We start from the raw sequence: 57,671 nt of genomic DNA, 5'->3' as shown, positions 1-57,671 counted from the left end.
GTCATGTGCATGGACACGGCGGAAACGCCAAAATCGCGGCTTATTGCAGGAAGCGCGGTTCCCAGAACGGTGGCGTCAATCATGTTGAGCATCAACGCGCAGGAGACAATAAGGGCGATAAGGCGTAATCGGGGTGTCACAGGCAGAACTCGTGGTTTGGCACTTGTGGGAGGTGCTTGACGAAGGGCAGAGCACAATAGGCGAGTCGGACAAAGGGGCAAAGGTTACGTGCGTACACAGATGAGTGAGCGCCGCGAAACGTAAACCGCACGCGCGACAGGCGCGCCTCTACGCAGTAGCGCGACACCAGCCTTTCGTCTCCTGAAATATTGCAGGGGTGTCTTTTCAAGGTCGCAATCCCGTGGTAATGACCCGCGTCAACTTCTCTAGGCAGAGCTGGTTTAGTCAGCAAACCGTTTCGTATCTGCGAGATGGTAAGTGTGCCGCATACGACTTGAAGGGAAATTGGCAATGCCGACATTTTACGAGCCCTCGTTCGGTCAACAAGCGTTGACCTTTGATGATGTGCTCCTGTTGCCCGGTCACTCGGAAGTGATGCCGGGTCAGGTCAACCTCACCTCGCAGATTACCCGCAACATCAGCCTGAGGCTGCCGATCCTGTCCGCAGCCATGGATACGGTGACGGAAGCTCGGTTGGCCATCGCCATGGCACAGGCTGGCGGGATCGGGATCATCCATAAAAACCTCACTAACGAGCGCCAGGCTGAAGAAGTCCGTCAGGTGAAGAAGTTTGAAAGCGGCATGGTGGTCAATCCTCTGGTGATTGGCCCGGATGCGAGCCTGAAAGACGCGCTCGATTTGATGGATCAGCACAAGATCTCGGGCATTCCCGTTGTCGAGAATGGCCAGAATGGCGGTTATTTTACGGGGCGTTTGGTCGGTATGCTGACAAACCGCGACGTACGGTTCGCCTCTGATCCGAAGCAGCGCGTTTCCGAGTTGATGACCAGCGAAAATCTCGTCACCGTTCGCGAAAACGTGAGCCAGGAAGAGGCCAAGCGTTTGCTGCACCAGCATCGCATTGAAAAGCTTCTGGTGGTCGACGCCAATGGCCACTGTATCGGCCTGGTGACTGTTAAGGACATTGAAAAGGCTACGTTGAACCCCAACGCGTCCAAGGACGATCAAGGGCGTTTGTTGGTAGGCGCTGCCACCAGCGTTGGCGATGAAGGGATGGCCCGTGCCGAAGGTCTGATTGATGCGGGCGTTGATCTTCTCGTGGTGGATACAGCACACGGTCACTCGCAGGCCGTCATCGACATGGTTGCGCGCGTCAAGAAGCATCACGGCAATGTGGAAGTTGTTGCTGGCAATGTTGCAACGCGTGAAGGCACGCGGGCCTTGATTGAGGCCGGTGCAGATGGCGTGAAGGTGGGGATCGGCCCTGGCTCCATTTGCACAACGCGGATTGTTGCCGGTGTGGGTGTTCCGCAGTTGACCGCCGTCATCGAATGCGCAGATGAGGCCGCAAAGCTGGGTACGCCGATCATCGCTGATGGCGGCATCAAGTTCTCCGGCGACATGGCAAAGGCCTTTGCAGCCGGTGCATCCGGCGCCATGGTTGGCTCCTTGCTGGCCGGAACCGAGGAAAGCCCGGGCGAGGTGTACTTGCACAAGGGCCGCTCTTACAAGGCCTATCGCGGCATGGGGTCTGTTGGGGCCATGGCCCGTGGGTCTGCCGACCGTTATTTCCAGGCGGAAGTCAGCGACAAGCTCAAGCTCGTTCCCGAAGGTATTGAAGGACAGGTGCCTTACAAGGGACCGCTGATGAGTGTTCTGCACCAGCTTTCTGGCGGCTTGCGTGCGTCCATGGGCTACGTTGGTGCCCCAACCGTGCCTGAGTTCCACAAGCGTGCCACCTTTGTCAGGATTTCTGGAGCATCATTGCGTGAAAGCCATGCTCATGATGTGACGATCACAAAGGAAAGCCCAAACTATCCGGGTGCTGTTTGACCCCGTAGACGGTTGCGTTTGAAACGAGATGAAAAAGGAAACGGCTGTGCGAGGGGATCTGGCACAGCCGTTTTCTGTTCCTGAACACAGGTCCGCTTTTATCGCCTTATTCCTGATGGGGATTCAAGAGATCCTTGCCCAGATAAGGGGCAATGAAGTTCCACCCCCGATCCAGAAAATAGGCCAGAACCAACGCTGGGACCATACCTGCTGATTGCCATGTCACGTATAGAAAAAACGTGATCATAAGCGCGGCCAGCGCCAGAACGAATGTCGCTTCAGGTGGATACTTGTTGTACATGGCCAATCCAATCCCCGTAGTCAGGCTGTTCTTGTGGAACCCCGAACTACGGTCATCGCGTGTGATGGGCTATGAAGACCGCGCTCGGCCTTCATACATTCCAACAGAAACACAATAACGCAAATCAGCGCACCATGCCCATGGTCAATTGGGCTTAAGAGCAAAGAAGAGGCAAGACAAAGACGAAGGAGAGATGCTCTCTCGCTAAGGATTCACTCTGCGATTGCGTACCGACAATGCCAGAAACCCCAAGAAAAGACGTGGATTTTCTCGCTGAGCCATCTTATTGCACAGGAGAGAATGCTAGACCTTCCTACACAGTGATTCGATCATGCGTGGAGGGGAGATGGGTTTCTTCCCGGAGAACGCATACAACCCTCTGAGGGACTTTTGGGCGAATGATGATGAAAAAACTGCTGCACGCATCCTTGGCGATGGCAATGGCACTCAGCGTTGCTGCGTGTACAACCACGGATCCATACACCGGTCAGTCCGGTATCTCTAACACTGCCGCCGGCGCCGGGATTGGTGCTCTTGGTGGCGCTGTTGTGGGCGCGATTGCCGGTGGTAGTGATCACCGTGCTGAAGGCGCGCTGATTGGTGCCGCTGCTGGCGGTCTCGTTGGCGGTGGTGTCGGCGCTTACATGGATCAACAGGAAGCACGGTTGCGCCAACATTTGCAGGCCAGCGGCGTTTCTGTAGCGCGTAATGGCAATGACATCATTTTGAACATGCCAAATGAAGTGACCTTCCGTACAGATGAAGCAGCCTTGAGCGGGCGCGCCATGCAGGTACTCTCCAGTGTTGCTCTTGTGGGCAAGGAGTTTAACCGCACGCGTCTGAATGTGTTGGGTCACACCGACAATACCGGTTCGGAACAGCACAACATCAAGCTGTCCCAGCGTCGTGCGGATAGCGTTGCCGCATACCTGATGAACCAGGGCATCGCGCCGTCGAGAATTTCCTCTTATGGCTATGGCTACTCTCGGCCGATTGCTTCCAACGCAACGGAAGCCGGGCGGGCACAGAACCGCCGGGTAGAGATCGTTCTCAGCCCGCTGCAATAAGTACAGCAGCATGTGATATTCAAAACCCCGTTGACGTGAATGCGTCAGCGGGGTTTTCTGCATGCGCTCCTCAGCCTGTGGAAGGGGCTCAAGACTTCTTCGGATTTTCTCTGGTAAAAAGGAGCTGTTAGTATAGACAGAAGGCTAACTGCTGCATTACAGGGCAGAGATATTTTGATGTTGGATGCCGCCAAACGAAAATCAAAATCGACGGCAGCAACGGGTACTGACGTGTTTCGGAAGAAGATTAGGATAGTTTATGCGTGATGGTGGGCGCCTTTCTGCGGCAATTGACGTCTTGTCGGAAATCGAGACGCGCAGACGGCCTGTTCAGGAAGCTTTGAAAGACTGGGGGAATGCGCATCGGTTCGCCGGCTCGGGGGATCGTGTCGCCATCGGTAACCTCGTGTTTGACGCATTACGTCACAAGCTGTCCTACGCCTACATCATGGGGGATGCTTCGCCGCGGGCGTTGGCATTGGCTACCTACGTGATCGGCTGGCAGAACCCGGTGGAACAACTGGTCACGGCCATCGAGGCTGATCCCCATGCACCTGCTCCGCTTTCCGATTTCGAGTTCAACAAGCTGGCAAGCCCTGATCTGACGAATGCGGAAGATCATGAAGTCTGCGACATTCCCAAATGGTTGTATTCTCGCTTTCAGGCAGCCTTTGGAGAGGAAACCGTTGCTGTTGGGCGGGCTCTTTCTGCACGCGCTCCCATCGACATGCGGGTCAATACCCTCAAGGCAGATCCGGAACGGGTTCTCAAACGCCTCGCGCATCTGCATGCCGTTCCCAGCGGTTTGTCGCCGGCCGGTATCCGCCTCGCGCCTGTAACAGGGCCGCGCAAGTCGCCCCATGTTCAGGCAGAAGAGGGGTTCCGAAAGGGCTGGTTCGAGCTGCAGGATGAAGCCTCCCAGATCGCCGCGTTGATGGTTGGAGCCAGACCGGGGGATCAGGTGCTGGATCTGTGTGCAGGTGGCGGCGGAAAAAGCCTGGCTTTGGCCGCAAACATGGACAACAAGGGCCAGATCTATGCCTTTGACGCCAGCAAGCTGCGTTTGGCTCCCTTGTATGAGCGGATGGCGCGCGCCGGCGTTCGCAACATTCAGGTCGTGGACCCGCAAACCGGCAAACTGGATGATTTGAAAGGGCGCATGGACAAGGTGCTCGTGGATGCGCCGTGTTCTGGCACCGGTGTGTGGCGCCGCCGCCCTGACACCAAATGGCGTGTTACCGAAAACGCGTTGGCCGGCCGGGTCGATGAACAGCGCAAGGTGCTGGCTCAAGCTGCCGAGTTTGTCAAACCCGGCGGGGTGCTGACATATGCGACCTGTTCGCTTTTGCCCGAAGAAAACCAGGATCAGGTGCGCTGGTTCTTGGAGCAACATCCAGATTTTGCGCCTATGGATCTGCGTTTAGAGTGGGCTCGTTTGTTTGGCAATACCTCCCGTCATCCGCTCTTTGCGCAGGATGGCAGTTACGCCACCTTGACGCCCGCACACACGGATACGGATGGGTTTTTCCTGTCGCTGCTGCAAAAGCAGGGCTGACGACAGGGAATACTGAACACGATAGGACAAAGGCGCGTTCGAGGGAAAATCGGCGCGCCTTTTTCGCCTCTGGATGGTCCTAGTCGCGTTCTTTGGCTGGGGGAGTGGGATCCTCAGCGTCATCAGTCGGAACGTCCTGAGAAGGCGCAGGTGACGTCTCTGGCGCTTCCGGGCTTATATTTTCCGGAAATTCAAACTCGTATTCGGTCTCTTCGCGGACTTCAGCGTCCTGCTCTTCCTCGGCTGATGAGCCTGCTTCGCCGTGGCTCAAGTTATCCTTGGGCCGGCCTGTAAAGCCTTGGGCCGCAAGATCTTCAATGGCGGCAATGGCGCGCTGCGTTTCTTCCGGTACTTCAGTGCCCTTGGTGGTAGACGTCAGAACAGCGCGCGCCGCGTCTTGCGCGTCCGCAGCGGCCAAGGCTGCCCCAAGGGTGTTGCAGGCTTCGCGACTGTCGGGGATTTGCCGCCACGCTGCAGCAGCATGTGCAACCGCGAGATTGACCTGCCCAGATCGCCGCTCGGCAACGGACAAATGCAGCAATACCTGGATGTTCTCGGGTTCAATCGCCTGTGCTATCTCAAAGGAGGAAATTGCGCGTTCATAGTTCCCCTCCAGAATGAAGGAGTGGCCCATGGTCAGCAGCACTTCGATATTGCTGGGCTGCAAGCCGTGCGCGTGTTCAAGATACGTGCGCGCTTCCTGCGGTTTTCCGCGCCGGATCAGAATCTTTGCAAGGCCGAGCAGGGCAGGGACGAAAGAGGAATCGATACGTAGCGCGCTGCGGTACTTGAGAACTGCCGTTTCCTGGTTGGCCTCAGTGCAGCAGGCATCTGCATAAAGCGTCAAGGCGGCTGCGCTTTTGGGGATGATCTTCAAAAGGGCTTCTGCAGGTGCCATCGCCTCCTTGTGGCGGCCCATCTGCACGAGAATGGTGCCCAGTCCGTAAAGCGCGTTGCGGTTTTCCGGATCCTGTTCCAGAACTTCCACGAAACTCTTTTGTGCCTGTTCCAGATAGCCCAGCAACAGCAGGCAGTTGCCCATGTTGCTGCGAGCCGCCAGATCATCCGGCCGGGTGAACAGGACTTTTCTGAAATGGGCAATGGCTTCGCGCAATTCACCGGCCCGCATCAATGCGGTGGCCATGCGATAAACAATGTCGATGTCATCGGGAAACCGGCTGATCAAGTCCCGGTAGATGGCCAGCGTGTCGTCGTAGCGCCCTTGCTGTTCCAGCCGAGCAATGTCGTCCAGAGCGTTTTGGATGTACGCGGAGCGTCCGTCACCGGTCGTGTTGGCCATCAAGTCTCGGTCCCTGTTGTCTGCACCTTGCGCAATTTCGAACTGGTTTCTCATCTACTTGTCAAGAAAACGGTAACCATGCTCGAATCATAAGTTTATCAGACCCGTAAAAGGGTAAGGCTTTGTAAATACTCCGTCAAAGAAAGTCCTCATTCACAACATCAGCCGACACGCGGGTCGTCAAGCGCCCGGCGGTTTCAAGGTGTGGATGTTTGCAAGTGAGCGAAAGCCGCGAATATCTATTGCTTCCCCATGAAGGGTACTGATATCACCCCTTCAAGCTCCGCAAAGGTGCAAAAGCACCTGCTTTGACGCGTATCCGGAAAAGTGCATGTCCGAAACAGATGATTTGTTTTCATTCACGCAAGGCTCGTTGTTCGAGGCTGATCGTGGGATTGATCTGGAGAATTTCCTGCCGGTCAAGTTGATCTGGGCCGGGCGCAAGATGGAGCGTTGGCTTCAGGAACGCCTGCAAAAAGGCTATGATCTGACAATACCTGACTGGCTGGTGCTCAACGCGCTGATGAAACAGGAGCGCGTTTCGGTAAAGCAACTGGGCCCCAATATCGGGTTGGATACGGTCGCCGTTTCCCGAGCCACGAAGCGATTGGCCGAAAAGGAACTGGTCATCAAGGACCCGGATCAGAAGGATCGCCGGTTGGTCGTCCTGATACCGACCGATGAGGGCAAGGCCCTGATCGGGCGATTGGATACGGACCTGAAGGCTTTTGAACAAGCAACAATGAAACAGCTCGCCAAGCCCGAACGAACCCGGCTTGGTCAGCATCTTGCCAACCTGAGCGAGCCACCGATCAAGCGGTAGCGGCAAAGTGGCATACGGTATCCTGCGAGGGGGTGTTGATTTATCGTGCATCACCACAACAAACGCCGTTTTTTGCAGGAAAAGAGGTTCAAAAACGAGCGGCAACAGAGTAAGAGCAGCCCATGACTGACCGCATTCTCATCATCGATTTCGGATCTCAGGTAACGCAGCTGATAGCGCGCCGTGTGCGCGAGTCTGGCGTGTACTCTGAGATCGTCCCGTTCCAGTCTGCTGAAGCCGCTTTCAAGGAAATGAATCCCAAGGCGGTCATTCTGTCAGGCGGTCCGGCATCCACCACTGAAATGGGGAGCCCGCGTGCACCCCAGGTCGTTTTCGAGTCCGGCATTCCCGTTCTCGGCATCTGCTATGGCCAACAGACCATGTGCGCCCAGATCGGCGGCGAAGTTGAAAGCTCCGATCATCGCGAGTTTGGTCGAGCTTTCATTACCGTCAAGAAGGACAGCCCGCTGTTCGAGGGCATCTGGCCGCAAGAGACAGACCATCAGGTCTGGATGAGCCATGGTGACCGCGTCAATCGCATCCCAGATGGTTTTGATGTCATTGCCGCCTCCGATGGCGCACCATTCGCCGCCATTGCCGATGAGCAACGCCGGTTCTATGGCGTCCAGTTCCATCCGGAAGTGGTACACACCCCTGACGGGGCCAAGCTCATCGAGAACTTCACTCACAAGATCGCAGGCTGTTCCGGTGACTGGACAATGGCCGAATATCGCCAGCAAGCCGTACAGGCGATCCGTGATCAGGTTGGCGATGGCAAAGTGATCTGCGGATTGTCCGGTGGTGTGGATAGCTCCGTAGCCGCTGTTCTGATCCATGAGGCCATCGGCGATCAGCTGACCTGCATCTACGTGGATCACGGCTTGATGCGTCTTGGCGAAAGCGAACAGGTCGTCTCTCTGTTCCGCGAGCACTACAACATCCCATTGGTACATGTGGATGCGTCCGACCTGTTCATCGGGCAGCTCGAAGGCGAAACTGATCCGGAAAAGAAGCGCAAAACCATCGGCAAGCTCTTCATTGACGTGTTCGAAGCAGAAGCCAAGAAACTTGGCGGAGCAGATTTCCTCGCGCAAGGAACGCTCTATCCGGACGTGATCGAAAGTGTGTCCTTTACCGGCGGTCCTTCGGTGACCATCAAGTCTCACCATAATGTGGGCGGCTTGCCGGAGCGCATGAACATGCAGCTCGTTGAGCCGCTGCGTGAATTGTTCAAGGACGAAGTGCGCGCACTTGGACGTGAGTTGGGGCTGCCTGAAAGTTTTATCGGCCGTCATCCGTTCCCGGGGCCGGGTCTTGCGATCCGTTGTCCGGGCGGCATTACCCGCGAAAAGCTGGATATCCTGCGCCAGGCTGATGCCATTTATCTGGACGAGATCCGCAAGGCCGGTCTTTATGATGCCATCTGGCAGGCGTTTGCCGTGCTGTTGCCGGTCCAGACTGTAGGCGTCATGGGCGATGGTCGAACCTACGAATACGTTTGTGCTCTGCGTGCTGTGACGTCTGTCGACGGCATGACCGCAGACTTTTACCACTTCGACATGAACTTCCTTGGCCGTGCGGCAACCCGCATCATCAACGAAGTTCGAGGCATCAACCGGTGTGTCTACGACATCACCTCCAAGCCTCCTGGAACCATCGAGTGGGAATAAGCCGGAATTAGTGAGGGCCGCCTAATCGGGCGGCCCTTTTTCATGTGCGTGCGTTGTTCAAGAGGGGATCATTAGGGGAACGCGATTGTCGCAATAAGGTCCCGTCCGCTGTCGTGGCCGGAGGCTACTGCGATCTCTCGAAGGCTCTGATGGGTCGATGTCACTTCAAACCCCTTTCGCTCAAGGCGCTCGCGAAGTTCAGTTGGGGTGGCCCCATAGATGGGCGCAATTTGTTCCAATGTGCTGCTCGCGATCCCGTTCAATGTCGCTATGACAGGGTTGCCGGAGGCGGAAGTGCCAAGAAGGGCCGGCGCCGCGAAAACCACTCCCAAAGCTAGGCAGATAGCCAAGGGGAGCAATATGGTTTTGCGCCGAAAATACATCTTGAGCGGTAACCAGTTCTTCCAGATGTGAAAACCAACGGGCACGAGAAGCAGGAGTGAAAGCCACTCATGCATGCCGTGAAAGATGGCAGATCCAACATGAAAAAAAAGCAATAGTCCGGAGGCGGCGGAAATCATGAAGAGGCCAACCGTAAAGGTTGTGCCATGCGTTTTGAAGAAGGTGGTCATGAGAAACCCTGGCGGTGGCAATTGAATGTCCGCGCATAATGTATTGCCAGGATGTCGCTGAATTATGCCAGTTCGCGGCTAAGATGTAACAGTTTGTGTCATCCTTGGAGCCGAGCGCAGGAAACACAATAGAGCGCCGCCGGATCAATGCGCAGGCGCTCTTCGGGAATGTCGTCGCCGCATTCAAGGCAATAACCGTACTCGTCTTCCTTGATGCGTTGCAGTGCACTCTCGATGCGCTGCAGATCCAGAGCGCGTTGCCGCTCATTGGCCTGCGCCATCGCCTGTTGCTGCATGGCGTCCATGCGGGAAAGCCGCCCTACGGATTGCTGGTCGAGTTGAACAGGCGAACGTGCATCCCGAGACATTTCATCCAACTGCTCTAACTCTGCTTTTCTGGTTTCCAGCAGAGTTTTGGCTTCGGCAGTGGTGAGTGTCATAACCGGAATCCTTGAAAATAGTGGCCGCTAGAACTTGAGCAAGCCGGGGAATTCCTCCAACGCGCTCATGAATTCAACACCCAGAGTGTCGCCTGTCCGCCAACGAACTTCAACCTTGGCGCGCCGCCGCAGGTGAACAATGTAAAGATAGAACTCATCCGGTATTTCCTGGGTGGTTTCCAGTTTTAACCGGGCGCCGCCCTCTGACATGTCGCGTATGAGACAATCAAAGACCGTTGAATGATCGTTCGAGACCACGCGACCCTCTTTGAGGGTGCGCCGCCGATAACTGCGGCGACGGTCGGTTTCGACAGCGCTATTGGTTTGGGTCATGCCGAACTCTTGGTTTCTGTCTGTGCGTGGGCCGATTGGTGACCGTATGTTTGCTACACAAGTGAGTTTTCTTTGATGAATAGTGCATACGCTGGTTTGGCTTCAATACTATTACAGCATGCGTGCCAGTCAAAGACCTCGAGTACAACCCGTTTAAGGCTTGCATCTATTTGATTTCTCAGGCACTCCTGCTCATATGAGTCAAAACACGTGGTTTAACTCTAGCTGGGCATAAAGTGCAGGGTGCCCACTGCCACCCTCGGGGGAGAAGATGATACTACTGATTTTGGGTCTGATTGTTTTTTTGGGCATTCATTCTCTGCCGGCATTTGCCGGCCCACACGATTCGATGAAAGCTAAACTGGGTGAGAACGGCTTCAAGATGCTGTTCTCGGTGATATCCGCCGTTGGAATTGTCTTGATTGTTTACGGGTATGGGCAGGCCCGGTTTGCTGGCTATATGCCGATTTATACGCCGCCGATCTGGATGAGCCATCTGGTTTTGCTGTTGATGGTGCCGGTGTTTGTGCTGCTTGCTGCAGCTTACTTGCCCGGTCACATCAAGAAGCGCACCAAGCACCCCATGATCCTGTCCGTCAAGATTTGGGCGTTTGCGCATCTGCTTGCCAATGGCGAACCGCAGTCCTTGCTTTTGTTTCTTGGATTCTTGGCATGGGGTGTTTTCGATCGCATTTCCCTGAAACGGCGTGATGTCGCCGCTGGCGGTCCTGTAGCTGTTGACATGAGCCACGCAGTGCGCAATGACGCCATCGCATTGATTATTGGCCTTGGCATTTATGTACTGTTCGTGTGGAAACTTCACGAAATCATCATTGGTGTCCCGGTCATCAGTTGACCTTTTGTGAAAACCTGCTGTTTTCACGGGGTCTCACCTTTGCCGCTGCTTGATTAAGCTGGGGTGCGAAGGCTAAATGTTGCTCTGCCCTAATTGTGCCACCTTGCATGAGGAAGAGAGCGCACAGGGCGAAACGAAAATTAACGGGCGCGCGTGGCCTGTCTCGATTGGGACAGACGCGGCCCGCCTAGTTGCTGCGGGAATTGAGAAAGCCATGTCCGACATCTTTCGCGAAGTCGATGAAGACGTCAGAAAAGAAAAATACTCACGCCTTTGGAAACGCTTCGCGCCATTCGTATATGGCACTGCCGCGCTGATCGTGCTCGGGACAGGCGGCTACCGCGGCTATGAATACTACGTTGATACACAGTCCAAGCAGGCAGGGCAGATCTTTCTTGAAGGATTGCAACTGTCTGACGACGGCAAGCACGATGAAGCCATTGCTGCCTTCGGTCAGTTGAAAGGCGAAATCGGCGGCTACCCGATGTTGGCAGACCTTCGCATTGCTTCTGAACTTGCCGAAAGCGGCAAGAAGGCAGAAGCGGTAGAGCTTTTTGACGCTGTCGCGATCCGCAGTGGCGTTTCCGAACTTTATCGCGGTCTTGCATCTGTGCGCGCAGCCTACATTCTGCTGGACACCGGCTCCCTTGAAGATGTGAAGCAGCGTGTCGAGGGGCTGACTGCTGCGGGCAATGCGTGGCGCTTGCCGGCGCTGGAGATCATTGGCGCTGCCGAATACAAGGCCGGAAATCTCGATGCGGCCAAGGCACGCTTCGAGGAAATTGTGAATGATGCCTCTGCATCAGGCGATTATGCCGGTCGGGCGACTGTTTATCTTGATTTGATCAAAGCTGTGAACGGCTAAGGGGATTTAAAAAGTGATTGGAAACAACCGAAAGTCCTGGCGGGCGGTCTGTGGCACTCTGGTTCTGGCAACAGCGTTGTCGGGATGCTCGGCGTTGTCCGGTCTAAATCCTTTTGGCGGTGATGATGATTTCCTGCCGGGCGAACGCAAGGCACTCTACAGCTCGCAGACGCTTTCGGCAGAAAACGCGACTGCCAGTCTGGGCCCTGCCACCGGTGGAACGGCATGGCCCCAGCCAGCCGGGCCGGTGGATAACGACCCCGGTAATATCGCGGTTGACGTGAACGGGTCCGTGGCGTGGTCCAAATCCATTGGCAAAGCCCGCAGTGGCGGCTTCCTGAGCTTTGGCTCTACCCCGCCACGAAATGCGGCACGTCCGGTTTCTGATGGTAGCCGCATCTACGTCTACAAGCAGGACGGCGATCTGTTGGCGCTCTCCATGAACGGCGGGCGTGCCTTTACCCGGTCATTGCGGCCAGAAGGCGAGTCTGAAGTTGGCATTGGCGGCGGTGTCGCGCTGGACAACGGCAAGATTTTTGTCGCAACCGCTTACCGTCAGGTCCATGCGTTGGACGGTGCAGGCCAGGTACTTTGGACACGGGATCTGGATGTACCGGTCCGCGGGGCACCTGTTGCGGCCAATGGAAAGGTCATCATCGTTACGCAGGAAAACGAAGTCATCGGCATCGATCAGGCTGACGGCTCTGAAAGCTGGTCGTTTGTTGGTATTGCCGAAAACGCGGGCCTCCTGGCCTCGGCGAGCCCTGCAGTGTCTGGTGGAACAGTTGTCGTTCCGTTCTCCTCTGGGGAAGTAATGGGTCTGGATGTCAAGTCCGGTGAGCCGAAGTGGATTGATGCGGTTGCCCGCTCATTCCGGACGCGTGCGCTCTCGGGCCTTTCAGACGTTTCGGCAAGCCCGGTCATTCATGATGGGCGGGTCTATGCGACCTCGATTTCCGGACGTACCATTGCTGTCTCCTTGCGGAACGGCGAGCGCTTTTGGGAAGCTGATGTGGGCAGTGTGCACACGCCCGTGGCTTCCGGGAATGCGTTGTTCATGATTGGTCTTGACGACAACATGTATGCTCTGGATAACAAGAGCGGTCGTGTATTGTGGGCTGCAGACCTGTCTGCAAATGCCGAAGATGCTGGCAACTGGGCGGGTCCAATTCTTGCAAACGGCAAGTTGGTCGCCATGTCCAGCGAAGGCTACTTCGTACAGGTTGATGCCAAAACCGGTGCGGTACTCGCATCCAGAAAAACCTCCGAGGAAGTCTACGTGACCCCGATCGTGGCCGGTGGCCGAATGATCGTGCTCAGCGGAGATGGCTCGGTTGCCGCGCTGAACTGAGGTCAGCGCCAACTCATTTAGGAGAACTCGCGTGACTGCGACAGTCGCCATTATTGGCAGACCCAATGTCGGCAAGTCGACGCTCTTCAATCGACTGGTAGGCAAGCGCCTGGCGCTTGTCGATGATCAGCCCGGCGTGACCCGTGACCGACGGTCAGGGGATGCACGCCTGGGCGATTTGCGATTCAGGATCGTTGATACCGCCGGCCTCGAGGAGGCTTCCGCCTCCAGTCTTGAAGGACGGATGCGTGCGCAGACCGAAGAAGCCATTCGGGAAGCCGACGTGGTCCTGTTTCTGGTGGATGCGCGGGCCGGTTTGATGCCGCTCGACGAGCATTTTGCCAACCTTTTGCGTCGAAATTCCACACCGGTCATTCTGGCGGCCAACAAGGCTGAAGGGAAAGCCGGTGAAGGTGGCTTCTATGAAGCGTTTACACTCGGCCTTGGGGAACCCATCCCCATGTCTGCTGAACATGGCGAGGGGCTGGCGGATCTTTATGATGCTCTGCGTCCGCATGTTGAAGCGGCAGAAGAAGAGGCCGCTACGGCGTCCGCTGAAGGGGAAGCACGCACGGATATTGACGTGGAGGAGGCCGAGGAAGACGAAGAGGTCGGTACAAGGGAGCGTCCCTTGCGCGTGGCTATCGTCGGCCGTCCCAATGCCGGCAAGTCCACCATGATCAACTACATGCTGGGCGAAGACCGGTTGCTGACGGGCCCGGAGGCCGGCATCACCCGTGATTCCATCAGTGTTGATTGGGAATGGAACGACCATCACCTCAAGGTGTTTGATACGGCGGGGATTCGCCGCAAGGCGCGCGTTCAGGAAAAGCTGGAAAAGCTTTCCGTTGCCGATGCACTGCGGGCCATCAAGTTCGCCGAAGTTGTCGTTGTAACGCTTGATGCAACCATTTCCTTCGAAAAACAGGATCTGCAGATCATTGAGCTTTGCGCTCGCGAGGGCCGGGCGATTGTGATCGCGGTGAACAAGTGGGACCTGATCGAAGACCGTGAAGAGGCGTGGCAACATCTGAAAGATGCGCAGGCCCGCTATCTGAACCAACTGCGTGGCGTCGAAATCGTTACCATGTCCGGACAGACGGGCGCCGGTATCGATCGTTTGATGAAGGCTGTCTTCCGCGCCTATGACATGTGGAACCGGCGCATCAGTACGTCGGCCTTGAACCGTTGGTTGGACGGGGTGCTGGTGCACCATCCGCCGCCGGCAGTGGCCGGGCGCCGTGTTCGATTGCGTTACATGACACAGCCCAAGACCCGTCCGCCACATTTTGTGGTGTTCTGTTCCCGCCCGGAACAGTTGCCGGAAAGCTATACACGCTACCTGATCAACGGCATCCGCGAACGGTTTGACGTGATGGGTACGCCGATCCGGCTATCCTACCGCAAGGGCGACAATCCTTACGCCAGCAAAAAGAAACGGTAGTCACAAATACGTTTTGAATTGCGGGTAAACCACGGTCTACAATAAGCAAATGCCTCTCATGCCTCAGTTGGGCTGAGGGGCATTTTTCTGACTGCCACCCATCCTGGACGTATAAATCGATGACAACCGAAAGATTTGAATTCGCAACGGCGCTCGCCAAGCGTGCCGGGGCCTTCGCCCGCGACTATTTTCAGCGCATAGACACCCTGACGATTGAGAGCAAGGGGCACCAGGACATGGTGTCGGAAGCAGATCGCGACACGGAAACGCTGGTTCGCGACGCCCTCAAGGAAGCGTACCCGCATGATGGTATTCTGGGGGAGGAACACGGGCGAATTGAGGGGTCTAGTGACTACCTTTGGATCATCGATCCTATTGATGGCACAGCCAACTTCGTAACCGGCATTCCGCAATGGTGTGTGATCATCGCCTGTCTGAAAAACCATGAGACCTGTTTTGGCGTGATTTACGATCCGATCTCCGGTGAGCTGTTTACCGCACAGCGGGGGCAGGGTGCCTTCGTGAATGGCAAGAAGATTGCCATTTCCCAAAGCCCCGGACTGGACGTCGGATCTGTGGGGCTGGGCCACAGTGCCAAATCCACGACCGCCAAAACCTTGGCAGTGGCTGAGCGTCTTCTTTCCGCTGGTGGCATGTTTTTCCGCAACGCGTCAGGTGGCCTCATGCTGGCCTATACCGCATCTGGACGTTTGATTGGATATATCGAAGAGGAAATGAACGTTTGGGACTGTGTTGCTGGCTTGCTGATGATTGAGGAGGCCGGTGGCACCGTGGCTCCTTTCGACATGAAGCAGGCAATAGAGCACAAGTGCCGGGTCGTTGCTGGCGGACCGACAATCTACTCAGAACTCATGCAGATTGCGGATGAGGTTTACGGCCAAGTCTGACAGCTGTTTCTAATCCTATGGAATGGCCCGGTCTCACCGGGCGGCATTGTTCGCATGATGGGACTATGCTACCGGCTAGGGCATGACCAAGGATCAGGTTGCCACTTTGGCGACGACAATTGTTTTTGTCACGGGCGCGTTCTGGGGGCTGTACTGGCTTCCGGTTCGCGCATTGGATCAGATGGGGCTGACAGGGGCATGGGGCACAGTTGCCATCACCGGCGCTGCTGTCCTGCTCTGGGGACCATTGGCAGGGCGAAGGTGGCGAGCGGTACTGAAAACTGATCGTGTGGCGCTTGTGTCGATTGCTCTTGGCGGCGCTGCATTTGCTCTCTATTCTATCGCGTTTGTCTACGGCCGCGTGGCAATCATTATCTTGTTGTACTTCCTGACACCGGTGTGGAGCACACTCATCGCGCGCTATGTGATGGGCTGGCACACGCCTCGGCTGCGGGTGGTGGCGATTGCGTTGGGTTTGGCAGGACTGGCCGTCATGCTGAGTGCAGATGGCACGGCGCCTCTGCCACGCAGCGCTGGAGAATGGATGGGGTTGGTCTCGGGGCTTTTGTGGTCGGTTGCCACCACGGGGATTCGGTCCAGATCAGATCTTGGCCCTGTACCTGCGGCCTTCGTATTTGCTCTGGGCGCTGCAGCGGCTGCAGCGGTTATGGCGCCATTCCTTGAGCCGTTCCCGCCGCTGATCGCAAATGTCGGATTGGGATCGGTTCTTGGCCTTTCACTATTTGCTGGCGCGGTGTGGTGGGGTCTGTCTGTTGTCGGGCTGATGTGGGCAACCATCAGGCTGGAGCCGGCCCGTGTGGGTATATTGCTCATGGCTGAGGTCGTGGTTGGCGCTATCTCTGCCGCCCTCATTGCTGGTGAGATTCTTAACATTACAGAACTGATTGGCGGCGCTCTTGTGATTGCGGCAGGTATCTTGGAGGTTTGGCCGGTCAGACGCCCATCCTCGTCGGCCTCCGCCTGACGTCACCGGTTCCGGCTAAGGCAAACAAAAAAGCCATGTCTTCAAACCGTGTTGGCAAACAAAAAGGTATAGGGAACCGGTTGGGCAGGCGATCAGAGTTCCAAGTATTTGGCGGGAATGTTGCGATCAGAATGCCAACCCGTGGCGACCAGGATGCTGGACGGCGACTACAGCGGGTCGGGCAGCCTGATTTCTGGGGCTTCTCCAGCGGAAATGAACTCGACACGCGCACGATCGTCCAAGGTTTCAGCGAAGCGGCCCAAATAGCGCATTCCAGGATAGACATAAGATCTTGTGTTGTCGTCTCTGCCAGAGATTTCTTCATTGGCCAGCAATTGGCGTCTTTTGTGGCATCTGGCAGCCTTGTCGTCGAACCGCACGGGATCCAATCGAAACGCAATGCACCCATCTTGTCCTTCATCCAGGACAAAGAGGCCTGCTTCTGCGAGATACAAGTTGGATCCTCTTCACCAGCCTGTGTCTTCGAAAAGTTCGCGTGATATTATCTCACCACGATGCTCGACAATCAGTGTTCGACGCCAATCACTCTGGAGGCTGAACATTCCGTTGACCGTCAGAGACACCCGCACGCCGCCTTCCAGAGTAACAGAAGCTTGATGCGCACTATTGCAGCCAGCCAAAAGGGCCACCGTTGAGAAAAAAGCAAAGACAATGCGCATGGGATACCTAAATCTGAAACTCGACTAAAATTGGTTCGAGCGAGGCCTGCGGTCAATGGCCTATAAAATCCCTTCAAGCACTTTTCTGAAGGCTTCCTCTGAGCTTAGCCTTGAGCGCAACAGGAACCAGCGAAGATACAATTTCAGGTATTTCGACGCAGGACCTTTGAACGGGCGCATGAATTCATCGTAGCGAGAATGAAGTGAGTTCACATTCTGAATGTGGAAGGCCTTTTCAACGACCCTCTGGCCAGGCTTGTTGTTCAGGACATGATGCACCAATCCGTTCTTTGTTGAGAAGCGTGCGTATGCCGCTGCACCGTCAGTGCAAAGAACTGCATCCGTTGCAACGACCGGACTGAGGGCGGCGTCAATGACAGGTATGCTCCTGTTCTTGATCCGCTCGAGAAACCGATGTCCAGAACGGTCTGTGATTGTGAGAAGCGGCAGCTGCCAACGAGACAGTCCTCGTTTCATCTTCACGCGTCCGCTTTTGTAGACATACCATTGATGACGTGGCGGGCGTGGGTAGAGAGATGGATTTTGGCGATGCAAAACCCACTCCCGTGATCCCTTGCGGCTTTCACGTTGGTGGGTTTCATCGACTTCAACGATGCCGCCGAACTTGGTGTCAGAACCATGGCCAATAGCTTCCAGAATCAACACTCTCCATCGCCAGATAGTGTCCTTGGCTTTGCCGAGCGAGAATGCCAGCTTCCGGCAGGATCGTGGCCTATCGGAAAACATATCTCGGACGACTTCGAGAAACAGATCGTGGCGGTGGATGCCGCAAATCGGAGTTCCAGTGAGACCAGTATAGGTTTTCAGACATCCGCTGCATCGGAAGCGCTGCACTCCGGTTCGGGTTTGCCCCCATTATTGTCGTCGGCAGCCACCGCAGTGCGGACACGCGTCGTCTCTCTCGGCTCGCCTTTCTATTTCGGACAAAGATGCTCTTGCCCGACGGATATCCATGGTGCTCGAAAGCAAATCTTCGATCTGGTTCGCATTCAGCTGCGGCAGTTGATCGAGCAGAGATCGAAACAGGTGCTGATTTATCGGTGCAGGGTTCGCTTTGGCCATTTGTCCTCCGAGGGTTGCTCGAAAGGCCATATTGGCCGACTTTTCTCAGCGGGAAGGGCCCCAACACGATTTAACGACATGGCTAACAAAAAACGGGCCAAAGCGGCCCGTTTCGTCTTATGAAGCAATCTGCTGAAATTCTCGAAGCTTACCGGACGGGTGATCATAGTAAAGACCGTTGGCCTCGCTGTCCGGCAGACAGAACCGCAAAATGGCGGGCGACAACTCGCCGGGGTGAGGCAACGTTTCCGGATCTTCGCCGGGCATGGCGCGCGCCCGCATGGCCGTGCGCATCGGGCCGGGATTGACCAGAATCGTGCGGATCGGCGTCTTTTGAGTTTCGTTGACATATGTCCGGGCCATTGCCTCCAATGCCGACTTCGACATGGAGTAGGGGCCCCAATAGGCCTTGCACTTGTGCGGAGCACTAGATGTTAGGAATACCGCACGTCCGGCATCAGACTGGCGAAGCAACGGATCAAGCGAGCGCAGTAACCGCCAGTTGGCTGTCACGTTGATCGCCATGACCTGATCAAACTTCTTCGGGTCAATATGGCCCAGCGGCGATGTCTGGCCCAGAATGCCTGCGTTGGCAACGAGAATGTCCAGCTTTTGCCAACGCTCGTAAATGGCCGCCCCCAGCCGATCAAGACCGTCATAGTCGGTCATGTCCAGCGGAACCAGTGTGGCAGAGCCACCCGCCGCCTTGATCTCGTCATCCAGTTCTTCAAGACCGCCTACAGTTCTGGCAACAGCGATCACATGAGCGCCATTGGCGGCCAGTTCCTTGGCAGCGTAGTACCCAATTCCCCGAGACGCGCCGGTGACTACCGCAACACGCCCCTTCAAAGCCTCTGTCATTTCTTTCAACCAACTTCCACCAGACGCGGTGTGGTCCGGTTATCGTCGTCATTAATCAGGTCGGTCAACGGCGTCGGATAGTCGCCGGTAAAGCAGTGATCGGTGAACTGAGGCGCTTCGTTGTTACGCCCTTCTTCATAGCCCATGGCTTTGTAAATGCCGTCTACAGACAAGAACGACAAGGTATCCGCACCAATATAGTTGCGCATCCCGGCAAGGTCGTACTTGGCGGCCAGCAGCTTTTCCCGCACCGGGGTGTCGATGCCGTAGTAGTCGGAATACTTGATCGGAGGAGAAGCGAGGCAGAAATGCACTTCGCTGGCACCGGCCTCGCGGATCATCTGAACGATTTTCAACGAGGTAGTGCCTCGTACAAGGCTGTCATCGACCAGCACAACGCGCTTGCCCTTGATTTGTGATTGATTGGCTGAATGCTTCAGCTTCACACCAAGGGTGCGGATCTGTTGTGTGGGCTCGATGAACGTTCGCCCAACATAGTGGTTGCGGATGATGCCGAGCTCAAAGGGAATGCCGGACTCCTGAGAATATCCCAGCGCGGCCGGCACACCGGAATCAGGCACGGGAACAATGACGTCCGCTTCAATCGGGTTCTCCTTCGCCAACTGGCGGCCAAAGGCTTTGCGCACATCGTAAACGCTGCGACCGCTGACAATCGAGTCCGGACGGGAGAAGTAGATGTACTCAAAGATGCAGGGCCGGGCAGGGCGCTGGCCAAAGGGGAAATAGCTTTCCATGCCACCCGGTGTACAGACAACGACCTCGCCGTTTTCGACTTCACGAATGAACTTGGCGCCAATGATATCGAGTGCGCAGGTTTCAGAGGCAAAGATCGGAGCACCGTTCAAGTCACCGAGTACCAACGGGCGAATGCCATAGGGATCGCGTGCGCCAATCAGTTTCTTGCGCGTCAACGCCACCAGTGAAAACGCACCTTCCATCTGGGTGATCGCCTCGATGAAACGGTCCACGATCTTGGTTTTGCGGCTGCGTGCGACCAACTGCAGGACCACTTCGGAATCCGAGGTCGACTGGCAGATGGCGCCATCCTTGATCAGTTGGCGGCGCAGTTTCATGGCATTGGTGAAGTTGCCATTGTGACAAACGGCGATTCCGCCTCCGTCAAGCTCCGCAAACAGCGGCTGAACATTGCGGATGACAGGTGCGCCGGTCGTGGAATAGCGCACGTGTCCCACGGCATAGGAGCCGCTGAGCTGTTCCATGATTTCCGGCTTGGAGAAGGAATCTCCCACAAGGCCGAGATGACGCTCAGAGCGGAACTGATCGCCATCATAGGTGACGATACCCGCTGCTTCCTGACCCCGGTGCTGGAGGGCATGCAGGCCCAGGGCTGTCAGGGCCGCCGCATCCTCATGGCCGAGAATGCCGAACACGCCGCATTCCTCATGCAGCGTGTCTCCATCCAGATCTTCCTGGCTCAATACAACAGATGTGTCGGCGCCGTTCATGGCGTTGGCTCCTTGGTTATAGTTATGACCAGTCCCAGCGTATGTCTGAATGCACTCGTCAGTTTCGTGCGGTGCCCGTTTCACTGAGTTGATCCAGGCTGCGCCGCTCTGAGGACGAGTAGGTCGGCGCTTCAGCATCGCCCGCAGCATTGCTCTGGCCTTCTGCGGCCGGCCTGCGGATCTGGTCCATAATGGCCTCTTCCGGGTCCTCAGGTAAAGCCGCTACCAGACTTGCGCCGGTCGTGACCAGCAGATGTCTGGATTTGGCGTTCATGATCCATTGCGGCTGCTGCTGTTCGGGTACGAACCAGTTGAAGAACAACATGGCGACCACAACGATCAAAAACCCGCGTGCCGCGCCGAATACAAACCCCAACGTGCGGTCCAGTGCACCAACCCGGCTATCCAGAACAAAGTCCGAGATGCGCATGGTTATATAGCTAACAATGAACAGCGTCAGCAGAAAAACGACAGCAACGGCCGCAACGGTAGCCACGGTATCGTTGGAGATGTAATCTGCCAGAAACGGTTTAACCGGCTTATAAAAGAAATAGGCCGAAGCGGCGGCAGCAATCCAGGACGCGATCGACAAGACTTCGCGCACAAATCCGCGGATCATTGCCAGAATAGCTGACAGGAACATGATGACGAGCAAAATGCCATCGAGTAGTGTGATCGGCATGGATCGACACGGCCCCTTTTTTGTAGAGAGAGTGGGCATTAGCCTCAGGTATCTCTCGAAAATCCAATCATAAAACGCCAGTCAGGATCGGTTATGCATCTGCGCCCGCAGGGGCCTTTGATGCAACCGTGGCCACTAACTCCCCGAGTTCCTCTAGGCCGCGGACCTGTTCCAGACCTTGTGCGCCGTCTTTCATGTTGGCATGGGGAACCACTGCTTGACCAAAACCCAGTTTCTGGGCCTCTTTCATGCGGGCTCCTGCCTGCGCTACGGGCCGAATGGCACCGGACAAACTCACTTCGCCGAAATAGACGCATTCGAGCGGAAGGGCAACCCCACTCAAGGAAGAGATGAGGGCTGCAGCCACAGCCAAATCTGCGCCCGGCTCATTGATACGCAAGCCTCCCGCAACATTCAGGTAAACGTCATGTTGCGAAAAGCGTACACCACACCGCGCCTCCAGAACCGCAAGGATCATGGAAAGGCGCGCTGAATCCCAACCGATGACCGCTCTGCGCGGCGTGCCAAGCGGTGAGGGGGCCACAAGGGCCTGAATCTCGACAAGAAGCGGACGTGTGCCTTCCAGGCCGGCAAAGACCGCAGCTCCCGGACTGCTGCCACTCCGCTCGCCAAGAAACAAGGCGGACGGGTTGGCCACTTCGCGCAAACCGGAATGCATCATTTCGAACACGCCGATTTCGTCGGTAGCGCCAAAACGGTTCTTTACGGCGCGCAAGATGCGGTATTGATGGGCGCCATCTCCTTCGAAATATAAAACCGCATCCACCATGTGCTCCACGACCCTGGGGCCGGCTATCTGGCCATCTTTGGTGACGTGCCCCACGATCACAACGCAGGCGCCTGTCTTTTTGGCGTAGCGCACCAGCGCCTGCGCGCACGCACGCACTTGCGTCACCGTACCCGGAGGCGAGTCCACCCGGTCCGTCCAAAGGGTTTGAATACTGTCGATGATGATAACAGCGGGTCGGTCGTTGGCTTTCAAGGTGGCCAGAATGTCTTCCACGCTTGTTTCAGCGGCCAGCTTGACGGGCGCGCGCGACAGTCCCAGACGTTCCGAGCGCAACCGCACCTGATCCACGGCCTCTTCACCGGATATGTAAACGATGTTGTGCCCTTGATTGGCCAGTACGGCGCTGGCCTGTATCAGCAAGGTCGACTTGCCGATTCCCGGATCACCGCCCACCAGCAAGGCCGAGCCCTTGACGAAGCCACCGCCGGTCACCCGATCCAGCTCCGCGACCCCGGTCTCGATGCGCGGGGCTTCCTTGATCTCGCCGGACAGGCCCACCAGCTCCACGACACGGCCTGAGCTGCGTGTGGCTTGGCCGGGACCTCCGCCAATACCGGAATCGGCGCGCTCTTCCTGGATGGAGTTCCATTCGCCGCAGGATTCGCAGCGCCCCATCCACTTGGATGTAACGGCTCCGCACGACTGGCAGACAAAAGAGGTCGACCGTTTAGCCATGAGTCAGGGCATCTTCTCCGTTTTGCGTATAGCCAATATAGCTGCGCTTATATCGTGCCCCGAGCGCCGTTAACAGTTCATAGGGAATGGTCAAAGCCGCTTCGGCCAGCTCATCAACGGAAATCGTCGGGCCCATGACTTCAACGCGGCTACCGCGGACAACCGTGCCTTCGGGAACATCCGTCACATCTATGGCGAGCATGTCCATTGATACCCGGCCGAATAGGGGGCAGCGAATCCCGCCAACACTCGCAAATGCTCCGTCTCGTTCATCGGTGGACCCCACCAACCTGTGCATGCCATCTGCATAGCCAACGTTCACTGTTGCGATTCGTGTGGGCCGTTCGGCCGTGCGTGTGGCACCGTATCCAACCGCTTCACCGGGGGACACATCCCGCAAGTGAATCACTTCGGCTTCGATGGTCGCGACGCACCGCATGGGGGTTGCCGCCTTTGGAGTCGGATTGCCGCCGTACAAGGCGATTCCCGGTCGAACCAGCTCAAAGTGATAATCTGCACCGAGGAAGACCCCTGACGAGTTGGCCAACGAGCGCGGTACACCGGGAAACAACGCCGATCCGCGCTCGAACGCGGCCAACTGTTGTCTGTTGAGCGGGCTGTCTCGGTCATCGGCACACGCCAAATGGCTCATCACGAGTGTCAGGTCAAAGGCGCGTAGAAGCTGTGAGTCGTTTGCGAGCGCCTCAGCTTGAGCGTGGGTCAGCCCCAACCGATTCATGCCGGTGTCGATATGCAGACCTGCCGGCAGGGTTTCGCCTTTGGCCTCACAGAAACGGGCCCATTCGCTGATCTCATCCGGGTGTCCCAGGATAGGTCGCAAAGCCGCGTCGTCATAAAGAGCTAGCCGGCCGGTAAACACCCCACTAAGCACATAAATGGGTGCGTCAGGAACCAGGGCGCGCACCTCCTGACCTTCTTCGGGTGTTGCAACAAAGAAAGTGCCTGCGCCAGCCGCGCTCAGTGCAGGAACCACGTGATCCACACCGAGCCCATAAGCATTGGCCTTGACCACCGCCGCACAATCACACGCCTCGCCAACGCGGGCTTTCAACGCGCGCCAGTTATTTTGCAATGCGCCAAGATCAATAGTCAGATGTCCGGCGCAAGACATCCGGGTAGGGTCTGGTTGGTAGGACACGGCCACCTCGATTTGTCAGGAACTGAATGCACTTTACGCACCAAATGCGCAAACAAAAAGCCCGTGCGCGATAAACGGGCACGGGCTGTGCATGGTAAAGCCGGGTAAGCTTACTCCATTGTACGTTCGGGCAGATGATCGTCCGCGGCCAGATCGGAGAATCGGGTGAACTCTCCCTGGAACTGAAGGTCAACAATCCCTGTGGGACCGTGACGCTGCTTAGCGATAATCACCTCCGCTTTGCCGCGTACGCGTTCCATGTCCGTATTCCACTGCTCGTATTCCGGCGTTCCTTCGGGCGGTTCCTTTTTGCCCATGTAGTATTCTTCTCGGTACACGAAGAGAATCACGTCGGCGTCCTGCTCGATGGACCCGGATTCGCGCAGATCCGACATTTGCGGCCGTTTGTCGTCGCGTGATTCCACCTGACGGGAAAGCTGCGACAGCGCAATGATCGGTACTTGCAGTTCCTTGGCGAGCGCCTTCAGCCCCGTGGTGATCTCCGTGATTTCCTGAACACGATTCCCCTGATTCTTTGAGGAGCCGGTCAGCAGCTGAATATAGTCGACCACGATCAGATCGAGACCTTTTTGTCGCTTCAGGCGCCGGGCTTTTGACACCAGAGAAGCAATGGAAATACCACCGGTCTGGTCAACATGCAGCGGTACATGCTGCATGTGCTGAGTCGCTGCCACAAGCTTTTCAAAGTCCGCCTCGTTGATTTCGCCGCGGCGAATCTTTGAGGAGGAAATCTCCGTCTGCTCGGAAATGATACGAGTCGCCAGCTGTTCGGCACTCATTTCCAGCGAGAAGAAGCCAACGACACCGCCATTTACAGTCTTCATGGACCCGTCCGGCTGTTCTTCTGCAGCGTAGGACTGGGCGATGTTATAGGCAATATTGGTTGCCAGCGAGGTCTTGCCCATTGCCGGACGCCCCGCCAATACGATCAAGTCTGACTGCTGCAACCCGCCCATGAGTCGGTCCAGATCACGCAGGCCCGTTGAGATACCGGAAAGGGCGCCTTCGCGGTTGAACGCTGCCGCAGCCATTTCGATGGTCTCGGTCAACGCCGTGCCGAAATCCTGAAAACCGCCATCAGAACGGCCGTTTTCCGCCAGTTCGAACAGTCGGCGTTCCGCGTCATCAATCTGTGCGTTCGGCGACTTGTCGATCGGCGCATCATAAGCAACGTTGACCATGTCCTCGCCGATGCGGATCAGGTTCCGCCGGATCGCGAGTTCATAAATCGTATTGCCGTAGTCTTCCGCGCTGATGACGGATGCCGCATCCGCAGCGAGTCGCAACAGATACTGCGCTGCAGGCATCTCCGCGATCTTTTCATCCGCGGGGAAGAATGTTTTCAATGTAATCGGAGAGGCAATCTTGCCTGCCCGGATCAGCACACCGCACTTCTCGTAGATATCCCGGTGGGGAGCTAGGAAAAAGTGTTGTGCTTCCAAAAACTCGGAGACTCGATAATAAGTCTCGTTATTGACGAGGATTGCCCCCAGAAGCTGACGCTCAGCCTCCGAGTTATGCGGTACTACACGCACTGACTCACTCGCCGTTTCCAACTTTTGAACTTTTCCGTTCATTACGCCCCTCGTGCCACTTGGCACTCTGACTACCCTTTTGGCGGGTGTTGGGAAAGGGTGCACGATCGATATAAAAACAGTTCTTTCTCCCCTCTAGATCAACGGGGAAAATTCATGGTTGCCAATTGACAGTGAAGGCAATTTTACGCTGCGTAAATCCACCAAAAAAGAAGTAAGTATTTTGAGATATTTACTATGAACCCATTGAAAAACAGTGAGATTTCAGACTTCAGGTGCTTCAGTTTCGTGTCAACTTAAAAATTTAGGCAAAACGCAAGAAAAAAGGGCGCATTTCGTCTTGAAATGCGCCCTGCATAAAAGAAAATGGCCGGAAACGGCTTATTTTTCTTCGTCTGTTGCTTCTGTCTCTGCTTCGGCTTCTTCGCCTTCTGCTTCCTCAGAATCGCCTTCTTCGCCTTCAAGTTCTTCTTCTTCGAACTCGAAAGTGTCCTCTTCGCGAGCCGTCAAATCTTCGCCGGCTTCCTGACGAGCGGCTTCATCTTCAGAGCGCGCTACATTCATTGTAATCGTGACTTCTACCTCTGGGTGAAGAACGATTACAACGTCATGAAGGCCGATGGACTTGATCGGACCCTTGAGGTCAACCTGCGAACGGCCAATGGAAAAACCGTTTTCAGCAACAATCGTAGCAATGTCGCGTGCTGCAACAGAGCCGTACAACTGACCGGTTTCACCGGCAGAACGAATGGCGATGAAGCTCTTGCCAGCCAGCTTTTCGCCAACGGCTTCTGCTTCTTTCTTGCGCTCGAGGTTACGAGCTTCAAGCTGAGCGCGTTCGCGTTCGAAACGCTCCAGATTCGCCTTGTTGGCGCGAAGTGCCTTGCCCTGTGGCAGCAGGAAGTTCCGAGCATAACCGTCACGTACGCGAACGGTGTCGCCCATCTGGCCCAGTTTGGCCACGCGCTCAAGAAGGATAACGTCCATTTCAGATACTCCAGATCCGTCTGTCCTGCATGTATCATGCAGTTAGAGAATGGTCTTGGTGGTCCCGCCAATCTCAATCGGGTTTCGGTGCTGGGTGCACCGGAGAATCGGGCAGGGTGCCTCTGGCACCCCATCCAATGCTTACTTGATCACGAACGGCAGAAGGCCGAGGAAGCGGGCACGCTTGATGGCCTTGGCCAGTTCACGCTGCTTCTTGGCGCACACTGCGGTGATGCGGGAAGGTACGATCTTGCCGCGCTCGGAAATGTAGCGCTGCAGAAGACGGGTGTCCTTGTAGTCGATCTTCGGCGCGTTGGCACCGGAGAACGGGCAGGATTTGCGACGACGGAAAAACGGACGACGTGCAGGAGATGGTGCTGACATGATAGATTACTCCGCTGCTGCTTCGTTGCGACGTGGGCCGCGATCACGGTTACCAGGTGCACCGCGATCACCGCGATCACCGCGACGACGGTCGTCACGATCACGCTTCTGCATCATTGCGGACGGATCTTCGTCCAGCTCTTCCACCTTCACGGTCATGAAGCGGATGATGTCTTCATGCAGGCCCATCTGACGTTCCATTTCGGCAACTGCCTTGTGTGGAGCGTCCAGGTTCATAAGAACGTAATGAGCCTTGCGGTTTTTCTTGATGCGGTAGGTCAGGGTACGCAGACCCCAATTTTCGATCTTGCCTACCTTGCCTTCGTTTTCTTCGATAACAGTTTTGAACTGCTCGACGAGGGCTTCAACCTGTTGGGTAGAAATGTCCTGGCGAGCCAGGAACACGTGCTCATAGAGCGCCATGCGTTTAGCCTTTCTGGTTTAGTTTCATCCGGACGCGGCGCAAAGCCTCTTCGAGGGCCTTTACGAAAGGCATGGCGAAGAATTCTTCAAGAGCGGGAACACGGGGAAGACGGAAATCTCTCGATTCCTACAGAGCCAGTCAGCCCTGCCTTCCTTTCAGCCCCCGGCCTGCTTCCGGAAACGCAGATGTCTCTACTGTGTTTGGTTCTTGAATACAAGCGGATCTGTTCAAAAAAGCCTTTTTTCTCCACCAAGGCTTGACAGAGAAAGCTGTTCGCGGCTCATGTCTGCCGAAATGAACGGCATTTTGCTGTGAATGGCATCATAAGCCCGCCGCAATTGGCGGTTTAGGTCCTGCCCGATAACAAGCAATATTGCCGAACGCTTATTATAAAGAGTCAAATGGAGCATAGTCCAATGAGCATTGCATTTACGTTTCCCGGACAGGGCAGCCAGGCTGTAGGCATGGGCCAGGAACTCGCCCAGACGTTCCCGGAAGCGAAAGCTGTGTTCGATGAGCTGGACGCGGCACTCGGCCAGAAACTCTCCACGATCATGTGGGACGGACCGGCAGATGATCTGACCCTTACCGCCAATGCCCAGCCGGCGCTCATGGCCGTGAGCCTTGCAACCCTGCGGGTTCTGGAAGCCAAGGGCGTGGATCTCGCCCAGGCCGCAAAGTATGTCGCGGGTCACTCACTTGGAGAATACTCCGCACTGGCCGCAGCAGGCAGCCTGTCAGTAGCCGACGCCGCACGCCTGTTGCGCATTCGTGGTGATGCCATGCAAAAGGCCGTTCCTGTTGGCGAAGGGGCCATGGCCGCGTTGCTGGGGCTGGATTTTGAGCAGGCGCAGGAAATTGCAGCCGCCGCAGCTCAGGACGGGCAGGTCTGTCAGGCCGCCAATGACAATGCGCCGGGTCAGGTCGTTGTTTCCGGACACAAGGCCGCCGTTGAACGCGCCATTGAACTGGCAAAGGAAAAGGGCGCGCGCCGCGCCGTGCTGCTGCCTGTATCCGCACCGTTCCATTGTGCCTTGATGCAGCCGGCTGCCGATGCCATGGCAGAAGCTTTGGCCGCTGTTGAAATCAACGCACCAAAAGTGCCCCTGGTTGCCAATGTTCTGGCGCAGCCGATTACGGATCCTTCCGAGATCCGCACACGTCTGGTCGAGCAGGTAACAGGAACCGTGCGTTGGCGCGAGTCGGTGACCTTTATGGCGCAGGATGGCATTACCACATTCGTTGAAATTGGAACTGGCAAGGTGTTGACCGGCATGGTCAAGCGTATTGCCAAGTCCGCAGAGGGCGTCGCCGTCAATACGGCAGCCGATATCGAGGCTCTGGTCGAACGTTTGAACGCCGACTAAGCTGCGACGCCAACCGACAAGATAAAGCCGAGGAGAAAACGGCAATGTTTGATTTGACTGGAAAGTCGGCCCTTGTAACGGGCGCCACCGGCGGCATCGGGGCCGAGATTGCCCGTTCGCTGCACAAGCAGGGCGCAACAGTCACGCTGTCCGGCACTCGTGTGGAGCGTCTGGAAGCGCTGGCCGAAGAGCTTGGGGATCGCGTTCATATGCAGGCGGCTAATTTGTCCGACCGCGATAGCGTGGCACAGCTGGTTCCGGCTGCGGAAGAAAAGATGGGCGGATTGGATATTCTGGTAAACAACGCCGGTATCACCCGCGACAATATCTTCATGCGCATGAAGGATGATGAGTGGGATCAGGTGCTCGAAGTCAACCTGACCTCCACGTTCCACATCTGCCGGGCTGCCATCAAGGGCATGATGAAGCGCCGCGCAGGCCGCATCATTGGCATTACCTCGGTTGTGGGCGTCACCGGTAACCCGGGGCAGGTCAACTATTCCGCGGCAAAGGCTGGCATGATCGGTATGTCCAAGTCGCTGGCTCGCGAAGTGGCAAGTCGCGGCATTACGGTCAACACCATCGCACCGGGCTTCATTCGCTCTGCAATGACTGATGAGTTGAACGACAAGCAGCGCGATTCGATCCTTTCTTCCGTTCCGGCAGGTCGTTTGGGCAATGGGGATGAAATTGCCGCAGCCGCAGTTTATCTTGCCAGCGATGAAGCGGCATACGTAACTGGACAGACGCTCCATGTGAACGGTGGCATGGCGATGATTTGATCGCCTGAACAGGTGCGTGGAACCTCGGTAAAAACGGGGAAATGGAAGGGATTGGCGACTGGTAAACGCTCCTAAAGTATGCTAGGACGCCGCCGATCAGATTCAACCTCTGAAGAGTGAGGCGGAGTGACAACTGCGGTTTCCTTGGAAATGGCCTCGCGTGGGCGCGTATAGTCTTTTCAAAGAACCAAGAGTGTGCCACACGGTCGCTACAACAAAAAACGAGATTAGTCCGTTGTCGGGCTGTCAAGCATCACCTTGAAAACGAATTGAGGACTTAAAATGAGCAATGTTGCTGAACAGGTAAAGAAGATCGTTGTTGAGCATCTTGGCGTTGAAGCAGAAAAGGTTACTGAAACTGCAAGCTTCATCGACGATCTGGGCGCAGACAGCCTGGACACTGTTGAGCTGGTCATGGCTTTCGAAGAAGCATTCGGCGTGGAAATTCCGGACGATGCTGCTGAAACCATCCAGACCGTTGGCGATGCAGTCAAGTTCATCGAATCCAAAGCTAGCTAATAGCTTTAAAGTGACGGAACTGCGGTAGGTTATCCAACCTGCCGCGTCCTTCTTTTGTTCAGGCCCACAGCCTGAAAAGCCTTCCAACAAAGTGCAGGATTATGCGTCGAGTCGTAATTACAGGTATTGGTATGGTCAGCCCGCTTGGATGCGGTGCTGAGATCTCTTGGCAGAGAATTCTTGAGGGCCAGAGTGGTTCTCGTCGCGTGGAGAACTTCGAAACCGACGACTTGCAGACCAAGATTGCCTGTCAGATCCCTCGGGGTGATGGCACGGACGGCACGTATAATCCGAATGACTGGATGGAGCCGAAAGAGCAGCGCAAGGTCGACGAGTTTATCGTGTATGCCATTGCGGCGGCTGATCAGGCTCTTGAAGATGCTAATTGGAAGCCGGAATCTGATGAAGACAAGAACCGTAGTGGTGTGCTCATCGGCTCCGGTATCGGCGGCTTTCAGGGCATCGCCGACACGGCCATCCTGCTGAAGGAAAAGGGCCCCCGTCGGGTCAGCCCGTTCTTTATTCCCGGTCGCCTCATCAATCTGGCCAGCGGGTATGTATCCATCCGCCATCAGCTGAAAGGCCCGAACCACTCGGTCGTCACCGCCTGTTCCACGGGTGCGCACGCCATTGGTGATGCAGCCCGTCTGGTGGCTTTGGGCGATGCGGACGTCATGGTTGCAGGCGGCACGGAATCGCCGATCTGCCGTCTTGGCATCTCCGGTTTCAATGCATGCCGTGCTCTGTCCACCGGCTTTAACGACGAGCCGGAAAAGGCATCGCGCCCCTATGACAAGGACCGCGACGGCTTTGTAATGGGCGAGGGTGCCGGTATCGTGGTCGTGGAAGATTACGAACACGCCAAGGCGCGCGGCGCAAAGATCTATGCCGAAATCGTTGGCTACGGCTTGTCCGGTGATGCCTATCACATCACGGCGCCAGCTTCCGATGGTGACGGTGGGTATCGGTGCATGGAGGCCGCTCTCAAGCGTGCGGGCATGACACTGGGCGATGTGGACTACATCAATGCGCATGGCACTTCCACACCGCTGGGAGACGAAATCGAACTGGGCGCGGTCACCCGCCTGGCTGGTGAACATGCCAAGGGTCTGACCATGTCCTCCACCAAGTCCAGCGTTGGCCACCTGTTGGGTGCAGCTGGTGCAGTGGAAACCATTTTCTCGGTTCTGGCGATCCGTGATGGAATCGCACCGCCAACGATTAACTTGGACAATCCGTCCGTTGAGACGGAAATCGATTTGGTGCCGAACAAGCCCAAGAAGATGGAAATCAACGTTGCGCTTTCCAACTCTTTCGGGTTCGGTGGTACAAACGCGTCGCTGATTTTCAAGAAGGTTGATGCTTAAACCAAGAATTCTGGGTTGATTATTTGAGGCCAGAGGCCGCATGCTGCGGTTTCTGGCTTCCTTGTTTTGAGGAACAATATGGCAGACAAGCCCGGATCATCCGAAAACACCGAGACTGAAGACGCAAAGACCGGTACGCAGCGCGTTAATCCGCGCAGCCCACGGCAGGCAATCCAGCCCGATCAGGCTCCGCCGCCGCCCTCCCGGTCGCGCCATGCCCGCAATCCGCTGGTCATGGTGATCAATTTTCTTTTGACATTGGCCGTTCTCACCATCATCGGCGTGGGGGCGCTGTTGTATTGGGGCAAGGGGCAGTTCGAAGGCCCGGGTCCCTTGAAACAGGAGGCATCGGTCATCATCCCCAAAGGGTCCAGTCTGGGCACCATCGCTGATCGCCTCGAGGAAAATGGGGTCATCAGCGATACCCTTGTGTTTGAGGCTGGTATCCGCTTTTACAAGAATCAGAACCGGATGAAAGCTGGTGAGTACGCCTTTGCGCCGGGCGCCAGCATGAAGTCCGTCATGGAAGATCTGGTGGAAGGCAATGCCGTGTTCCATTCCGTGACCTTCCCTGAAGGTTGGACCAGCTGGCAGATTGTTCAGCGGTTGAATGCCGATCCGATTCTTGTGGGCGATATTGAGGAAATCCCGGCGGAAGGCAGCCTGTTGCCGGAAACCTATTCCTTCACCCGCGGAACGACACGGCAAAAAATCATCAATGAGATGCAGCAGGGTATGAGCGCTGCACTTGCTGATGTTTGGGAAGGTCGTGCTCAGGACTTGCCGGTTGAAAGCCCGGAAGAGCTGGTCACCTTGGCGTCCATCGTGGAGAAGGAAACCAGCAAGGCGGATGAACGCTCCCGCGTGGCCGGGGTGTTCGTGAATCGACTGAAAAAGGGTATGCCATTGCAGTCCGATCCCACCATCCTCTACGGCCTGTTTGGCGGTGAGGCGTGGACACGGGACCGTTCGGCGATTACGCGCTCTCAGTTGAACGCACAAAATCCCTACAACACCTACCAGATCCAGGCGCTGCCGCCGGGTCCGATCGGAAATCCCGGCAAGGCTTCACTGGAGGCCACGGCCAATCCGTCACGCACGAACGATCTGTACTTCGTGGCAGACGGAACGGGCGGGCATGCCTTTGCCGAGACCTACAAGCAGCACCAGCGAAACGTTGCCGAATGGCGCCGCTTGGAGCGTGAACTGCGCGCCAAGGAGGCAGAGGAAGCAAGCCAGCAGGAAGCAGCTGGTGAGTAAACTCGGCTCATTCAGGCTCGGTCGGTAGGGCCGGAACCAAAACAGGCCGCGTATCGGGTGTTTCTGATGCGCGGCCTTTCTTGTATTAAAAAGGGCCCGGTGGAGTCGGCCATCGGCGCGAAATGAGGACTATTCGCCATGGCATTGGCAAGCATGACAGGTTTTTCTCGCGAAGAAGGAGCACTGGAGAATGTGCGCTGGACGTGGGAGTTGAGATCGGTCAACGGCAAGGGGCTGGATTTACGTTTGCGGATCCCACAGGGCTACGACGCGCTGGAAGCAACGGTACGCACGCTCGCTGGAAAGCATCTGAAACGTGGCAATGTCTCCATTAACCTTCAGGTACAGCGGGAGCAAAACGACACCACGCTGGCTGTCAACGAGCAAGCGCTGGAACAGGTGTTGGACGCCATCGCCGTATTGCAAAAGCGCTTGCCCGATGCGGCTCCGCCGAATCTGGACGGCATTCTGGCCCATCGCGGCGTGTTGGAACTGAAGGAAGCGGAGGATGACGAGCAACACCGCGATGCCTTGTTTGCCGCCTTGTCCGACAGTTTCGGCCGTGCACTGGAGGCGCTGGTGGAAATGCGCCGCCGTGAAGGCGAGAGCCTTTTTGAGCTCCTGCGCAAGCAAGCCGATGCCATTCAAGTCCTGACCGAACGCGCCGAGAATTTGCCTACCCGTCAGCCGGATGCCATTCGCGAGCGTTTGGCCGCACAGGTTCAGCAACTGATGGAAACCAATGGGTCCTTTGACCCGCAACGCCTGCATCAGGAAGCCGTTCTGATCGCAACCAAGGCTGACATCCGCGAGGAACTGGACCGGCTGTATGCCCATGTGAACGCCCTTCGGGACTTGATTGAGGCAGGGGGCGCAGTAGGTCGGCGGATGGACTTTCTTGCGCAAGAGTTCAATCGTGAGGCCAACACCTTGTGCTCCAAGTCCAACAGTGTGGAACTGACCGCTATCGGTCTGGAGTTGAAAACGGTCATCGACCAGATGCGCGAACAGATTCAAAACGTGGAGTAGTCGGCGAATTCCCCACCGCCATGAAGTGACAATAAAAAGAAGCCCTCTACTGGCGTAGAGGGCTTTAGTCTACGTGGGTTCTGTATTGGACTACGGGATCAGGTCGCCAAGAGGTTGGACATTTCCTCGCGCACTTGCGGCACGGTAAGGCCAACAATTACCTGGAGGCTTTCCTTGTTCCGCACCACATTGATGGCACCATGCTGCTGGAAAAAGGGCGTGTCGGCCACCTGTTCAGGGTCTTTGACCTTTACCCGCAGCCGCGTTGCACAGTTTGTCAGAAGTTCGATGTTGTCCCGGCCGCCGAGGCCGCGAATGAAGGCGGATGCTTGAGTGTCATCAGCATCGTCCTTTGCAAACTCCAATGCGGGGGCGGTTGCCATGGCCCCCGCCGGGGCAGCCGTGTCCTGATCTTTCTTTGCCTTGTAGTCCGCTTTGGTGAACAGTTTGGCTTCCGTTGCACCACGGCCTGGTGTTGGAATATCGAACTTCAGGATCAGGGCACGGAACACGAAGAAGTAGATCAACGTGAAGGCCAGTCCAATGATCACTTGAATGACATAGGTGCCGCCGTGGTTGCCTGCGAGCGGCAGCCAGTTCTGGAACACGAAGTCAATAAGGCCGGTTTGGAAGTTCCCTGAAACGCCCATCAAGTAGGCCGTGGTGGCCATTGTTGCTGACAACACAGCATGCAGGGCGAACAGGGCAGGAGCGATGAACAGGAACGTGAATTCGATCGGTTCGGTAATACCGGTCAAAATGGCGGTGAGCGCTGCGCCAATCACCAGACCAGCGACCATCTTCTTGTTTTCAGGCTTGGCGGTGGAGTAGAGCGCCAAGGCAATACCGGTGCAGCCAAAAACCTTGCCCATGCCGGTCAGCATCAAGCCACCTTGCGGGAACTGTTCGGTCAGTGGTGCCGGATTGGCTGCAAACTCGCCGATATGCTGAATCCAGTAGGCGATGGTGCCTCCATCCACGGCAACCGGACCATAAAACACCGGACCATAGATGAAGTGATGCAGGCCGGTTGGGATCATGATGCGCTCCAGCGCCGTGAAGAACCAAACGCCAAAGGCGCCAGAACCGACCAGAAACACTTGCAGGTCATTGATGGCCTGTTGAATGGTTGGCCAGACAAAGCAGGTCACCACGGCCAGAAACACCATGATCGGGAAGCTGACAATCACGACGAGCGGTGTGCCGCAGAAGACCGAGGCCCAGTTCGGCAACTTCGCCTCAAAGAAACGGTTGTGCACCCAAACGCTGATCCCGGCCACGACAATGGCGCCAAGCAAGTTGGTGTCCAATGTCAGAATGCCGGCAATGTCCGTCAACCCGCGCGTGCCTTCTGCATAATCAACGCCCAGAGCCGGACCGTAGATCTGCAAAATGCCGCCAATCACGTAGTTGAATGTGATGTAGGAGACCAGTGTCGCCAGCACGGCACGGCCCGAGGCCGTATTGGCCAGCGCAACCGGAATACCCACTGCAAACACCAGTGACATGTTCTTGAACAAGGCCAAGGCAGCCTGCAGCAGGATTGTGGACATGTTGAACCACAATGACCCTTCAACCGCCCAAGGAAACAAATCCTGGTTCAAGAGCACAACCGACAGGCCGAGCAGCATACCTGCAAAAGGGAACAGCAGCACGGGCACGAACATGGCCGCCCCGAACCGTTGAATCACGTCTTTCATCTTTACCTCCCCAGGGTAAATGGAAGAGCCCGCCCAGCCGGGCTCTTTGGAGTTATGAGTTAGTTGGAAAATTGCGGCAGATACTCCCGGTTCTCTGCCAGAATGTCGTCGACAATCGCCTGTGCCGTGGGAACGTTGACCACGGTGCGGTTCAGCGTCAGCGCGTTCACCAGTTTCTGGCGGCTGCCTTCATACCAGGCGTCCACCACCAGTTTTTCATAGGCCAGTTGGCCTTCAATCATGCCTTTCTGGAAGGTTGGAATGTGACCCACGGCAAATGGTTTGGGCCCGTCACTGCCAAGAGCTGCAGGCACTTCCACCATTGCGTCGTCCTGCAGGTTGGAGATCGCACCGTTATTGGGCACAATCACCAAATACGTTTCGCGCAGATTGTAGGCGAGGGAGGCGGCGACCCGAACCATGTAACGCCCGTGGATGTCCGCATGCAGCGTCTCACCCTTTGTCGTGCCCGCATCGATAATGCGTTGATTGAGTTCAAAGACGCGCTTTTCGCGGCCATCAATCACCTGCTGAGCGCGGGTGTTGTTGATGTCTTCCTTGGCCACCATCTTCTCTGGATACAGATAGTATTGAAGGTAGGTGTTCGGCAGGAACTCCGGATTGTCCGCAAGCATGGTCTGCATGTTCTTGAACGTTGCCTGCCACGAGGGATCATCGGCAATCTCCGCATCAACGGCAGAGATACCGTCTTCCAGGATGATCTTCTTGATCTTGTCGGTGAGATCCTCACCCGCCTTATTGCGGATTTTCGTGAACCAGCCAAAGTGATTTAGACCGAAGTACTCCGGCACAAAATCCCATATTTCGCAGCCTAGCAACTGAGCATAGCTCACCATGATCGCTGCTGGCATATCGCAAATATTGAGGATCCGCCGATCTTCCGGGAACTCCCTGTTCAATGCCTCCGCAACAATCGCCGCCGGATTGGTGTAGTTCAGGATCCACGCGGCGGGATTGACTGCGCGAATTTCCCGAACCAAATCAAACATGTCCCCAATGGAGCGCAGGCCATAGGCCATACCGCCGGCCCCGCAGGTTTCTTGTCCCACGCAGCCGTGGGACAGGGGGATCTGCTCATCGCGCTTGCGCATGGCCAGTCCGCCAGTCCGGATCTGAATAAAAAAGAAATCCGCATCCTTGAAGGCCTCGGCTCTGTCCGTGGTGTACACAAACTCTTCCACCTCGGGGTATTGCTCGCGGAGCAGGATTTCCGTCGCCTGCGCATTGGAGGCTTGGCGCGGGCCATCAATGTCGTAAAAGACAACCTTTTTAAGCGGAAAACTGTCCTTCTCCGCAATCAAGCTGTTCATCATGCCCAGCGTGTAGGTACTGCCACCGCCAACGATAGTGAGGTTTTGTCTCTTCATGACCCGCTCCAGTAACATTTGTATGACATTATAGCCATGATTCTGATCTAAATGTATTTTAAAAGTATCATATATATCGCATCATAAAATACGAATAAGTGATTACATCGCAAAAAGTATCTGCAAGGATGGAGGCACGCTCGAACACGGTGTAATATGTATCTTTGCATTCCGTTGAAATCACCGTTGCCCCAATCAATCGGGACCTGACATGAACAAGCCGCTTTATCTTGATATTTCCGACCAACTCATTGAAAAAATTAAGAATGGTGACTGGCCAACAGGGGCAATCGTGCCAACGGAAGCGGAGTTGCAGGAGGAGTTCGGGGTCAGCCGCGTGACGATCCGCAAAGCCATGAAAGTGCTCGTCGAAGCCGACCTTTTGTATCGTGTGCGCGGCAGTGGCACTTATGTGAAAGCGCCCAAGGTCCAGCACAACGCCTTTCAGCTTACGGGGTTCATCGAGGAGATATCGGCTCAGGGCAAAACGCCTAGCTCGCGCATACTGACGTTCGAACTCATTGAGAGCGACGCGCTCATAGCGCAGAAACTGCAGCTAGAGGTGGGAGAGCAGGTGTATTCCATCCGCCGCCTGCGGCTTATCGAAGATACGCCGGAAATCCTCGAACACACCTATATGCCCCTATCGTTTTTCCCCGATCTCAGCATTCAGGCCATGCAGCATTCGAAGTACGAGTACATTGAAAAGGAGAAGGGCCTGACCATTCGTCTGTCTCGTCAGGAGGTGCATCCCGTACTGCTGGATGCAGAAATAGCGCAGAAACTCGAGGCGCAAGTGGGGGATCCGGTGATCCGTGTGGATTCGGTCGGCGAGCTTGATGATGGCAGGCCGTTCGAGTTCACGATCCACTATTTCAGGGTCAAGCAGTACAGCTTCAATTTCGTGTCCTATCGGCATGCACAGGCACCGGCCGCACTGTGAAAAGCCATGAAACCATTTCCAGGCATTTTCCCGTCAATCGCGTAGGTGGCCCTTAAACACCGGCGGAATTCAGGGTATAGACTGCACTCAAGATCCTGGTCACCTGACAAAAGGTAGCCTTGCAATTTGGCAAACTGCATCGCGTGTAGCGATCTGCCCCACGACACATAACGGAGACAACGAATGTCCGAGCGCGCGACTGGCACAACGGTGAGTTCACAACAGGCGGAAGAAACCCGTCGAGGCCTGATGTTGGTGCTGTCTTCACCATCCGGCGCCGGCAAGTCCACGATTGCGCGCATGTTGCTGGAGCAGGAAAAGGACCTCACCCTGTCTGTCTCCGTCACAACACGCCCGCAAAGGTCCACCGAAGTGGATGGCGTTCATTACCATTTCGTGACGCAGGAAACCTTCAAGGACATGATTGCGCGGGATGATTTGCTGGAATGGGCTGAAGTGCATGGCAACTATTATGGCACCCCACGCGGCTTGGTCGAAAAGTGCCTGCAGGACGGACAGGACGTCCTGTTCGACATTGACGTGAAAGGCACCTTTCAGCTCTATGACAAGATGCGTTCGGATGTGATCTCGATCTTCATTTTGCCCCCCTCCATCGCGGAAATGGAAGCCCGATTGTCCAAGCGAGGTGAGGACAGCGAGGACGTCATCCTCAAGCGAATGAAAACCGCCGTCGGCGAGATGAGCGAATGGTCGAAGTATGACTACATCATCATCAATGATGATCTGGACAAGGCCTATGAGAGTGTACGGGCGATTTTGAGAGCCGAGCGCCTGCGCCGTGAGCGCGCTCCGGCAATTGCGCCGCACATTGATGGAATGGTTGAAGATCTGCGCAAGCGCATTGAACCAACCTCTTGAGATGACTCTGTAACCATCTGATATCAAATGATAAAGCCGCCTTTGAAGGGCGGCTTTTCTTTTGTGAGAACAGCTTGTTTGATGTGGGAAATCTGGCGCTTCCTAGGAAAAGGCGTGCGCCAACGCGACAAAGCCGGCAACGTCTATTTCCTCGGCCCGTGCTGTTGGTTTCAGCCCTGCTGCTTCAATGCGCGCTCCCGCATCCGGTTGAAGCGCTTTCAAGCTGGCTCGCAGCATCTTTCGCCGTTGGCCAAAAGCTGCGGCGGTCACCGTTTCCAATGCCTTCAGAGGGCACGGTAATGGCGCCTCTCGCGGGTAGAGCTGCACAACCGCGGAAGTCACCTTGGGCGGTGGTGTGAAGGCCTTGGGACTAAGGTCAAAAAGAATATCGGTGTAACAGCGCCAATTGGCCAACACACCCAGACGGCCATAGGCTTTGGACTTGGGATCGGCCACGATCCGTTGGCCCACTTCCTTTTGGAACATGAGCGTGAGCGACTCCCAATAGGGCGGCCAGTCTTCCACTGTCAGCCAGTTCAACAACAGCTGCGTTCCCACATTGTAGGGCAGGTTCGCAACAATCTTGATGGGCCCCTCGGTTATCTCGCGTGGGTCAATGGTCAGCGCATCGGCCTCGATTACGTCCAGACGCCCTGCGTAGTAGCTGCTGATTTCTTCCAGGGCCGGCAAGCACCGCTGGTCTTTTTCAATGGCAACGACTTTGCGGGCGCCAGCGGCGAGCAGCGCGCGCGTCAAACCTCCGGGCCCCGGGCCGACTTCCAAAACCGTGACATTGCTCAAATCACCCGCACTGCGTGCAATGCGAGAGGTCAGATTCAGATCCAGAAGAAAGTTCTGACCCAGTGCCTTGCGCGCATCCAGATTATGCGCGCGAATAACCTCACGCAGAGGCGGCAGATCATCAATTTGTGCCATTATACCAGTTCCGGCTCGCTCAGTGCCACGGCCAATCGCATTGCTGCAGACAAGCTGTCCGGGCTGGCCGTTCCTTTGCCGGCAAGTGAGAATGCTGTTCCATGATCCGGCGACGTGCGAACAAACGGCAAACCGAGTGTCACGTTCACGGTGTCATCAAAGGCCAGTGTCTTGACTGGAATCAACGCCTGATCGTGATACATGGCCAACACGACATCATAGGTTTCCCGAGCTGCCTCGTGGAACAATGTATCGCCGGGCAGTGGGCCGCGCACATCAAGCCCTTCAGCCCGTAATCGATCAAGGGTGGGGCCGATCATCTCAACCTCTTCACGGCCCATGGTGCCATTTTCTCCCGCATGGGGATTGAGCCCGGCAACCGCGATGCGCGGCCGCTCCACACGAAACCGCTTTTTCAGATCCGCATCCACAATCCGCGCCGTGCTCATCAGAAGCTCAGGGGTCAGCTCCTCCCAGATCTTGTGAAGCGGGATGTGAAGCGTAACCGGCACTGTCATCAGGTCCGGTCCGGCCAAGAGCATGACGGGTTGTGCGGGTTCCTCGCCAAACAATCCGGAGAGTTCCCCCAGATATTCGGTGTGGCCTGCGTGTTTGAAACCTGCCTGATACAGGGTTTCCTTGGCGATCGGGTTTGTCGCGACCGCACAGGCCAACCCGTCTCGTACATGCTCGACGGCAGTCCGAATGGACGCCAAAACCATTTCGGCGGTGTCCGGGGTCGGGGCGCCCGCCTGGGCGTTGACGGCTTGCGGCAGCGGAACCACGGGCAGGGCGTCATCAAAGATGCCCCGCGCCTCGGAAGGGTCGCAAACCTGCAAGTTCACTTTCAACCCGATCTGCTGGGCACGTGCTTCAAGAAGGTCCGGGTCAGCGATCACATAAAACGGCGGAAGCGCCCGTTTGAAACGTTCGGCCCAAGCCATGAGCGTGATCTCCGGTCCGATACCGGATGGTTCTCCCATGGTCACCGCCAGGGCGCGGGCAGCCTCCAACATTTGTGTGATCCTCGTTTGTCTTATCGTTCTTCAATAACAGCGGTGGTGCGCAGCTCGTGCAGGTAGCGACGGGCCAGGCGTTGGCCTTGCTCGTTACGCAGTTCACCTTCCACTTCGCTGCGGGCCGCCGCATCGCTTTCAATTGTACGCTTGTCGCACAACGCAATCATTTCATAGCCCTGTGGCATCTCCTGAGGACGGGTCAAACGTCCAACGGAAATGTCGTCCAGTTGTTCTTTCAGCCCCGGCGACAAGTCGTTCTCCAACCGCTTACCGATCGGACGCACAACAACTTCCCGCAGGCCGCCGGCGATGCGCAGTCCTTCCCGGCACGAGGTGAACCGACTGCGCAGTTTGCGCATTTCGTTCTGCCGCTGGCGCTTCTTGCTGGCACTGGCATTTTCCGGCACCACAAAGATCACACGCTGCAAATCATATTCAACGGTGGTGGAGCTCATATCATCTGAACGGTCGCGCAGGGCGGCCACAATATCAGACTGGTTGATGCGTACCGTGGCACGGAAGCGGCGCATCACCACGTCGCGCCAGGCAATTTCCGCCCGAAGCCGGTCCTTCAGTGTTTTGGAGTTGATCCCGTTCTGGCCAAGAGCCTGGGTGAACTGGCTCGGTGACAACTTCACCCGTTGGGCAATGTCCGCAAAGGCGCTGTTCACATCGGAATCGGAAACCGAAACGCCAACGCGTTCTGCTTCCTGAAGCTTGAGTGTTTCTTCGATCAACTCGTTTTTGGCGCGCCGTTTCGCAGCACCTTGAGAAGAACGGGTTGTCAGCACAATCAAGCGGGTGCGCTGTGTCAGGTCATAGCTGGTGATCGGCTTGTCATTGACCACCAGTTCAATACGTGTTGCCGCCTGAGCCGGAAGTGCAAGGGCACCAGCCAGAGCCACAAAGAAAGTTGCTAATACAATAGCGGAGAATCGCGAAGTTTTCATTTCTCTCAGATACCCGGATCGCCCCGGCCCCTGTATCCTAATCGTGCCAGACAAGCCCTGAGACAGATCTGTCAATCAGCCCCGGACCAGCCTCGGAATTGCCAAGCAGTAAAAAGAAAGCGCGGCATTTAAAAGGCCACGCTCAAACTCACTCGACTTTATAGCATTACTCTGCGGTCGTAGATAGGCTTGTATCGCCAATCGTTCGCAAACCGACGCGGAAGAAGAAGGTTTTTTCAACGGGTTCACCGTTGTTTCGACTTCTGTCCTCGCCGTAAGAGAAGGATACCGACAGACCTTCGTCGTCATAACCAATGCCGATGCTGTCCTGAACAACCTGGCTGTTGACGAGATCGTAGCGGACAGAACCGAACAGGCGCCAGTTTTCTTGAAGAGTCAGGTTGGTTGAGCCAACCAGTTCCTCGCGATCCTGATCGATGCCTGCGTCCGAACGTTCGCCAAGGAAGGCGTAGGACAGGCCCGCGGAGAGGGGACCATAGCGGCCTGCAGCCGTAACTTCTGCACGTTCCACTTCAAAGTTGCTTTCGTTGAAGCGTGCATTGCTGCCAATACGGAACCCGGTGTTTGTGTCGAAGTACACCGAGGCGACATAATCGGAGTCGGTTGTCTCCAGACCGGAATCACCCGTGGCGTCCAGAATTCCCGGAATTTCATAGGAGTTGTCACCGGCAAGCTGAATCGACTGACCGAAGGTCGCACTCAGGAACGATCCCTGATCAAACTGAAGTTTGTATTGCAGACCAAGGTTGGCGCGTGTTCCACCCTCATCGCGGTCAAAGCCGGAAAACTTGTCCCACTCGAACAGGGTCGAGGCGTCGAATACGATCGACTGCGCGTCTTCGTTCGGCAATTCGCCAATCTTTTGTTCGTTGGGACGCACGATGACTTGGGCGATGGGCGAAATAATCTGATTGCCACCCTCAAAGGTGGCGACAAACGGATACTTGTATTCCAAGCCCACGGCGGGCATGCCCCGGAATGCAAATCTGTCGTCGGTCAATGCTGTGACGTTTTTGTCCGCAGACTCCAACAGATAGAAGTTCGTCTTCACATAGGCGAACGGCGTGAAAACCTGCCCGATCGGGTCAATCAGGGTCCGGCGCCATGTCAGGTTGGCGCTGGCGCGGGTAAACGTGCCTTCAACACCGCGGAAGCGGTTGATGCCATTTACGGAAAACGCATCGGTCGTGTTGCGGGTCAGGCTGGTGAAGTTGCCCACATACGATAGCTGGCCGCCAAAGATCGGATCCGAAAACATCACGGAATGGTCGATAACCGGATGAACAACCGGCTGTTTTTCCTGCAAGTCGTCATCGACCGGTGTGAATTGGCCGACTGGATTCACCGGGTCAAACGGATCGGGATCGTCTTCCTGGCTGATCTGGAACGCATAGGCATTGGCTTCAAATCGGTTGGTCGTTGTCGACCCCTCCAGATAGATCTTGGAGAGTTCCGAAGCCGATCCGAACTTGGCAAACGAATAGTCCTCGCGGAATGCGCGGTCGGTGGCATAGGTCAGGTCCCAACCGGCTTTCCAGCGATCCGTCAGGTCATAGGCACCTTCCGTGTTCACAATGAAACGGAAGTCCTCGTCACCGCTGGATCCTGCAAACTCTTCCGGATCGGCCTGATACATGGTGCCGGTGGAAATCGAGTAATCCCCGTTCAAGGTTTCCTGACGCCAGTCGAACTGTAGCAGAGCCCCTTGTTTGGAAAGCGGGGTCAGTGTGGTGGTCAGATCATAGTGCGGATCCAGCGCCCAGTAATAGGGGATCGACGCGCCATAGCCGACGCGGCTCTTGTACACCACTTCGGGAATGAGAAAGCCAGAGCGCCGCTTGACTGAAGGGTCGGCGATTTCGAAGAACGGAACAGTTGCGATTGAGCTGCCCAAAAACTCGAAGGAGGCGTCCTCAAAATAGATCGTCCGCTCTTCGCGGTTATGGATGATCTTGGCTGATTTGATGCGCCAAAGGGAAGGCTTGGCCGGACTGGTGTAGACCGTGTAGACGCCGTTGTTCAGGGTGATCTCGTTGCCATCCGTACGTTCGGCACTCTCGGCAATCAGACGGGTAAATTGGGGCGTGTCGATGCGCAGGGACTTGATGAAGCCGTCCCGGAAATCGTCGCTCAGTTCCAGTTCATCCGTAAGGATCAGATTGCCGTCCGGCTCTGTCATGCGCACGTTGCCAAGCGCAGAGAAGCGACCGGTCTTTCGATTGTAGACGACGCGATCCGCTTCCAGCGTGTACTCGTCGAAATAGATATCAACGCTGCCGGCGGCCGTGATCACGTCATTGTCGAAGTCATATCGCAGCGTGCGCGCTTCCAGCAGCATCGGCTGGCTCGTATCGATGCTGTTGGTAACGGCACCCTCGAAATCAACCTGAGCGCTGGCGGGTGAGATGGTCAACGCAGTGGGCGCAGCACAGATCAAGGCAAGGGCAGACACCCCAGCCAGATAGCGCGCCAGACACCGGCCAACACTGTTTCCATAACGTCGCTGTTCCTGGAGGAAAGGCAAAGCAGACACTAGCCATCCTCCTGATTCAACAGGATCGTGAATCCCATAAGTACCCCAAATACGCCCGGCGCCCACGCAGCCACCACTGTGGGCACAATACCTGCGCCCCCTAAATCACTAGAGAGTTCAGATACAACGTAAAGCACGAAGCCCGCAATAATGCCACCCACAATCAGGCGGCCAATTCCACCAAAACGCGAAACTCTTAACGATACAGCCGCAGCGATCAAAATCATCGCAACGAGCAGCACGGGCTTGGCGAGCAGTGTTTGATACTGAAGACTGTAGCGATACGCGGGAAGACCGGCTCTCTGCGACAATTCGATAAACCGTGGCAGGTTCCAGAAGCTGATCGATTCCGGTGATGCGATGCTTTCACGCACTTCAGTTGGCGTAAGGTAAGTGCTTAACGTGTAGCTGCCATAATTTTGTGGATCACTATCAACACGATAGACGGTGACATCGCTCAGTCGCCACATTCCCTCACGCAGAATCGCTGTACGGGCCTCGATTCGCTCCGCGAACTCGCCTTCGGTATCGAAGGCAAAGATGGTCACGCCGTTCAGACGGCCACCGCGATTCATCACATGGCGGGCATGAACAACGGACTCGCCATCGGCACCGTCCTGGCGCAGCCAGACTTCCCCTGTGCTTTGGATCAGATAGGTCTGCTCCACGCCAAACAGCCCGGCTGCCAGATCATCCGACATGTGCTGCAACTTCACGGCCAACGGGTTGTAAACGCCGATCGCAAACACGCCCAAAAATACCCCGGTCAACAACGCCGGCATGGTGAATTGCCACACGGAAATGCCAGCGGCTCGGGCTACGACCAGCTCCAGGCTGCGCGATAAGCTCAGAAAGGCCCAGATAGAGCCGAACAGAACGGCAAACGGCAGGACCTGCTCCAGAATCAAGGGAACGCGCAGGGCGGAAATGGCGGCTACACGCAAAACGCTGAAGCCTTCCTCATCACCGCCGCGCCGCACCAGTTCCAGAACGTCGAACAACAGCACGAGAACCGCAGCAAACAGGAACAGCCCGACGATTGACTTCAAAAAACGCATGGAGATGTAAACGGAAAGAGTGCGTCCGGCCATCATGTCAGGCAGTCTCCCCCGACTTGGACGGGGAGCGGCCCACTCGTTTGGCCTTAACACGCTCCATCAGCATCTCCAGTTTGTAAGCAAGCTCGTTCATCCAGCGCGGTGTGCGTCCATACCGAATGGACCAGATGGCCAGAACGGCGGCAACCAGCGGGATTGCATAGAGCAGAGGAAACAAGGGTGGCTGCGAGGTCACGGCCATGGCGGCGGCAAAGCCGGCGGTGCGCACCAGAAAGCAACTGGCAATGGCGCCGAGAATGGACAGACCCTGATTTTGACGGGTGGTCTTGGCCGAACCGAGAAACGCGTAGATGATAAGCCCGAAGGCGAGGGGATAAAGGGGCTGGCTCAGTCGGTCGTGGAACTCCGCGACCAGTCGGTTCCAGTTGCGCTGCGCATAGGAATCGTCGGGCGCGGCGTTCAACAGCTCCAGCGTTGGCCGATCACTCGCCTTGTAGGTGGGGGCCACCGCCTCTGGAATCATGCTGGACAGATCAAAGCCGTAGGATTCGAAGCTGACGATGGATATGTCCTTGGTGCCCTTTGGGCGGCGTTGAATGGTGCCGTCCAGCATCACCAGAATTGTCTTGTCCGCGGCTTCAATAATGCGGCCGCGCTCTGCGGTATAGGTGAAGGCGGTTTGCTGCTCCCGCTCGTCGTTCAGCAAAAGGCCTTCCAGAATGCCGTCCCCGGATCGATTGCGGATGTGGAAGGTCAACCCGTCTTCAATTTCAATGAACCGTCCGGGCTTGATGATGTTGGCCACCAGATCCACGCGCACCTTGGTGATTTCGTCGCGCATCAACGCGCGGCCCTTGGGCGCCAGATAGGTGGACAGTGCGCCAATGACCAATGCAATCACCAGCGAAAATATCATGATTGGCCGCAGCACGAGCGCGCGTGAAGCCCCGGATGCATTGATGACAATCAGCTCACTGTCCCGCGCCATGCTGTTCAGGATCAGGATCATGGCAATCACCATGGCGAAAGGCGCCACGATCACTGCCAGATATGGCACGCCCAGAAGGGTGATATAGAAAAACTGCAAAAGGGTCTGGCCCTTGGAGGTCACCAGGTCCAGCTGCCTTAGCGCTTGCGTGGACCAGACAACGCCCGTCATGGCGATCATCGTGACGAGAAACGACGCAAGGGTTCGTTTCAGGATGTAGCGTTCAATCGTCTTCATTGCACCGAGCGTAACTGGCGTTTTTCGTCATTCTTGCTTTGCGGTCCATTCCTTAACACGGATTGCGCCACATGATAGCTCTCTACCATCATTTGATGCATAAACACTCAGATTTATTGGAGTGACCTTGCAAGCATCCTCAGAACCGGCCATTGTCTGACCATAATTCACAGCGCTGCTCCACTTTATGTGGGCGCTTCCCCAAGACAATCCACCAAACACCTAAGAAAGAAGGATCTTATGGCACAGCTACCGTCCATTAGAATCAGTGGTTTGGGCAAACCCTCTGAAACCGTCGCTGTCATTTTTGCCGAAAAGGATGTCAAGCTGTCCGATCAGGCCGTTGACCTGATTGGCGGCGATGCCGGTTTCATCCAACGGGCGGCTAAACTCTCTGAATTCGAGGGCAAAAAGTCGACGTTCCTCGATGTTGTCATGCCTGAAGGCACTGCGGTTGACCGTGTCATCGTCGCAGGTCTTGGCGAGGCTGAAGAGCTGGAAGACAAGGATTGGCTCAATCTTGGCGGTGAACTTGTTGGCAAGCTCAAGGCTCTGAAGATCGAAAAGGCCGAGCTGCGCTTTGATGCCCCCAAGGCGGGCGCTGCGCAACTGGCGGCCTTCGCGCAGGGTGGCTTCCTGCGGGGCTATGTCTTCGACGCTTACAAGACCACGAAGAAGGACGAGGATGAGGCCGCTCAGGATTGGGCGTTGAATCTGACCATCCAGTGCGGTTTTGAAAAGGAAGCCGCCGAAGCATGGAAGGAAGCAGAAGCCGTGGCCGGCGGTGTTGTGCTGGCGCGCGAACTCGTCGATACCCCGCCGAACGTTCTGGGACCGGTTGAATTCGCCCAAAAGGCTGCCGATCTGGGGGCTCTGGGTGTGGAGACCGAGATTCTGGATGAAGAGCAGATGGAAAAGCTCGGCATGCGCGCGCTGCTCGGTGTCGGGCAGGGGTCACGCCGTCCGTCACGCCTTGCCATCATGAAATGGAATGGCGGCAAGGAAGGCGACACACCGCTGTCCTTCGTCGGCAAGGGCGTCGTGTTCGATTCCGGCGGCATCTCCCTGAAGCCTGGACCGGGTATGGATGAAATGAAAGGCGATATGGGTGGTGCAGCCGCCGTTATTGGCCTCATGCATGCGCTGGCTGCCCGGAAGGCACCGGTCAACGCCATCGGTGTTCTGGGTCTGGTTGAAAACATGCCGGACGGCAATGCCCAGCGTCCTGGCGATATCGTCACGTCCATGTCGGGTCAGACCATCGAGATCCTGAACACGGACGCCGAGGGCCGTCTCGTTCTGGCGGACGCCATCTGGTACACGCAGGATCGCTTCAAGCCACGCTTCATCATTGATCTGGCAACATTGACCGGTGCATGTCTGGTCGCTCTTGGCAACCACCGCGCAGGTTTGTTCTCCAACGATGATGAACTGGCCGAGCGTTTGTTCAAGGCTGGCGAGGAAACCGAAGAGAAAGTATGGCGCATGCCGTTGGGCAAGGAGTACGACAAGATGATCGATACTCCGAACGCCGATATGCGCAACACCGGCGGCAGCCGCTTTGCCGGGGCCACCACAGCTGCACAGTTCCTGAAGCGGTTTACCAATGATACTCCTTGGGTGCATCTGGATGTGGCCGGTACAGCCATGAGCTCTACCAAGAATGCCATCAGTCAGGGCTGGGCTTCCGGCTTTGGTGTGCGTTTGCTGGACAAGCTGGTCAAGGATCACTACGAAACCCGCTGATCGGGAAACGTAGTTGACCTGAGTTTCGAAACAAAATGGGCTGGCCGGATTACCGACCAGCCCATTTTGGCTTTCCGCTGCCGCGCAGTCAGACGGGCCTGACGAAAACCATCACGCGCCCGAAGGCGTCGGTCTGCTTGCCCCGTGCTGCGGTAACACGATTAGGTGCCTGTCTGCGGTCTTACGCGATTTCTTCAAAAAACGATTTGAGGTGGTGAGTTCCGGTTTGGGTTCCCACCATGTCTACGCCCATTGCAGTGAGGAAGAACGTGGCAGGTCCGTGAATGGTTGCGGGTGTGACCCACGGCAAGACCTTGATCGCCGCGCGCCGCAAGATATCTGGCAGATGCGTTATTTTTTCCGGCTTTCCAAGAACCGAAAAGGCCAGTTCGGCAAGTTCTTCATGGGTGAAGGTGTCCGGTCCGCCCACTTCAATGAGCGGACGTTTGTACTCGACTGCAGTATGGACCGCTTCAGCCAGATCTTCGCCATGAATGGGGTTCAACTTCAATGAGCCATCGCCAAAAAGCCAGACACGACCGCCGCGGGCCATTTCCAGGAAATCCCGCATATCTGAGAAAAAGCCGCAAGGCGCGATGATGGTAGACTGAATGGGCGCCGCCTGAAGACGGTCGACAAATGCCTGTTTGGCGTCAACCAGTGCTACGCCTTTCATGCGCTCTGCGCCAATCACGTGGACATAGGCAAAGTGTGGCACGCCCGCGGCAAGAGCAGCGTCGAGAAGATTTGCATTCCCTTGAAAATCGACATCTTGATAGGTGAGACCGTCTCGCTGGCGCGTAATGCCAAGACTGGATACGACGAGGTTGGCGTCGTCGAATACACCCTTTAGGGTCTCCGGTTCCGTTACCTGCGCCTCTACAAGCTCAGCGGCTCCCAGCTCAAGCCTTTCTGCCCGTGTTCTGTCGCGTACCAGCGCACGGACGTGCCACCCTTCCTTGAGATAGCGAGCGACGAGGCAACCTCCCAGATATCCCGTTGCCCCGGCAATGACGACCGTTTTCATGTGTGCCCCTTGGTTGTGCCGCGCATGGCGCTCAGGTGCTGAAGTACCGCCTCGGAAGCCATGCCGTCAAATGACAGTTTGTGATGGGGTTGTCGGCCTGAAGACTGCACCTTCTGGTTTGTGAGGCGCAAAGGCTGGAGATTTCTGTGAGGGGGATGGCGATTGGGACCCCATGCCATGGGACTGAATCCGTTAAGATGCAATGATACCAAGGTTCTTTAGTGTACAAAAGCCATTTTGGTGCCCACGAAACCCAACGGCTTGACGCATGCTCGTCCCGCGGCCAAGGACACGCTTTTGTCTTGTAACTTGTTTTGCCGGAAATTTACCTGTGGTGATAAATGCGAGGCACGCGCTCAAGGGACTCTTAAGCGCGGAACATGCGTTAAAGGCGACCGTTGCCAGTCAGCAGGTCTGATAGTCCTGACAAACGCTTTGGGTTTCGGGAAGCATCGCGCCAACAGCCGCTGTTACACCCACCAGGCCACACACCAACACAAAAAACAGGACAATACGCGATAGCATTCAGGCGCCTCTTGCACTCTCTCGCCACTATACCGGAGGGAGCTTATCGCCGCGCTCCGTGTGAATCAGCCTAAGAATATTCAGTGGTTTTCTTTAAGCACTGTTAATTGAAGACCGCATGACGAAATGTCCAGCCCCTTAGCGGTGGATCTTTTGATAATTAACGCTTTCGTCTCATTCAAAGCCGCTTGCATCTGGAAAACTTGCCGGTTTGCGGCGTATTTGTGGTGTTCTTGCCTGTTGCGGTGTTAGGACCACATAACAAAACCTGAATCGCAACTTTCGGGGACCGCACATGAGCGAAGTCTTCTTCTACCAACTCTCCCTGTTCCCACTTGAGAAGGCCTTGCCGCAGATGCTGCAAAAATGTCTGGATCGGGACTGGCCGGTTGCCATCCAGTTTGGCTCTCAGGAACGCTGTGAGGCGATTGATGCCCATCTGTGGACCTATTCGGAGGAGGCCTTCCTGCCGCACGGCACGCGCAAGGACGGTTTCGAGGAAGCTCAACCCATCTATCTGACCACTGAAGATGATAACCCCAATGAGGCCGTGGTGCGTTTTGTCGTAGACCGGGCTCCCATGCCCGACCCCGCGCACTACAAACGGGTGGTCTACATGTTCAACGGGCAGGATCCGGCGGCTTTGCAGGAAGCCCGCCAGTTATGGCTTGAGGTCAAGAAGACCGATCATGAGCTGACGTATTGGGCCCAAACTGATCGCGGCGGATGGGAGCGAAAGGCATGAGCGAGACGAAGACATCCGGATCAGATCAGCCACATGACCGGCGTACGGATCCGGATTGGTTTGACGCGATCTATCAGAACGCAGAGGGCAACCCGCAGGCGGTGCCTTGGGCGGAGCTGGCCCCCAAGTGGCCCTTGCTTGAATGGTTGAAGGCGCATCCCGGTACTGGTCAGCGCGCGTTGGATATTGGTTGTGGTCTTGGCGATAATGCCGAAGCCCTGGCAGCAGCCGGCTATCAGACAACAGCCTTTGATGTTTCGCCAAAGGCAGTCCAGTGGGCCCGCGAGCGCTTCAAGGGCAGCCCCGTCGACTATCGCGTCGAGGATCTGTTCCATCTCTCGCCGGATCTGATCGAAGCCTTTGATCTGGTTTATGAATGTTACACCATTCAGGCTCTTCACCCGGATCTGCGCCATCACACCATCGAGGCCGTGGCGTCTCTGGTGAAGCCGGGTGGCACCTTGTTGGTTCTGCCGCGCATGGCCGCTTCCGAAGAGCGAACAGGCCCGCCATGGCCGCTGCTTGACTCCGAGTTATCAGAGTTTTGCCGGCTTGGTTTGAAGTTGCACTCAAGGAAAGACTACACCGAAGATCGGCCGGATGGACGGCAAATTCCGCACAGCTTCCTCATTTACGGCAAGCCGGTTTCTGCCGGTTAGGCGACTGGAAAACGTAATGGCGTGGGTACCGAGCGGATTCAGTGCCTGAACCCCTTTAATCTCCATATGAACCCGCTGAATCAAACGGTGATTAAATCACTATAAGATATTGAAAATAATAGAAAATATCATTCTCGCCAATTCGGCGGGCTTTGGGATTCAAGTGTGAGTAGCACAAAGGGGAACCTTGTGGCCTCGGCTGTTATCGCTTTGCCATGGGATGCTCAGGATTGAACTCCAAAAGGTCCCATAGGTTGCCATAGAGGTCTTCAAAGACGGCAACAGTACCGTAATCCTGCTTCTTTGGGTCACGAATGAATTTGATGCCGAGGGATTTCATCCGCTCATAGTCGCGCCAAAAATCGTCCGTGCTGAGAAACAGGAAGACCCGGCCACCCGTTTGATTGCCGATAAAGGGCTGCTGTTCAGGCTTGGAGGCTTTTGCCAAGAGCAAAGTTGCACCCTGCGAGTTTGGCGGTGCGACCACAACCCAGCGCTTGTCCTGTTCGGGCTGATAGGTGTCTTCAATCAGCTCGAACTGCAGCTTGTTTACATAAAAGTCGATGGCTTCATCGTAGTCTTTGACCACCAATGAAATATGCATGATGTTTTGCTTCATTGTTGCCATCCACTTTCAATCATTGGTCCGACTGGCGAGCGTTACAGCGCTGGACTGAGAGGGGATCATCACCCCTCCGCGTTGGCCTGTTCATATTCATCCGACAGCAAGAGCCAGTTTTCTTCCGTTTCTGCCAACAGTTTCACGGTGTCGGCGCGTTTCTTGGCGTAGTCGGTCGCCTTGTCCGGGGCCTTGGTGTAGATTTCCGGATCCGCCAGCAGACCATCCAGCTTTTCAATGCGCTGTTGGAGCTTTTCCATGTCCTTTTCCGCTGCTGAAATCTTCTTTTTCAGCGGGGCAAGTTGGGCGCGCTTTTCCGCCGCTTCGCGGCGTCTGTCACTGGCAGAGCCTTTTTTCTCGTCCGCTTTGCTGTCGTCCTTGGCCGGGGCTGTGTCTCCTTGCAGGATGTAGCGGCGATAGTCTGCCATGTCCCCATCAAAGCTGCGCACACTGCCATCGGCCACCAACCAGAGACGATCCACACACGCTTCCACCAGATGGCGGTCGTGGCTGATCAGGATCACGGCACCTTCATAATCATTGATGGCGTGAACCAGAGCTTCGCGGCTGTCGATGTCCAGATGGTTGGTCGGCTCGTCGAGGATTACCAGATTTGGGCCGTAAAACGTCGCAAGACCAAGCAGAAGGCGCGCCTTTTCACCCCCTGAAAGGTCTTTGGCCGGCGTCAGCATCCGGTCCGTTGGCAGGCCGAACCCGTCCACGCGCGCGCGGATTTTGCTTTCCGGGGCATCGGGCATCAACTTGCGCACATGCTCGATGGGGTTTTCGTTGGGCATCAGGTCGTCCAGCTGGTGCTGCGCGAAAAACGCCGTGTTCAGCTTGGCACTCTGGACCATGTTGCCTGTTTGCAGCGGCAATCGACCGGCGAGCAGTTTGGCAAAGGTGGATTTGCCGTTACCATTGGCCCCCAGGAGCGCAATCCGGTCATCCTGATCGATGTTGAGGTTCAGGCGCGACAATACGGTCTTGTCGCCATAGCCCACAGATCCACTCTCAATCTTGATGATGGGCGGAGACAGCTGGGTATCTGGCTTGGGAATGTTGATGGGCAAACCGGAGCTTTCATCAAGCACGGAAATCGGTTGCATCTTTTCCAGCATTTTCAGGCGTGATTGCGCCTGACGGGCTTTTGTGGCCTTGTAGCGGAACCGATCCACGAAGCTTTGAATGTGCTTGCGTTGCTTTTCCTGCTTCTCAGCCATCTTCTTCTGCAAGATGATGGTTTCCCGGCGCTGCCGGTCAAAGCTGTCATAGCCGCCTCGATAGAAGGTCAGCTTGCCCTGATCCATATGCACGATGCTGTCCACGGCCTTGTTGAGTAGATCGCGGTCGTGACTGATCAGCACCACTTGATAGGGGTAGCGCGCCACATAGCTCTCCAGCCATAAGGTGCCTTCCAGATCAAGGTAGTTTGTCGGCTCGTCAAGCAGCAGAAGGTCCGGCTGGGAGAACAGAAGGGCTGCCAGCGCCACTCGCATGCGCCACCCGCCTGAAAAGTTGGCGCAAGGCTGCTGCTGTTCTTCAAAGCTGAAACCCAACCCGTGCAAGATCGCCGAGGCCCGTGCTTCGGCGCTGTGACTGTCAATGTCGGCAAGGCGGGTGTGAATCTCTGCAATGCGATGCGGGTCGGTTGCCGTCTCGGCTTCTGCCAACAGGGACGTTCGCTCGGTATCTGCTGCCAGCACCACGTCAATCAGGCTGTCCTGGGTGCCGGGTGCCTCCTGCGCCACCTGTCCAATGCGCGCCTTGCGAGGCATCTGAACATCGCCGTTTTCCGCTGAGATTTCGCCGCACAACAATTTGAACAAGGTGGACTTGCCCACACCGTTGCGCCCCACAAGGCCGGTTTTGGCCCCGGAGGGAAGGGTAACGCTGGCATTATCAATCAGGGTCCGGCCGGCAATGCGGTAGGTGAGGTTCGAAATCTGTAACATGCCGGACTGTTTGCCGCTGATAAGGCACAAAAACAAGGCCATATGTCCACGTAGGTCAGAATTTCCTGCGCCAAAGCCCATGCTGTGGCCTGTTTGCACATTGCGATGCTTGAACCTCCGGCGTTTGTGCAAGGTCCTTGGTCAGCGGTTACGCAAGACAGCGGGCCTGTAATTGCCTGTTGCCCTCCAACAGATACGGCACATGATCCGCCACGAGCTTGGTGAAGAACGGTGCGAACTCGCTGATGTTGACGGTGATATCGTGAGGGTGGTCGGATGGCGATCCGGAGGAGCCCACAATATACGCCCCATAGGCCGCGTTTTTGATCTGTGCCGCCCGAAAATAGTAGTCTCGAACCCAGCCTTGAGGAAAAATCTCAAGCAGAAGCTGCAGGTTCTGCGCAAAGTAACAATTCGCAGTGCCCATGCCGTGGGGCGCCACAATGGCTGTTGCCTTTCTGAAGGCGCTCATTTGCTGCATCACGGTCAATGCGCCGGGCACAATCTTCTTGAAACCGAACGGCTTCAGGAACTGGAACAGCGCCTCCTCGTTCAAGACACGCCGCGTTGCCGCATCTGCGCGGGAGATGTAGAGCAGGTCGCCTTCAGGCTCCACGGGAACACAGGGTATTTCGCTTGCCAGCGCCAGAACCTCATCCAGATAAACGCTTGGCCAGTGCATGTGACCGGAGGTTTGGAAACTGGACCAATAGAGTTCATCGCAGGTAATCCATCGATTTTCCTTGAAGACCATGTTTGCCTTTGGAACGCCCAAGGCCTCCAACACCTCGCAATATTCGCGGGCAGCGGCATCAACCAGAAACGTCGCTTCCTGTGCTGGAATGTTAAGGTGCTTTAATATCACCAGAATCGGCAGTACCTCACAGATCGTATGTCCAAGGTTTTCAAAAACGGGCAGCCATACGCAGGGACCAGCATAGTGCGTGGGTGCAAGGCCGCGCCTGTCGATCCTGATCTCGCCCGTCACAGACGACCTCTCATAGAGCCCCTGGTCAATACTCGCCCTGGTGCCAATCACGGACAGGGCGTTTTGAAAGTAGAGGTCGTCCGCGAACAGGGTGTTGTAGCGATAAAACCCCTCGGGTATCGGGCTTATCAAGGCCTGTCTGGCGCAGAGCGTATAGATTTCTTCCGGCTGATAGGAGCGGGTAAACAAGGCGACAGGATCTTGGTCCCCTCGATTTGCGAAGTCGCTTTGTATTCTTGAGGCGAAGGGAACGGAAAAGTGCCGGCGCTTTGGAAAGGTGTCATGCCAAAACACACTCAGGTGTGTGGAAACGTTCTCCCATCCGGTTCCAGTGTCTTTCCTGGCTGTTTTGAGGGTCTTGGCATTCAGCGGATGGTACGTCTTCACTCATGGCACCTGACAAACATCAAAAACGTCACTTGTGGGAGGAGTTTGAATTGACGTTCTGATGGGCGCCAGCCGCTGGTTGTCAGGGGCCTTTTTTCATGCGCCTGCATCAGGGAAGTGGTGGCAAGCCTCAGACCACGGTTCAGGTCAAAACAACAAGCCCCGCCGCAAGGGCAGGGCTGTGAGACGTTGGTCTGTCGGGTTTGCGACAAGCTGTCCTCAAGGTTTCAGCATGTCCTCTTCCTTGGCCATGCCAATACCGGATTCGCGCTGGAAGTAGATCATGTCCAAGGCTTCCGGCGTGCGCCCCAACTGAGTGAGCATGCCATGAACCTGCCCACGGTGATGGGTCTGGTGATTGAAGAAGTGGAACAGCGCAGCACCCAGCGGCTGCTGCATCACCAGCGGTTTGCGCACGGTGCGATAGATCAGCGTCCGCAACAAGTCACGTTCGTGCATCTGGTTGATCACCGAAATGATGCGCTTGTCTTGAAGTTTGCGCTTTTCCGAAAGCTCCGCAAAGCTGCCCGTCAGCGTGTCGTCCAGACTGTCATAGGCTTCCCCTTCGCCGGTAAAGCGATAGAGCCAGAGGCGGTCCGCCACCAGTTGGTGGTCCAAGGTCCCATGGATCGATTGGAAATAGACACCGAGATCGCGGTGGTAATCGTCCTCGGCCAGTTGGGCACATTCATTCAGGAGAATATTGTTCGCCCACTGGTTATAGGCGGCGAACATGACAAAGGCAGCTTTCATTCTGCGGATCCTTTCATGTGCGTATTTCCTAAAATAATCACCGGAATTAGCGGTCGGCGAATTGACCGGAATCAAATCCGGACGCGCTATCCGCCTTCGCACTATAAAAATTTAAAGCATGACGCCTATCTTGGCGCGAATACTTAAGATATCGCTGCCGTAGCGTTTCAAGCAATTTTTCGTAAAACCCGCAGCCTTTCTATGGACGAGGCCGCCGCCGGCCCTTGCAAAAACACGTAGAGTATCGCTATATCGCGCCGGAACTCATTTGAACCAACAGGTTTCACCCTGCCTTTGGCGGGCCGTCGGGGAGCGGCGGTTGCGCAAGGGGCAAACAAGTGACCACAGGGAACTGACAGGCAGGACATAATGGCCATCGAACGTACTTTTTCCATGATCAAACCGGATGCAACCAAGCGCAATCTGACCGGCGCCATCACCGCCAAGCTTGAAGAAGCTGGTTTGCGCGTTGTTGCATCCAAGCGCGTATGGATGACCCTGAAGCAGGCTGAAGGCTTCTATGCCGTTCACAAGGAACGTCCGTTCTTTGGCGAACTGACCGAGTTCATGTCCTCTGGCCCAACCATCGTGCAGGTTCTGGAAGGCGAAAATGCCATTGCCAAGAACCGCGAAGTCATGGGCGCAACCAACCCGGCCGAAGCTGCGGAAGGTACCATCCGCAAGGAATTTGCACTGTCGCTGGGCGAAAACTCCGTACACGGTTCCGATGCTCCGGAAACAGCTGCGCAGGAAATTTCCTACTGGTTCTCCGAGACCGAAATCGTGGGCTGATCAGCTTTCGTAACGACGGAACACCATTCGAAGGGAGCTGGCGTCACCGCTGGCTCCTTTTCTTTTTTATGGCAGGTATTGGTCTGCGTACCCGTGGCTTTTTCGTTGTAACTGGTGGCCGCTGTTATTACTGTGAGCTGCCGCACCGGGAGCATTTGAGCACAAAGCAGGGGTTCATGAACAAGACCGTAAAGCCGCCGCGGAAATTCTCCGCTTGCCCTCATGATTGTCCGTCCACCTGTGCTGTAGAGGTGGAGTTGAGCCCTGAAGGGCGGGTCAAGCGCCTGTTTGGCGCCAAGGACAATACGTATACGGCGGGTGTCATCTGCGCCAAGGTGGCCCGGTACGCGGAGCGTATTCACCACCCGGACCGGCTGCTGCATCCTATGCGCCGCACGGGACCGAAGGGCAGTGGCCAGTTTGCCCGTATCTCTTGGGAGGAGGCGCTCGACGAAATCACCCAGCGGTTCAAGGCTGCCGAAGCCGCAAATGGGTCCTTGGCCGTTTGGCCCTATTATTATGCCGGAACCATGGGGTTGGTACAGCGCGACAGCATCAATCGCCTGCGCAACGCCAAGGGCTATTCCGGCATGTACGGCACCTTCTGCACCAATATGGCCTGGACTGGCTACATTGCAGGCACAGGCAGCCTCACAGGCCCGGATCCTCGCGAGATCGCCCTTTCGGATTTTGTCGTTATCTGGGGCACCAACGCCGTTGCCACCCAAGTCAACGTGATGACCCATGCGATCAAGGCGCGCAAGACACGCGGGGCCAAGATCGCCGTCGTGGATGTCTACCGCACCGAAACCATGAAACAGGCGGATATCGGCCTTGTCATCAAGCCCGGTACGGACGCTGCACTGGCCTGTGCCGTGATGCACATTCTGTTTCGCGATGGTTATGCAGATCGGGCCTATATGGCCCGCTATGCGGATGTGCCTGAGGAACTTGAAGACCATCTGAAAACCAGGGGGCCAGAATGGGCTGCTGCCATTACTGGTCTGAGTGTGGAGGAAATCGAAACCTTCGCGCATCACATCGGCACCACCCAGCGCACCTTTTTCCGGCTTGGATATGGCTTTACCCGTTCAAGAAATGGCGTTGTCTCCATGCATGCGGCCAGTTGCATAGCGGTGGTGGGCGGTCACTATCAGTATGAAGGCGGCGGCGCCTTTCACAATAACGGCGGCATCTTCAAGCTGGACACAAGCATGGTGCAGGGCGAGGCACTGCACGACAGTCAGATCCGCAAGCTCGACATGT

At 56.1% G+C, this 57,671-nt stretch carries 54 protein-coding genes (2 of these 54 cut by a window edge); 24 read left to right on the top strand and 30 right to left on the bottom strand.

The features are described 5' to 3' along the window. Positions 1-140, bottom strand: the start of a protein-coding gene (locus G512_RS21630; RefSeq protein WP_036490059.1) for an MFS transporter. It extends 1,294 nt beyond the left edge of the window; the window shows 140 of its 1,434 coding nt (coding positions 1-140); its start codon is at positions 138-140; its stop codon lies off the left edge, out of view. 331 nt (positions 141-471) lie between these two features. On the opposite strand from G512_RS21630, the gene guaB reads away from it, so the two are divergent. Next, positions 472-1,974: an IMP dehydrogenase gene (gene guaB / locus G512_RS0117375; RefSeq protein ID WP_028482814.1), complete on the top strand. Its 1,503-nt coding sequence runs from the start codon at positions 472-474 to the stop codon at positions 1,972-1,974. A gap of 106 nt (positions 1,975-2,080) precedes the next feature. On the opposite strand, the gene G512_RS0117370 is transcribed toward guaB, so the two are convergent. Next, complete coding sequence (locus G512_RS0117370) at positions 2,081-2,275, bottom strand: hypothetical protein (RefSeq protein WP_028482813.1); 195 nt, start codon at positions 2,273-2,275, stop codon at positions 2,081-2,083. Between the two features lie 401 nt (positions 2,276-2,676). On the opposite strand from G512_RS0117370, the gene G512_RS0117365 reads away from it, so the two are divergent. Then, on the top strand, positions 2,677-3,342 hold the full coding sequence (locus G512_RS0117365; protein ID WP_028482812.1) for an OmpA family protein: 666 nt from the start codon (positions 2,677-2,679) through the stop codon (positions 3,340-3,342). Positions 3,343-3,601: 259 nt separating this feature from the next. Further along, a complete protein-coding gene (locus G512_RS0117360) occupies positions 3,602-4,897 on the top strand; it encodes an RsmB/NOP family class I SAM-dependent RNA methyltransferase (protein ID WP_028482811.1) in 1,296 nt (431 codons plus the stop codon). A 79-nt stretch (positions 4,898-4,976) separates the two neighbouring features. Here the strand turns inward: G512_RS0117360 and G512_RS21625 are convergent, their stop codons facing one another. Further along, complete coding sequence (locus G512_RS21625; protein ID WP_051269558.1) at positions 4,977-6,251, bottom strand: tetratricopeptide repeat protein; 1,275 nt, start codon at positions 6,249-6,251, stop codon at positions 4,977-4,979. A gap of 277 nt (positions 6,252-6,528) precedes the next feature. Between G512_RS21625 and G512_RS0117350 the strand changes: the two genes are divergently transcribed. Both G512_RS0117350 and guaA read left to right on the top strand, forming a co-directional pair. Further along, a complete protein-coding gene (locus G512_RS0117350) occupies positions 6,529-7,020 on the top strand; it encodes a MarR family winged helix-turn-helix transcriptional regulator (protein WP_028482810.1) in 492 nt (163 codons plus the stop codon). Positions 7,021-7,142: 122 nt separating this feature from the next. Further along, entirely contained in the window at positions 7,143-8,690 is a 1,548-nt protein-coding gene (gene guaA / locus G512_RS0117345) for a glutamine-hydrolyzing GMP synthase (protein WP_028482809.1), read from the top strand. Positions 8,691-8,761: 71 nt separating this feature from the next. Here the strand turns inward: guaA and G512_RS0117340 are convergent, their stop codons facing one another. From G512_RS0117340 to G512_RS0117330, 3 genes are all read right to left on the bottom strand, one after another. Further along, complete coding sequence (locus G512_RS0117340) at positions 8,762-9,262, bottom strand: hypothetical protein (protein WP_028482808.1); 501 nt, start codon at positions 9,260-9,262, stop codon at positions 8,762-8,764. 98 nt (positions 9,263-9,360) lie between these two features. Next, entirely contained in the window at positions 9,361-9,702 is a 342-nt protein-coding gene (locus tag G512_RS0117335; protein WP_028482807.1) for a TraR/DksA family transcriptional regulator, read from the bottom strand. A 27-nt stretch (positions 9,703-9,729) separates the two neighbouring features. Then, positions 9,730-10,035 (bottom strand): PilZ domain-containing protein, encoded by a 306-nt coding sequence (locus tag G512_RS0117330; protein WP_028482806.1) that lies wholly within the window; start codon positions 10,033-10,035, stop codon positions 9,730-9,732. 271 nt (positions 10,036-10,306) lie between these two features. On the opposite strand from G512_RS0117330, the gene G512_RS0117325 reads away from it, so the two are divergent. From G512_RS0117325 to G512_RS0117300, 6 genes are all read left to right on the top strand, one after another. Further along, positions 10,307-10,891, top strand: a complete 585-nt coding sequence (locus G512_RS0117325; RefSeq protein WP_028482805.1) for an NnrU family protein — start codon at positions 10,307-10,309, stop codon at positions 10,889-10,891. 214 nt (positions 10,892-11,105) lie between these two features. After that, positions 11,106-11,756, top strand: a complete 651-nt coding sequence (locus G512_RS0117320) for a tetratricopeptide repeat protein (RefSeq protein WP_028482804.1) — start codon at positions 11,106-11,108, stop codon at positions 11,754-11,756. Positions 11,757-11,769: 13 nt separating this feature from the next. Beyond that, positions 11,770-13,107: an outer membrane protein assembly factor BamB family protein gene (locus G512_RS0117315; protein ID WP_028482803.1), complete on the top strand. Its 1,338-nt coding sequence runs from the start codon at positions 11,770-11,772 to the stop codon at positions 13,105-13,107. Positions 13,108-13,138: 31 nt separating this feature from the next. After that, complete coding sequence (gene der / locus G512_RS0117310; RefSeq protein ID WP_028482802.1) at positions 13,139-14,551, top strand: ribosome biogenesis GTPase Der; 1,413 nt, start codon at positions 13,139-13,141, stop codon at positions 14,549-14,551. 119 nt (positions 14,552-14,670) lie between these two features. After that, positions 14,671-15,459: an inositol monophosphatase family protein gene (locus G512_RS0117305; RefSeq protein WP_028482801.1), complete on the top strand. Its 789-nt coding sequence runs from the start codon at positions 14,671-14,673 to the stop codon at positions 15,457-15,459. Between the two features lie 82 nt (positions 15,460-15,541). Then, positions 15,542-16,444 (top strand): DMT family transporter, encoded by a 903-nt coding sequence (locus tag G512_RS0117300; protein ID WP_028482800.1) that lies wholly within the window; start codon positions 15,542-15,544, stop codon positions 16,442-16,444. A gap of 167 nt (positions 16,445-16,611) precedes the next feature. Here G512_RS0117300 and G512_RS0117295 read toward each other — a convergent pair whose 3' ends face one another. The 11 genes from G512_RS0117295 to rpsF all read right to left on the bottom strand — a co-directional run bounded on the left by G512_RS0117295 (position 16,612) and on the right by rpsF (position 27,232). After that, the gene (locus G512_RS0117295) at positions 16,612-16,899 is read right to left on the bottom strand and encodes a hypothetical protein (RefSeq protein WP_028482799.1); all 288 of its coding nucleotides are present in this window, start codon (positions 16,897-16,899) and stop codon (positions 16,612-16,614) included. A 285-nt stretch (positions 16,900-17,184) separates the two neighbouring features. Further along, positions 17,185-17,979 carry an IS1595 family transposase gene (locus G512_RS22265; protein ID WP_228130530.1) on the bottom strand — a complete coding sequence of 265 codons (795 nt, stop codon included), beginning with the start codon at positions 17,977-17,979 and terminating at the stop codon, positions 17,185-17,187. A 345-nt stretch (positions 17,980-18,324) separates the two neighbouring features. Continuing rightward, positions 18,325-19,068, bottom strand: coding sequence for an SDR family NAD(P)-dependent oxidoreductase (locus tag G512_RS0117280; RefSeq protein ID WP_028482797.1), 744 nt, complete (start codon positions 19,066-19,068; stop codon positions 18,325-18,327). A gap of 5 nt (positions 19,069-19,073) precedes the next feature. Beyond that, positions 19,074-20,555 carry an amidophosphoribosyltransferase gene (purF, locus tag G512_RS0117275; RefSeq protein WP_028482796.1) on the bottom strand — a complete coding sequence of 494 codons (1,482 nt, stop codon included), beginning with the start codon at positions 20,553-20,555 and terminating at the stop codon, positions 19,074-19,076. A 58-nt stretch (positions 20,556-20,613) separates the two neighbouring features. After that, positions 20,614-21,237 carry a CvpA family protein gene (locus G512_RS0117270; RefSeq protein WP_028482795.1) on the bottom strand — a complete coding sequence of 208 codons (624 nt, stop codon included), beginning with the start codon at positions 21,235-21,237 and terminating at the stop codon, positions 20,614-20,616. Positions 21,238-21,328: 91 nt separating this feature from the next. Further along, on the bottom strand, positions 21,329-22,723 hold the full coding sequence (radA, locus tag G512_RS0117265; protein ID WP_028482794.1) for a DNA repair protein RadA: 1,395 nt from the start codon (positions 22,721-22,723) through the stop codon (positions 21,329-21,331). Next, positions 22,716-23,882 carry an alanine racemase gene (gene alr / locus G512_RS21615; RefSeq protein ID WP_228130529.1) on the bottom strand — a complete coding sequence of 389 codons (1,167 nt, stop codon included), beginning with the start codon at positions 23,880-23,882 and terminating at the stop codon, positions 22,716-22,718. Before alr ends, radA begins: the two co-directional genes overlap by 8 nt. 110 nt (positions 23,883-23,992) lie before the next feature. Then, positions 23,993-25,480: a replicative DNA helicase gene (locus tag G512_RS0117255; RefSeq protein ID WP_028482793.1), complete on the bottom strand. Its 1,488-nt coding sequence runs from the start codon at positions 25,478-25,480 to the stop codon at positions 23,993-23,995. Between the two features lie 339 nt (positions 25,481-25,819). Further along, the gene (rplI, locus tag G512_RS0117250) at positions 25,820-26,425 is read right to left on the bottom strand and encodes a 50S ribosomal protein L9 (RefSeq protein ID WP_028482792.1); all 606 of its coding nucleotides are present in this window, start codon (positions 26,423-26,425) and stop codon (positions 25,820-25,822) included. 141 nt (positions 26,426-26,566) lie between these two features. Beyond that, the gene (gene rpsR / locus G512_RS0117245; protein WP_036490058.1) at positions 26,567-26,809 is read right to left on the bottom strand and encodes a 30S ribosomal protein S18; all 243 of its coding nucleotides are present in this window, start codon (positions 26,807-26,809) and stop codon (positions 26,567-26,569) included. A gap of 6 nt (positions 26,810-26,815) precedes the next feature. Continuing rightward, positions 26,816-27,232 carry a 30S ribosomal protein S6 gene (rpsF, locus tag G512_RS0117240; protein WP_028482790.1) on the bottom strand — a complete coding sequence of 139 codons (417 nt, stop codon included), beginning with the start codon at positions 27,230-27,232 and terminating at the stop codon, positions 26,816-26,818. 417 nt (positions 27,233-27,649) lie between these two features. Here rpsF and fabD point away from each other — a divergent pair, with 417 nt between their 5' ends. From fabD to G512_RS0117205, 6 genes are all read left to right on the top strand, one after another. Then, positions 27,650-28,600 carry an ACP S-malonyltransferase gene (gene fabD / locus G512_RS0117230; RefSeq protein WP_028482788.1) on the top strand — a complete coding sequence of 317 codons (951 nt, stop codon included), beginning with the start codon at positions 27,650-27,652 and terminating at the stop codon, positions 28,598-28,600. 44 nt (positions 28,601-28,644) lie between these two features. Then, positions 28,645-29,382 carry a 3-oxoacyl-[acyl-carrier-protein] reductase gene (gene fabG, locus G512_RS0117225; RefSeq protein ID WP_028482787.1) on the top strand — a complete coding sequence of 246 codons (738 nt, stop codon included), beginning with the start codon at positions 28,645-28,647 and terminating at the stop codon, positions 29,380-29,382. A 282-nt stretch (positions 29,383-29,664) separates the two neighbouring features. Further along, entirely contained in the window at positions 29,665-29,901 is a 237-nt protein-coding gene (locus G512_RS0117220) for an acyl carrier protein (protein ID WP_028482786.1), read from the top strand. 101 nt (positions 29,902-30,002) lie between these two features. Further along, positions 30,003-31,268 (top strand): beta-ketoacyl-ACP synthase II, encoded by a 1,266-nt coding sequence (gene fabF / locus G512_RS0117215; RefSeq protein WP_028482785.1) that lies wholly within the window; start codon positions 30,003-30,005, stop codon positions 31,266-31,268. Positions 31,269-31,346: 78 nt separating this feature from the next. Beyond that, positions 31,347-32,528 carry an endolytic transglycosylase MltG gene (gene mltG / locus G512_RS21610; protein WP_081657542.1) on the top strand — a complete coding sequence of 394 codons (1,182 nt, stop codon included), beginning with the start codon at positions 31,347-31,349 and terminating at the stop codon, positions 32,526-32,528. 138 nt (positions 32,529-32,666) lie between these two features. Beyond that, complete coding sequence (locus G512_RS0117205) at positions 32,667-33,557, top strand: YicC/YloC family endoribonuclease (protein WP_028482784.1); 891 nt, start codon at positions 32,667-32,669, stop codon at positions 33,555-33,557. Positions 33,558-33,655: 98 nt separating this feature from the next. On the opposite strand, the gene G512_RS0117200 is transcribed toward G512_RS0117205, so the two are convergent. Together G512_RS0117200 and G512_RS0117195 are read right to left on the bottom strand one after the other, a co-directional pair. Then, a complete protein-coding gene (locus G512_RS0117200; RefSeq protein WP_028482783.1) occupies positions 33,656-35,257 on the bottom strand; it encodes an alpha-glucoside-specific PTS transporter subunit IIBC in 1,602 nt (533 codons plus the stop codon). 59 nt (positions 35,258-35,316) lie between these two features. Then, a complete protein-coding gene (locus G512_RS0117195; protein ID WP_028482782.1) occupies positions 35,317-36,645 on the bottom strand; it encodes a 6-phospho-alpha-glucosidase in 1,329 nt (442 codons plus the stop codon). A 211-nt stretch (positions 36,646-36,856) separates the two neighbouring features. Between G512_RS0117195 and G512_RS0117190 the strand changes: the two genes are divergently transcribed. Beyond that, on the top strand, positions 36,857-37,588 hold the full coding sequence (locus tag G512_RS0117190) for a GntR family transcriptional regulator (protein ID WP_028482781.1): 732 nt from the start codon (positions 36,857-36,859) through the stop codon (positions 37,586-37,588). A gap of 183 nt (positions 37,589-37,771) precedes the next feature. Beyond that, positions 37,772-38,467 carry a guanylate kinase gene (gene gmk / locus G512_RS0117185; protein ID WP_028482780.1) on the top strand — a complete coding sequence of 232 codons (696 nt, stop codon included), beginning with the start codon at positions 37,772-37,774 and terminating at the stop codon, positions 38,465-38,467. Positions 38,468-38,569: 102 nt separating this feature from the next. On the opposite strand, the gene rsmA is transcribed toward gmk, so the two are convergent. From rsmA to lptF, 6 genes are all read right to left on the bottom strand, one after another. After that, positions 38,570-39,403, bottom strand: a complete 834-nt coding sequence (rsmA, locus tag G512_RS0117180; RefSeq protein WP_028482779.1) for a 16S rRNA (adenine(1518)-N(6)/adenine(1519)-N(6))-dimethyltransferase RsmA — start codon at positions 39,401-39,403, stop codon at positions 38,570-38,572. Next, positions 39,403-40,419 (bottom strand): 4-hydroxythreonine-4-phosphate dehydrogenase PdxA, encoded by a 1,017-nt coding sequence (gene pdxA / locus G512_RS0117175; protein ID WP_028482778.1) that lies wholly within the window; start codon positions 40,417-40,419, stop codon positions 39,403-39,405. The genes rsmA and pdxA overlap by 1 nt, the downstream gene beginning before the upstream one ends. 20 nt (positions 40,420-40,439) lie before the next feature. After that, positions 40,440-41,372: a SurA N-terminal domain-containing protein gene (locus G512_RS0117170; protein WP_051269553.1), complete on the bottom strand. Its 933-nt coding sequence runs from the start codon at positions 41,370-41,372 to the stop codon at positions 40,440-40,442. Between the two features lie 166 nt (positions 41,373-41,538). Continuing rightward, the gene (locus tag G512_RS21605; protein ID WP_208975054.1) at positions 41,539-43,926 is read right to left on the bottom strand and encodes an LPS-assembly protein LptD; all 2,388 of its coding nucleotides are present in this window, start codon (positions 43,924-43,926) and stop codon (positions 41,539-41,541) included. Then, positions 43,926-45,020 (bottom strand): LPS export ABC transporter permease LptG, encoded by a 1,095-nt coding sequence (lptG, locus tag G512_RS0117160; protein WP_036490052.1) that lies wholly within the window; start codon positions 45,018-45,020, stop codon positions 43,926-43,928. The genes G512_RS21605 and lptG overlap by 1 nt, the downstream gene beginning before the upstream one ends. A 1-nt stretch (position 45,021) precedes the next feature. Then, on the bottom strand, positions 45,022-46,209 hold the full coding sequence (gene lptF / locus G512_RS21600; RefSeq protein WP_036490050.1) for an LPS export ABC transporter permease LptF: 1,188 nt from the start codon (positions 46,207-46,209) through the stop codon (positions 45,022-45,024). A gap of 240 nt (positions 46,210-46,449) precedes the next feature. Between lptF and G512_RS0117150 the strand changes: the two genes are divergently transcribed. After that, positions 46,450-47,955 (top strand): leucyl aminopeptidase, encoded by a 1,506-nt coding sequence (locus tag G512_RS0117150; RefSeq protein ID WP_028482775.1) that lies wholly within the window; start codon positions 46,450-46,452, stop codon positions 47,953-47,955. 181 nt (positions 47,956-48,136) lie between these two features. Here G512_RS0117150 and G512_RS0117145 read toward each other — a convergent pair whose 3' ends face one another. Further along, positions 48,137-48,982, bottom strand: coding sequence for an SDR family oxidoreductase (locus G512_RS0117145; protein ID WP_028482774.1), 846 nt, complete (start codon positions 48,980-48,982; stop codon positions 48,137-48,139). Positions 48,983-49,802: 820 nt separating this feature from the next. Between G512_RS0117145 and G512_RS0117135 the strand changes: the two genes are divergently transcribed. Together G512_RS0117135 and G512_RS21595 are read left to right on the top strand one after the other, a co-directional pair. Further along, positions 49,803-50,252 carry a DNA polymerase III subunit chi gene (locus tag G512_RS0117135; protein WP_028482773.1) on the top strand — a complete coding sequence of 150 codons (450 nt, stop codon included), beginning with the start codon at positions 49,803-49,805 and terminating at the stop codon, positions 50,250-50,252. After that, complete coding sequence (locus G512_RS21595; protein WP_051269551.1) at positions 50,249-50,911, top strand: class I SAM-dependent methyltransferase; 663 nt, start codon at positions 50,249-50,251, stop codon at positions 50,909-50,911. Before G512_RS0117135 ends, G512_RS21595 begins: the two co-directional genes overlap by 4 nt. Before the next feature lie 202 nt (positions 50,912-51,113). On the opposite strand, the gene G512_RS0117125 is transcribed toward G512_RS21595, so the two are convergent. From G512_RS0117125 to G512_RS0117110, 4 genes are all read right to left on the bottom strand, one after another. Further along, positions 51,114-51,530: a VOC family protein gene (locus G512_RS0117125; RefSeq protein WP_028482772.1), complete on the bottom strand. Its 417-nt coding sequence runs from the start codon at positions 51,528-51,530 to the stop codon at positions 51,114-51,116. Positions 51,531-51,598: 68 nt separating this feature from the next. Continuing rightward, positions 51,599-53,485, bottom strand: coding sequence for an ABC-F family ATP-binding cassette domain-containing protein (locus G512_RS0117120; RefSeq protein WP_028482771.1), 1,887 nt, complete (start codon positions 53,483-53,485; stop codon positions 51,599-51,601). A gap of 148 nt (positions 53,486-53,633) precedes the next feature. Then, entirely contained in the window at positions 53,634-54,860 is a 1,227-nt protein-coding gene (locus tag G512_RS0117115) for a glycosyltransferase family 61 protein (protein ID WP_028482770.1), read from the bottom strand. Positions 54,861-55,079: 219 nt separating this feature from the next. Next, positions 55,080-55,613: a DinB family protein gene (locus G512_RS0117110; protein WP_028482769.1), complete on the bottom strand. Its 534-nt coding sequence runs from the start codon at positions 55,611-55,613 to the stop codon at positions 55,080-55,082. Between the two features lie 369 nt (positions 55,614-55,982). Here G512_RS0117110 and ndk point away from each other — a divergent pair, with 369 nt between their 5' ends. Beyond that, positions 55,983-56,405: a nucleoside-diphosphate kinase gene (gene ndk / locus G512_RS0117105; protein ID WP_028482768.1), complete on the top strand. Its 423-nt coding sequence runs from the start codon at positions 55,983-55,985 to the stop codon at positions 56,403-56,405. A gap of 176 nt (positions 56,406-56,581) precedes the next feature. After that, positions 56,582-57,671: the 5' portion of a molybdopterin-containing oxidoreductase family protein gene (locus G512_RS0117100; protein WP_028482767.1), read on the top strand. 1,007 nt of this gene lie beyond the right edge of the window; only the first 1,090 of its 2,097 coding nucleotides appear in the window; it begins with the start codon at positions 56,582-56,584; its stop codon lies off the right edge, out of view.

This window comes from Pseudovibrio exalbescens DSM 16456, from assembly GCF_000422785.1.
Lineage (GTDB): Bacteria > Pseudomonadota > Alphaproteobacteria > Rhizobiales > Stappiaceae > Pseudovibrio > Pseudovibrio exalbescens.
The sequence above is the reverse complement of the archived record's forward strand: the minus strand, read 5'-3'. Positions and strand labels throughout refer to the sequence as shown.

Excerpts from the sequence above, each read along its gene's own strand:
- fabD (WP_028482788.1), top strand. The coding sequence starts at position 27,650 with ATGAGCATTGCATTTACGTTTCCCGGACAGGGCAGCCAGGCTGTAGGC.
- G512_RS0117325 (WP_028482805.1), top strand. The coding sequence starts at position 10,307 with ATGATACTACTGATTTTGGGTCTGATTGTTTTTTTGGGCATTCATTCT.
- G512_RS0117135 (WP_028482773.1), top strand. The coding sequence starts at position 49,803 with ATGAGCGAAGTCTTCTTCTACCAACTCTCCCTGTTCCCACTTGAGAAG.
- G512_RS0117340 (WP_028482808.1), bottom strand. The coding sequence starts at position 9,262 with ATGACCACCTTCTTCAAAACGCATGGCACAACCTTTACGGTTGGCCTC.
- G512_RS0117125 (WP_028482772.1), bottom strand. The coding sequence starts at position 51,530 with ATGAAGCAAAACATCATGCATATTTCATTGGTGGTCAAAGACTACGAT.
- G512_RS0117110 (WP_028482769.1), bottom strand. The coding sequence starts at position 55,613 with ATGAAAGCTGCCTTTGTCATGTTCGCCGCCTATAACCAGTGGGCGAAC.
- rplI (WP_028482792.1), bottom strand. The coding sequence starts at position 26,425 with ATGGACGTTATCCTTCTTGAGCGCGTGGCCAAACTGGGCCAGATGGGC.
- G512_RS0117150 (WP_028482775.1), top strand. The coding sequence starts at position 46,450 with ATGGCACAGCTACCGTCCATTAGAATCAGTGGTTTGGGCAAACCCTCT.
- fabF (WP_028482785.1), top strand. The coding sequence starts at position 30,003 with ATGCGTCGAGTCGTAATTACAGGTATTGGTATGGTCAGCCCGCTTGGA.
- guaA (WP_028482809.1), top strand. The coding sequence starts at position 7,143 with ATGACTGACCGCATTCTCATCATCGATTTCGGATCTCAGGTAACGCAG.
- G512_RS0117200 (WP_028482783.1), bottom strand. The coding sequence starts at position 35,257 with ATGAAAGACGTGATTCAACGGTTCGGGGCGGCCATGTTCGTGCCCGTG.
- G512_RS0117270 (WP_028482795.1), bottom strand. The coding sequence starts at position 21,237 with ATGCCGATCACACTACTCGATGGCATTTTGCTCGTCATCATGTTCCTG.
- G512_RS0117170 (WP_051269553.1), bottom strand. The coding sequence starts at position 41,372 with ATGAAAACTTCGCGATTCTCCGCTATTGTATTAGCAACTTTCTTTGTG.
- radA (WP_028482794.1), bottom strand. The coding sequence starts at position 22,723 with ATGGCTAAACGGTCGACCTCTTTTGTCTGCCAGTCGTGCGGAGCCGTT.
- G512_RS0117220 (WP_028482786.1), top strand. The coding sequence starts at position 29,665 with ATGAGCAATGTTGCTGAACAGGTAAAGAAGATCGTTGTTGAGCATCTT.
- G512_RS0117145 (WP_028482774.1), bottom strand. The coding sequence starts at position 48,982 with ATGAAAACGGTCGTCATTGCCGGGGCAACGGGATATCTGGGAGGTTGC.
- G512_RS0117190 (WP_028482781.1), top strand. The coding sequence starts at position 36,857 with ATGAACAAGCCGCTTTATCTTGATATTTCCGACCAACTCATTGAAAAA.
- G512_RS0117305 (WP_028482801.1), top strand. The coding sequence starts at position 14,671 with ATGACAACCGAAAGATTTGAATTCGCAACGGCGCTCGCCAAGCGTGCC.
- G512_RS0117365 (WP_028482812.1), top strand. The coding sequence starts at position 2,677 with ATGATGAAAAAACTGCTGCACGCATCCTTGGCGATGGCAATGGCACTC.
- pdxA (WP_028482778.1), bottom strand. The coding sequence starts at position 40,419 with ATGTTGGAGGCTGCCCGCGCCCTGGCGGTGACCATGGGAGAACCATCC.
- G512_RS0117335 (WP_028482807.1), bottom strand. The coding sequence starts at position 9,702 with ATGACACTCACCACTGCCGAAGCCAAAACTCTGCTGGAAACCAGAAAA.
- G512_RS0117320 (WP_028482804.1), top strand. The coding sequence starts at position 11,106 with ATGTCCGACATCTTTCGCGAAGTCGATGAAGACGTCAGAAAAGAAAAA.
- G512_RS0117120 (WP_028482771.1), bottom strand. The coding sequence starts at position 53,485 with ATGTTACAGATTTCGAACCTCACCTACCGCATTGCCGGCCGGACCCTG.
- G512_RS0117195 (WP_028482782.1), bottom strand. The coding sequence starts at position 36,645 with ATGAAGAGACAAAACCTCACTATCGTTGGCGGTGGCAGTACCTACACG.
- G512_RS0117255 (WP_028482793.1), bottom strand. The coding sequence starts at position 25,480 with ATGAACGGAAAAGTTCAAAAGTTGGAAACGGCGAGTGAGTCAGTGCGT.
- G512_RS21595 (WP_051269551.1), top strand. The coding sequence starts at position 50,249 with ATGAGCGAGACGAAGACATCCGGATCAGATCAGCCACATGACCGGCGT.
- purF (WP_028482796.1), bottom strand. The coding sequence starts at position 20,555 with ATGAACGGCGCCGACACATCTGTTGTATTGAGCCAGGAAGATCTGGAT.
- ndk (WP_028482768.1), top strand. The coding sequence starts at position 55,983 with ATGGCCATCGAACGTACTTTTTCCATGATCAAACCGGATGCAACCAAG.
- rpsR (WP_036490058.1), bottom strand. The coding sequence starts at position 26,809 with ATGTCAGCACCATCTCCTGCACGTCGTCCGTTTTTCCGTCGTCGCAAA.
- G512_RS0117360 (WP_028482811.1), top strand. The coding sequence starts at position 3,602 with ATGCGTGATGGTGGGCGCCTTTCTGCGGCAATTGACGTCTTGTCGGAA.
- G512_RS0117205 (WP_028482784.1), top strand. The coding sequence starts at position 32,667 with ATGGCATTGGCAAGCATGACAGGTTTTTCTCGCGAAGAAGGAGCACTG.
- guaB (WP_028482814.1), top strand. The coding sequence starts at position 472 with ATGCCGACATTTTACGAGCCCTCGTTCGGTCAACAAGCGTTGACCTTT.
- G512_RS0117370 (WP_028482813.1), bottom strand. The coding sequence starts at position 2,275 with ATGTACAACAAGTATCCACCTGAAGCGACATTCGTTCTGGCGCTGGCC.
- lptG (WP_036490052.1), bottom strand. The coding sequence starts at position 45,020 with ATGATGGCCGGACGCACTCTTTCCGTTTACATCTCCATGCGTTTTTTG.
- lptF (WP_036490050.1), bottom strand. The coding sequence starts at position 46,209 with ATGAAGACGATTGAACGCTACATCCTGAAACGAACCCTTGCGTCGTTT.
- fabG (WP_028482787.1), top strand. The coding sequence starts at position 28,645 with ATGTTTGATTTGACTGGAAAGTCGGCCCTTGTAACGGGCGCCACCGGC.
- mltG (WP_081657542.1), top strand. The coding sequence starts at position 31,347 with ATGGCAGACAAGCCCGGATCATCCGAAAACACCGAGACTGAAGACGCA.
- G512_RS0117350 (WP_028482810.1), top strand. The coding sequence starts at position 6,529 with ATGTCCGAAACAGATGATTTGTTTTCATTCACGCAAGGCTCGTTGTTC.
- G512_RS0117280 (WP_028482797.1), bottom strand. The coding sequence starts at position 19,068 with ATGACAGAGGCTTTGAAGGGGCGTGTTGCGGTAGTCACCGGCGCGTCT.
- G512_RS0117300 (WP_028482800.1), top strand. The coding sequence starts at position 15,542 with ATGACCAAGGATCAGGTTGCCACTTTGGCGACGACAATTGTTTTTGTC.
- rpsF (WP_028482790.1), bottom strand. The coding sequence starts at position 27,232 with ATGGCGCTCTATGAGCACGTGTTCCTGGCTCGCCAGGACATTTCTACC.
- rsmA (WP_028482779.1), bottom strand. The coding sequence starts at position 39,403 with ATGGCACAAATTGATGATCTGCCGCCTCTGCGTGAGGTTATTCGCGCG.
- gmk (WP_028482780.1), top strand. The coding sequence starts at position 37,772 with ATGTCCGAGCGCGCGACTGGCACAACGGTGAGTTCACAACAGGCGGAA.
- G512_RS0117330 (WP_028482806.1), bottom strand. The coding sequence starts at position 10,035 with ATGACCCAAACCAATAGCGCTGTCGAAACCGACCGTCGCCGCAGTTAT.
- G512_RS21625 (WP_051269558.1), bottom strand. The coding sequence starts at position 6,251 with ATGAGAAACCAGTTCGAAATTGCGCAAGGTGCAGACAACAGGGACCGA.